At 33.1% G+C, this 57,671-nt stretch carries 29 protein-coding genes and 4 pseudogenes (2 of these 33 cut by a window edge); 11 read left to right on the forward strand and 22 right to left on the reverse strand.

All coding sequences use genetic code 11. The annotated features are described in order from the left end of the window. A protein-coding gene (yhfH, locus tag BLV40_RS20745) for a protein YhfH (protein WP_000567010.1) crosses the window boundary here: on the forward strand, positions 1 to 113 show its 3' portion. The gene continues 16 nt to the left of window position 1, outside the view; only the last 113 of its 129 coding nucleotides appear in the window; its start codon lies beyond the left edge, outside the window; it ends in the stop codon at positions 111 to 113. A gap of 40 nt (positions 114 to 153) precedes the next feature. On the opposite strand, the gene BLV40_RS20750 is transcribed toward yhfH, so the two are convergent. After that, a complete protein-coding gene (locus tag BLV40_RS20750; RefSeq protein ID WP_026590535.1) occupies positions 154 to 1,167 on the reverse strand; it encodes a LacI family DNA-binding transcriptional regulator in 1,014 nt (337 codons plus the stop codon). Positions 1,168 to 1,367: 200 nt separating this feature from the next. Between BLV40_RS20750 and BLV40_RS20755 the strand changes: the two genes are divergently transcribed. Together BLV40_RS20755 and BLV40_RS20760 are read left to right on the forward strand one after the other, a co-directional pair. Then, positions 1,368 to 2,309: a helix-turn-helix transcriptional regulator gene (locus BLV40_RS20755; protein WP_090693463.1), complete on the forward strand. Its 942-nt coding sequence runs from the start codon at positions 1,368 to 1,370 to the stop codon at positions 2,307 to 2,309. A 90-nt stretch (positions 2,310 to 2,399) separates the two neighbouring features. Beyond that, on the forward strand, positions 2,400 to 2,924 hold the full coding sequence (locus BLV40_RS20760) for a DinB family protein (protein ID WP_090693466.1): 525 nt from the start codon (positions 2,400 to 2,402) through the stop codon (positions 2,922 to 2,924). Between the two features lie 41 nt (positions 2,925 to 2,965). On the opposite strand, the gene BLV40_RS20765 is transcribed toward BLV40_RS20760, so the two are convergent. From BLV40_RS20765 to BLV40_RS28690, 14 genes are all read right to left on the reverse strand, one after another. Further along, positions 2,966 to 5,554: a YhgE/Pip domain-containing protein gene (locus tag BLV40_RS20765; RefSeq protein WP_090693470.1), complete on the reverse strand. Its 2,589-nt coding sequence runs from the start codon at positions 5,552 to 5,554 to the stop codon at positions 2,966 to 2,968. Between the two features lie 249 nt (positions 5,555 to 5,803). Then, positions 5,804 to 6,376: a TetR/AcrR family transcriptional regulator gene (locus BLV40_RS20770; protein ID WP_026590539.1), complete on the reverse strand. Its 573-nt coding sequence runs from the start codon at positions 6,374 to 6,376 to the stop codon at positions 5,804 to 5,806. Between the two features lie 403 nt (positions 6,377 to 6,779). After that, positions 6,780 to 8,033, reverse strand: coding sequence for an MFS transporter (locus BLV40_RS20775; RefSeq protein ID WP_090693474.1), 1,254 nt, complete (start codon positions 8,031 to 8,033; stop codon positions 6,780 to 6,782). 108 nt (positions 8,034 to 8,141) lie between these two features. Next, positions 8,142 to 8,897, reverse strand: coding sequence for a ParB N-terminal domain-containing protein (locus BLV40_RS20780; protein WP_090693477.1), 756 nt, complete (start codon positions 8,895 to 8,897; stop codon positions 8,142 to 8,144). Between the two features lie 60 nt (positions 8,898 to 8,957). Then, a complete protein-coding gene (locus tag BLV40_RS20785) occupies positions 8,958 to 9,665 on the reverse strand; it encodes a 4'-phosphopantetheinyl transferase family protein (RefSeq protein ID WP_090693479.1) in 708 nt (235 codons plus the stop codon). 81 nt (positions 9,666 to 9,746) lie between these two features. Beyond that, positions 9,747 to 12,029 carry a M28 family peptidase gene (locus BLV40_RS20790; protein ID WP_090693481.1) on the reverse strand — a complete coding sequence of 761 codons (2,283 nt, stop codon included), beginning with the start codon at positions 12,027 to 12,029 and terminating at the stop codon, positions 9,747 to 9,749. A gap of 103 nt (positions 12,030 to 12,132) precedes the next feature. Beyond that, positions 12,133 to 23,394, reverse strand: coding sequence for a non-ribosomal peptide synthetase (locus BLV40_RS20795; protein ID WP_090693484.1), 11,262 nt, complete (start codon positions 23,392 to 23,394; stop codon positions 12,133 to 12,135). Then, on the reverse strand, positions 23,387 to 32,845 hold the full coding sequence (locus tag BLV40_RS20800) for a non-ribosomal peptide synthetase (RefSeq protein WP_211482131.1): 9,459 nt from the start codon (positions 32,843 to 32,845) through the stop codon (positions 23,387 to 23,389). The genes BLV40_RS20795 and BLV40_RS20800 overlap by 8 nt, the downstream gene beginning before the upstream one ends. 84 nt (positions 32,846 to 32,929) lie before the next feature. Then, positions 32,930 to 34,006 carry a ribosome small subunit-dependent GTPase A gene (gene rsgA / locus BLV40_RS20805; RefSeq protein ID WP_090693491.1) on the reverse strand — a complete coding sequence of 359 codons (1,077 nt, stop codon included), beginning with the start codon at positions 34,004 to 34,006 and terminating at the stop codon, positions 32,930 to 32,932. A 10-nt stretch (positions 34,007 to 34,016) separates the two neighbouring features. Continuing rightward, on the reverse strand, positions 34,017 to 37,265 hold the full coding sequence (locus BLV40_RS20810) for a condensation domain-containing protein (protein ID WP_090693494.1): 3,249 nt from the start codon (positions 37,263 to 37,265) through the stop codon (positions 34,017 to 34,019). 134 nt (positions 37,266 to 37,399) lie between these two features. Continuing rightward, positions 37,400 to 38,377: a 2,3-diaminopropionate biosynthesis protein SbnA gene (gene sbnA, locus BLV40_RS20815; RefSeq protein ID WP_090693497.1), complete on the reverse strand. Its 978-nt coding sequence runs from the start codon at positions 38,375 to 38,377 to the stop codon at positions 37,400 to 37,402. Further along, positions 38,364 to 39,101, reverse strand: coding sequence for a thioesterase II family protein (locus tag BLV40_RS20820; protein ID WP_090693498.1), 738 nt, complete (start codon positions 39,099 to 39,101; stop codon positions 38,364 to 38,366). Before BLV40_RS20820 ends, sbnA begins: the two co-directional genes overlap by 14 nt. Positions 39,102 to 39,182: 81 nt before the next feature. Further along, positions 39,183 to 40,547: a lysine 2,3-aminomutase gene (ablA, locus tag BLV40_RS20825; RefSeq protein WP_090693502.1), complete on the reverse strand. Its 1,365-nt coding sequence runs from the start codon at positions 40,545 to 40,547 to the stop codon at positions 39,183 to 39,185. Positions 40,548 to 41,159: 612 nt separating this feature from the next. After that, a complete protein-coding gene (locus BLV40_RS28690; RefSeq protein ID WP_170833684.1) occupies positions 41,160 to 41,297 on the reverse strand; it encodes a hypothetical protein in 138 nt (45 codons plus the stop codon). A 373-nt stretch (positions 41,298 to 41,670) separates the two neighbouring features. Between BLV40_RS28690 and BLV40_RS20830 the strand changes: the two genes are divergently transcribed. Next, complete coding sequence (locus BLV40_RS20830; protein ID WP_090693505.1) at positions 41,671 to 42,639, forward strand: 2,3-diaminopropionate biosynthesis protein SbnB; 969 nt, start codon at positions 41,671 to 41,673, stop codon at positions 42,637 to 42,639. A 391-nt stretch (positions 42,640 to 43,030) separates the two neighbouring features. Then, positions 43,031 to 43,888, forward strand: coding sequence for a hypothetical protein (locus tag BLV40_RS20835; RefSeq protein WP_090693510.1), 858 nt, complete (start codon positions 43,031 to 43,033; stop codon positions 43,886 to 43,888). Between the two features lie 42 nt (positions 43,889 to 43,930). Here BLV40_RS20835 and BLV40_RS20840 read toward each other — a convergent pair whose 3' ends face one another. Beyond that, the gene (locus BLV40_RS20840) at positions 43,931 to 46,297 is read right to left on the reverse strand and encodes a DUF6359 domain-containing protein (protein WP_090693513.1); all 2,367 of its coding nucleotides are present in this window, start codon (positions 46,295 to 46,297) and stop codon (positions 43,931 to 43,933) included. Between the two features lie 264 nt (positions 46,298 to 46,561). On the opposite strand from BLV40_RS20840, the pseudogene BLV40_RS20845 reads away from it, so the two are divergent. Continuing rightward, positions 46,562 to 47,260, forward strand: a pseudogene (locus tag BLV40_RS20845) (HD domain-containing protein); the annotation flags it as partial. 467 nt (positions 47,261 to 47,727) lie between these two features. Here BLV40_RS20845 and BLV40_RS20850 read toward each other — a convergent pair. Continuing rightward, positions 47,728 to 49,119, reverse strand: a complete 1,392-nt coding sequence (locus BLV40_RS20850; RefSeq protein WP_090693552.1) for a M60 family metallopeptidase — start codon at positions 49,117 to 49,119, stop codon at positions 47,728 to 47,730. A 637-nt stretch (positions 49,120 to 49,756) separates the two neighbouring features. Between BLV40_RS20850 and BLV40_RS20855 the strand changes: the two genes are divergently transcribed. The 3 genes and pseudogenes from BLV40_RS20855 (at position 49,757) to BLV40_RS20865 (ending at position 50,914) form a co-directional block, all read left to right on the forward strand. Then, positions 49,757 to 50,083, forward strand: a complete 327-nt coding sequence (locus tag BLV40_RS20855) for a hypothetical protein (protein WP_244525437.1) — start codon at positions 49,757 to 49,759, stop codon at positions 50,081 to 50,083. Further along, a pseudogene (locus BLV40_RS28945) lies at positions 50,073 to 50,162 on the forward strand (helix-turn-helix domain-containing protein); the annotation flags it as partial. The gene BLV40_RS20855 and the pseudogene BLV40_RS28945, both read left to right, overlap by 11 nt. A gap of 65 nt (positions 50,163 to 50,227) precedes the next feature. Beyond that, the gene (locus tag BLV40_RS20865; RefSeq protein WP_090693516.1) at positions 50,228 to 50,914 is read left to right on the forward strand and encodes an IS6 family transposase; all 687 of its coding nucleotides are present in this window, start codon (positions 50,228 to 50,230) and stop codon (positions 50,912 to 50,914) included. A gap of 57 nt (positions 50,915 to 50,971) precedes the next feature. Here the strand turns inward: BLV40_RS20865 and BLV40_RS20870 are convergent. Next, positions 50,972 to 51,915 (reverse strand): annotated as a pseudogene (locus BLV40_RS20870) (AraC family transcriptional regulator); the annotation flags it as partial. A gap of 584 nt (positions 51,916 to 52,499) precedes the next feature. Between BLV40_RS20870 and BLV40_RS20875 the strand changes: the two are divergent. After that, positions 52,500 to 52,796, forward strand: coding sequence for a hypothetical protein (locus BLV40_RS20875; RefSeq protein WP_090693520.1), 297 nt, complete (start codon positions 52,500 to 52,502; stop codon positions 52,794 to 52,796). Between the two features lie 87 nt (positions 52,797 to 52,883). Here the strand turns inward: BLV40_RS20875 and BLV40_RS20880 are convergent. The 3 genes and pseudogenes from BLV40_RS20880 to BLV40_RS20890 form a co-directional block, all read right to left on the reverse strand. Continuing rightward, positions 52,884 to 53,590 (reverse strand): annotated as a pseudogene (locus BLV40_RS20880) (IS6 family transposase). Between the two features lie 154 nt (positions 53,591 to 53,744). Continuing rightward, entirely contained in the window at positions 53,745 to 54,065 is a 321-nt protein-coding gene (locus BLV40_RS20885; protein WP_090693523.1) for a magnetosome magnetite crystal formation protein family, read from the reverse strand. A 228-nt stretch (positions 54,066 to 54,293) separates the two neighbouring features. Then, positions 54,294 to 55,730, reverse strand: coding sequence for a glycoside hydrolase family 1 protein (locus BLV40_RS20890; RefSeq protein WP_090693526.1), 1,437 nt, complete (start codon positions 55,728 to 55,730; stop codon positions 54,294 to 54,296). Between the two features lie 262 nt (positions 55,731 to 55,992). Here BLV40_RS20890 and BLV40_RS20895 point away from each other — a divergent pair, with 262 nt between their 5' ends. Further along, positions 55,993 to 56,718 carry a MurR/RpiR family transcriptional regulator gene (locus tag BLV40_RS20895; protein WP_090693530.1) on the forward strand — a complete coding sequence of 242 codons (726 nt, stop codon included), beginning with the start codon at positions 55,993 to 55,995 and terminating at the stop codon, positions 56,716 to 56,718. Between the two features lie 348 nt (positions 56,719 to 57,066). On the opposite strand, the gene BLV40_RS20905 is transcribed toward BLV40_RS20895, so the two are convergent. Next, positions 57,067 to 57,671: the 3' portion of an IS6 family transposase gene (locus BLV40_RS20905; protein WP_090693534.1), read on the reverse strand. The gene runs 103 nt beyond the window's last position; only the last 605 of its 708 coding nucleotides appear in the window; its start codon lies beyond the right edge, outside the window; its stop codon occupies positions 57,067 to 57,069.

Consider the following 57,671-nt stretch of genomic DNA (forward strand, 5'->3'; position numbering starts at 1 on the left):
TGGAATTTTTCAGAAATTTGCCAACAAAAACGTGTGCACATTGCGGAAAAGAAATTGATGAGCAACACGAAGCATATCATAATAAATGTGACGACTGCGTTCACGAAGAATAGTAGTTTCTAAACATAAGAAAAACCTAGCAGACATCGTCTACTAGGCTAGTAACATTGTATCCTTCGTCGTTGAACCTTTCACCAAGAGCTCTAGTTCAAACTCATACAATTCTTTTTTACGATAATTTTTCGTATGGATTTTATCCATCATTAAATCGACAACTTTATGGGCCATTTCATCAATTGGCTGTTCAATTGTCGTAATACCAGGCTCTGAAATCTGTGATAAAATTTGATTATCAAAGCCAACTACAGCTAAATCATCAGGAATGCTCCAGCCATGGCGTTTCGCTTCTGCGATAATGCCAGCTGCGACTTCATCGCCTCCTGCCAAAATAGCGGTAGGATTTTTTTTGTCCTTTAATACTTCATGGAACATTCTTTTTCCATCTTCCCAAGAGAAAGCGTTTTCAAGAAAATCGATCGCTTCTACTTCTTTGCTCTTCTCAGTGATTGCACGTAAAAAGCCCATTTTTCGCTGTTGGCTCACTACTTTCGTTTCATTTCCACGACAAAAAATAAGGTTGCGATAACCTTGTTCTAATACATGCTTCGCAGCGATATAAGCCCCTTGTGCATGATCAAATTTAACCGTTGGAATATTTGCTTCTTCAATGTATTCATTACATAACACGATTGGACCGTGTTGTAAGTATGGCTCCACATTCTCCCATGGATTCTCAAGTGAACATAAGATAATCCCATCAACTTGTTTTGTTGATAACAGTTGTAAGTATTCCATCTCTTTTTCCGGTAAGTATCTTGTTTGGCAAATAATCAGTTTATATTTATGTTCAGAAGCAGCAATTTCAATCGCTTCAATAAATCTACTGAAAAACGGATTTGTAATCCTTGGAACAAGCACCGCAATTGTTTCTGTTTTCTGTTTACGGAGCCTTCTTGCTGCAGAATTAGGAACGAATCCTAAATGCTTCATCGCCAATTGAACCCTCTTTTTCTTCTCATCTGACACATACGGATGGTTGTTAATCACCCGAGAAACCGTTGTTCTTGATAACCCCGCTAATTTCGCCACGTCCTCGATCGTTGACACGAAATTCTCCCCCTTTGTATGAAAACGTTTTCTTAACTAGATTATATAGTATATTATTGGAAACTGCAATATAAGTTCGCAGGATTTTACTATATTAATATTATTCATAGTAAAAAGTCTGTATTTGCAGGAGAAATAATTGTAGCTTTCGAACATTCCATTATAAAGATTATCATCAAATAAATAAGGAATGATACATAATGAATCGAACTGATCGTTTACTCGCTATTCTCATAGAGTTACAGAGAAAACAAATTGTCACGGCCAAAAGTTTAGCTGAAAAATTTGAGACATGTACGAGAACGATATACCGTGATATGCAAGCCTTGAGTGCATCTGGCGTTCCAATCTTTTCAATGCCCGGACAAGGCTATTCTTTAATGGATGGGTATTTCTTGCCGCCTATTCAATTTAAACCAGAAGAAGCAGTAACGCTTTTATTAGGGAGCAATTATGTTGAGAATAATTTTGATTCTGCTTTTTCTACACATGCAAAGTCTGCTAAAGAAAAATTAGAATCCATTCTCCCTTCCGAACAACAAAAGAAGGTTAAGGAGTTAATCGGAACTTTCCGCTTCCTCTCCGGGACTTTCTCTCATCAAAAATTTGCTCAAGAACTACTCGAAAAACAGCTGATTCTCTTACAAGAAGCCATTCAAAAACAACAATGTGTTTCCTTTTCTTATCGCAAGCCTAATCAAAATGACAAAACGGCTCGCACCGTCAATCCTTATGGCTTAGTGAATATCTCAGGGATTTGGTACCTTGTCGCTCATTGCCTTCTTCGACAACAAATACGGCATTTTCGTTTAGACCGTATGAGTGATTTACAAGAAGAACATAAATTCTTTCAAAAACCAGAAGAATTCTATTTACCAGACTATGAGCCAAAAGATAATCGAACCGTTATCATTCATCTATTATTTCACCCTACTATCTCTCATAAAGTTATAGAGTCTCGTTATTTTTATATCGATACATACGAACATAAAAAGGATGGTCTTCATGTTTTCTTAAAAACAAGAGGTATAGATGAAGTATTTCCATGGGTGCTGAGCTGGGGAAGCCAAGTAAAAGTATTAGAACCTACTATTCTTTCTGAAAAAGTTCGAGAAGAGGCAAAAAAATTGCTGCAAATTTAATTTTTTCACTACTGACATAATGGTGTCAACATCAGTCATTTATAGTAGTCCTTAAGAATTAAATCTTATACAAGAAAAGGAGTTAACACGATGAACCCAAATGCCATTTTAGAGAAATTCGAAAGTATAGCCACGTACTACATCAACGAATTAGAAAAATACTCCCTTGAACAATTTAGAAAAAAGCCTTCTGAAGAAGAATGGTCACTCGGACAAATGTATAATCATTTACTTGCAGCTTCAAATATGCAATTAGATGCCATCGCAACATGTACAACTGAATCTGCCACTTTAGATGGCAAAAAAACCGAAATGGGTGAGCAAGTGTATAAGATGGGTGCTTTTCCTCCAATACAAATAAAAGTACCTAATCGCCCAGGGTATACACCGGCCAATCCAACAGATAAAGAAACGATTCAAAAAACACTGTTACAACTTATTGAAAAGATAAAAGAGCTTGAACCAAAACTCTCGTCGATTCCAGACAATCAAAAGGTAGAGCACCCGGGACTTGGGTATTTAAATGCTGTAGAATGGTTTCAATTGATTTATATGCATTTTGCACACCATCTTCGTCAGAAAGAAAGGCTGGAACAAAGTATTATTCTAAAATAAATCTCCCTATAAAATTTAAAAAAGCCTAGAGGATTACTCCCCTAGGCTTCTATCGATTTCTCCTCTACTAAATTACGATACTGCCGCTTATGCATCCAAGTCAACGAACCAATCGTTCCAAGTGACAACAGAACAATAAAGATCATTAATATACCTACGTTTTGCCACATAAATCCGAAGTCTCCGCTTGACACAACTGCTTTAAATCCAGATACAGAGTACGTCATTGGTAACCATGCATTAAATACTTGTAGTGGTTTTGGAATTAACTCAAGCGGGAATGTACCTGCACTTGTTGTTAATTGTAGAATTAATGTTAAAATCGCGATAAAACGTCCAGCATCGCTGAAAGTAGTTACTAAGAACTGAATTAAAGCGATAAACGATAGACTTGTAAGAATACTAAACAATACGAAATATGCCACACTTTGTACTTCAATACCTAATCCTAATAATAATACAGCATCTGCAACAAGCGCTTGAATTACGCCAACTGCAAGTAGTACACCGAACTTACTAATAAACCAGCTAAACCCTGACTTTGGTATACCAACTGTCTCACGTAATGGAAATACAATCGATAATAGAAGTGCCCCAACAAATAAGCCAAGCGATAAGAAGTATGGTGTAAATCCTGTTCCGTAGTTTGGAACTTCTGCCATCTTCTCAGTTTGTACTTTCACTGGATCTGCAAACATATCGTATGTTTTATCAGTTCCTTTTATTTCCCCTGTTTTCTCAGCACCCTCGCCAAGTTTTTCAGCAAGTTCACCAGTTCCGTCATTTACTTTTACTAAACCGTCTGTTACTTTTCCGGAGCCGTCTGCTAGTTTGTTTACTCCGTCGATTAATTGGCCTGAGCCATCTAACATTTTATTTAGACCACCATTTAGCGTGTCTAAACCGTTTGTCACTTTATTTGAGCCTTCTGCCAACTTACCAATTCCACCAATCATTTCATTTGATTTTGTTGCTAATTGAACTAGACCGTTTGTCACTTTATTTGAACCATCTGCTAGCTTACCAATTCCACCAATCATTTCATCTGATTTTGTTGCTAACTGAACTAGACCATTTGTCACTTTATTTGAACCGTCTGCTAGCTTATTTACACCTTGAATTAATTTTTCGGATCCTTTAGATAAGCTATCTGCACCAGATGTTGCTGTATCTAACTTCTCACCAAATTTATGGAAATTAGTTACGAATTTCATTTGACCTTGTTCTAATTGATTAATGCCATTCGCTAAATTCGTCAATTGATTTGTATCTGGTAGCTTCACTTGTAATCCACTTACTTTTTCCTTTAACTCGCTCGTTCCACCCGCAATGATGGCTGATTGCTTTTGAACTGCAGCCATGTTATTCGTAGCACTCTTCATAAGAGGCTGTAACTTATCTTGAGATTCTTTTGGTAAACTGTTAATCGCATTTTGTAGAGCAACTAAATCATCCATCGTTTCCTTCGATGCTTTAACATTCTCTTGTGATACTTGACTTAACCCTTCCACTTTTTGTGAAGCTGCACCCAATTCTGCAAGTTTTGGCTCTAAATCTTTCAAACTTGATATAGAGGCTTGCACCTTACTATTTAAAGTATGAATGCCATTTTGAATATCTTTTGCACCTGTCTCTAGTTCACTTTGTGCATTGGCAAGCCCAGTCACTCCCGTAGCCAAATCTGTTGTACCTTTTTGCAATGTAGCTGATTGATTTGCGAGTAAATGTAAACCATCTGTCACCTGATTTGATCCATCTACTAACTGACCAACTCCATTTTTCAATTCACCTGTTTTACTGTTTAACAGGTTCAAACCACCTGATACTTGACCTGATCCATCTACTAACTGACCAACTCCATTTTTCAATTCACCTGTTTTACTGTTTAATAAGTTTAAACCACTTGATACTTGACCTGATCCATCTAGCAATTTACCAGATCCACCTACTAACTGACCAACTCCATTCTTCATCTCTCCAGACTTCCCTTGCAATGTATGCAAGCCGTCTGTTACCTTGCCAGATCCATCTTGCAGCTCCCCAGCACCATCATGTAACTTATTCGCTCCATCCGATCCATCAGCAAATCCTTGTGAAACATCTTTTAGGGAATCAAACATTTTCTCTGCATACGTTTTGGTTAACGTATTAGATACTTCTCCTTTAATTTTTTCAATCGCAGTCCCGCCGATTTGTGAAGATAAGAAGTTTAAGCTTTCATTTGGTATATATTCTAAGTTTAATCGTCTTGGATTTTCTTTCAGCAGCGTTGTTGCATTGTCTGAGAAATTCTCTGGAATACGAACTAACATATAATATTTTCGATTTTCCATTCCCTCTTTTGCCGTTTTTTCACTCACAAACTCCCATTTAAAACTTTTATTATCCTTTAACTCGTCGACTAATCCTTTACCAACTTCAATTGATTTGCCGTCAAATACTGCACCTTTATCAAGATTAACTACTGCAACTGGCAAATCATCTAATTGATCATACGGGTCCCAAAACGCCCATAAAAACATACCAGCGTATAAAAGTGGTACAAATAAAACAGCTATAATAGGTATTAAAATTTTTTTGCTTTTAATAATTTCCGTAAATTCCTTACCAAGTAACGTAAATCCTCTCATTGTTTCCCCTCCCTTTATTTATGACCGTAATGTTCAATTAGTCATTTTAAACCAAATAAAAAAGGCCATATTCTGCTATAAGTATTATCTAACCCCAACTTTTATCATCTTCTCTCTATACTATGCACTTTTTTATTTTAAATGACTATTTAAACCATTTGGTCAATGTAAACAGATTAAAAATTAACATTTAATACTTATGACCATTTTGTTCAATTAGTCACTTTCAACTATAATAAAAGGATTATCTTAATTTGACAATCCTTTTAATAAATAAAGTTCAAACAGTTCTGCGATTCGTTCTTTATCTAGTGGTTCATGATTTTTTTCCCAATCAAAAATAAGTGATACGTATAAGCGAAGCATAATAAACGCCGTAATTTCCGGGTCACATTCACTAATTTCGCCCTTTTCAATTGCAATTTCTAAGTAAGATTGAATAACTGATACAATTTCAGTCTCTACTTGTTGCATGCCGTCTTGTACTTCTTTCGTGCCCATATCTCGTTCTTCTTGAATGAGTTTAATCATCAATTGATGTTCTTTTCTGAATTCTAAAATACCATATAATGCTTTATGTACATTTTCAAAAAATGAAACGTCTGGACGAATTGCTTCTTTGGCTACCTGTCTCATTTCTGTAATTAAATTAGAAATAATTTCCCCAAACAATTCTTCTTTATTTTTGAAAAACGTATAAATCGTTCCCTTCCCAACATTTGCTAACTTTGCGACTTGGTCCATTGTTGTTGCTTTGTAGCCAAACGCTGAAAAAGACTTTGTTGCAGCTTCAATAATCGAATGCTTTCGATCTATTGCCACATCTTCACCTCCGAAATGACCATATGGATAATATAGTCAATTAGTACACACTTGATATTATCACAGTCTTCTCTCCTATACAAGGTCTCTTTTTAATTATTCCCCGCATCATTTTTTTTCTAATCAAATTTTTAACATATATCGAGTAATTGACGGGTCAAAAGGTACGGCTTGTCCAAAGCAAATTTACCTCATGAGTAAAGTGAAACTTTACTCATGAGGTAATTCCCCTACTGATTATTAGCCCTCATCCATCTGATTTTTACAGCCAATTCATGCGGGATACAGTTCGTTTTTCATACTAATCACATCCTATTTTAAATGATTAGTATGAGAATCAACAAGTTTAAAAGATGCTCAGCCCTCATAAGTCAGAAGAATCAAGTAAATGTAGAATAACAAATTAATTTACATCGGAAGAGTGATTAACTTCCACTTTATTATTCCTTAAACTCATTATCGGAATCATGACTAAAATACCTATAATAAAAAAGATGGCAGAGAATTGATAAATGGTGAATAGAGAAAACTGCTCTTTTAATAGACCAGAAATACTCATACTAATTACCATAGTCCCTGTAAATAATGGTGTCAGAATTCCATTTACGCGGCCCACAAAATTTTCTTCGGTGTTGTTTAAAATGATTGTATTTATCCCAATAAGCAACCCGGGTGTGAATAAACCTATTATGAATTGAGTAATTAGGGTGACCCAAAACACTGTAGATGATCCTAACATAAAAATTCCTACAGTCATGATCGCCATTCCAACCATTATAATCTTTTGTGGCACGATTTTGCTTGAAAAAATCATGACAATAACTCCACCTATAATCATAGCTGCTCCATCAACAGCAAAAAGCCACTGTAGATATTCTTTATCTAAATGAAGCCTCTCAGTTATTAAAAAGATGGATAACGGTCTTATTAGCCCTAAACCTAAGCCCGCAACCATAAAAACAAATCCTAAAGTTCTTAATATTTGATGAACCCAAACATATTTGAAGCCAATTTTCATGTCCATCCAAACTGATGATTCCTGGTCAGTTATGGAAATGTTTTGATCTTTTGGTATGAACATCAATGTCATGGCAGACAATAAAAACATCATTCCCACTAATGCCATTGAAACATGGATACCAAACTGTTCAAATATAAATGTACCTAAAATCGGGCCGAATATCATGAAAGAAGATATTATAGTTTGAAATAATGACATTCCTTTCTGCATTTGTTCTTCACTCAAGTGCTTCTTAAACAACTTCATCGATAAGGGCTGCGAAAACTGAGATAGAGTCGCTGAAATGAAAGTAACAAAGAACACAACCTTCCAAGTAGTATAAATAAGGGAAATTAATATTAAAAATACTGATAATGCACTAAGAAGATCACACCATATCATCGTTCGCCTTGGTTTCCAACGATCTGCAAAGGCACCACCAACAAATGAGAATATAAATATCGGAAGGAATTCTGCAACCGATATAAGTGACACGGCAAATGCATCTCCATCAGTCACTGACACGACAAATAATAAAATTGCAAAATTCCTAATCCAAATACCTATTTGCATAAAACAACTAGCAATTAGATTGACCAGAATGAAACGATTTCTTAAAAGTGAAGTTGCAGACGAATTTGTTTTTTCTAATGGCATAAGGCACCTCTTAATTTTATTTACAAATTATTTGTTAACAACGAGTTAAGGTATAATTCCCTCATATAGAACACAATCATCTGAATATTTCTTTTTAATATTCAGAAATTAATTGATGCATACCACCGGAAATTCACACACCTGAAATCCGCACGTTTTTTCGTAAAAACATATCCACTCCGCTTCTTCTCCGTTTTCTAAGAGGGAAAGAGGCACTTCTAAGTTTAAAACTTTATAAGGAATTTTAAATCTCGACAAACCAGGTGGCATTAAGTTTCCTTTTAATGCATTATTTATAATCGTCTCTAAGCTTATGCCACTATATTGAACCCATGATTCATTTTGAGGCATTGTACTTTGGCGATAAAATCGATTAACTCCATAAGAATGGTATATATCTTGAATAGAGGCAAAGATATCGTTAATGTTTTGATTCTTCCCCCTCATAATCCCCTCTGAATCTTTACATTTATACTCCGCAATCGTTACACCAACGTTTAAATGAATAGTATCAGATAATTGAGGTTTCCAGTTAGGATCACCAATTACATGATACCAATAATCTAAAACGATTGAATCCTGGCTTACAATTTGAATAGGTGCCCTTTTATAACCTAATCCTTTTAGTGACGCTAATCTATGATGTCCATCCAGAACGATGAATTTATCATCATACTTGACACAAGGAATAGTATGTTTTACGAAGCCACTATCTTTTATCCCCTCGGAAACTGTTTTGATTTTTTTCAAATCTACTTCTTCGTGTGGTATCAATTTATCAATATCAACTACAGCTAATTCGATCTTGTGATTATTACATAGAAATGAGTGTACATATACAGATTCTCTCATTAAATTAACCATTATATTATTCCTCCTGTAATCAACATACTAATTTTTGACGTTACTTCAGAATGAAATAACTTACTTTATTAAATCTTTCCAACAGATTTTTTTTGATATAAATGTATGTTTGATGCCTTCTGCATTTTTAACTGCTACTGATGCTACATAGTCCTTCATTGGCGAATAAGTAAAATAGTTAAAGTCTTCTGCAGTATTTTCATCTAATTGATACGGTACACGAAACGATAATGGTGACAGTGAAAATCCTAACCCTTTCGCTTTAACTAACGCCTCTTTTCTTGTCCACAAATGGAAAAACCTAATTAACTTCGTTTCATATGATGACCCTGCATTTATATACTTTATTTCATCTGGTACGAACACTTGAGGCATAACCTCTAAAAAATCGTATGTAATGTTTTCTACATCTACTCCTATTTGATCCATATAACCAATTACGCATATAACTAGTCCTTCAGTATGTGATAAGTTAAAATGTAACGATTCTTTTTCATTGTGCACACATTGTTTCTTTAAAAATAGTTTTCCATATTTATTTTTCATGATTTCAACTTCACTTATAGGTATATCTAATTCTTTGCTAATTAATTGTTTAATTAGTAAACGGCCTATAATAAATTCTATTTTTTTGTGGTCAACTTTATAATTTTTATATACTTTAAGTTCTTCATCACTTAATATTGATAAACTTTCTTCAAATTCTTCCAAAGACAAATTACTAGGTAAGTGAACTTCATAAATTAAAATCTCTCTTCTCATTTTCATTTACACTTCTACCTTTTTAATTATTTTAAGTTCATTTGATTATAACAACCTCTTTTAACATGATTCATATACCGTTGTAATCTATTTCCAAGACCAACCTTCTAATGTATGTTCGAAATTAAATCCTCTTTCTTTATCCCAATTAATGTTATTCAGGTGAACAAATGTCATATAGCCAGGCCACGCTTGCATAATATTATCTTGTGTTATCTTAGGAGTAGTTATCATATGATCAAAATTCATCCCTAAAATTCTAACATTTTTATTAACTGCTCCACTTTCGTATTTAGCTTCTAAATGAATATCTTTAGTATTCCATATACGTAATAAAATCTTATCTTCCAACAAACTTTTGGATAACTTCTCCTTGTCAATTAAAGTCTCATTTATAGTAATTGAGTCTAGTGCATCTCCATCTTCTATTAATAAAAACAGAGCATTATAATCATTGTTAGAAATAGTTAACTGCAATTTTGTTTGGCTAAGAGTTTTTCCATCCACTTTCAAATTTGATGGCGAGAAGCTCTCTTTTATTGGTGAGAGTTTATACGTCTCCTCTACTCCAAAAAACATTGACTCTTTCACATTTCTACTGTTATTAAAGATCTTTTTTTGCCAATCATCTAATTCTGTCTGGTCAGTCATCCAATAGTTCCCACCATTAATATCTCTATATAGATACAATGAGCTAGGTCGAGGCTCTGCTGAACTAAACTCGGTAGTCAAAAGAACTTTAATCGACAAAATGATTAAGATGACTAAAGCTGATAGAGCTGAAATTGAAATGGTACTCCTATTAGATCGGTTATTAACTAAAAGATAAGTCACAAAAAGCACGGGCATAATAAATATAAATACTGGAGCAATTTTAGGAACTGCAATATAGATAACTCGGAATGTATACACAGTAAATAAAATTGGAATTAACGATATAGCTAAAAATATTAGACAACGTTTTATAGAACGAATTCCGGGAAGCAAATCTGAGATGAAGAATGGAACGGCGAAAAGAAAAATCGGCAGCACCAGTGTTGGAAATATGAAATGGCTCACTACTGAACTGATAAATAAAACAATTAAAACACCCACGGAAAATACAGGAGTTTTTTTATTTACTTTGAGAACATACAAAGCAATTAACACAATTAGTAAAGCAAACACACCCAAGCTTATTGAAAATAAATCATTATTCAATGGAAGCAATCTCCAGGAATCAAATAAATACTGATTAAACCATTTAAAAACCTGTATGTACAATAAACCACTTCCAACTGTCAATCCAATCACAATAATTGGCATTAAAACATCTAACACTTTAATACTTTTATTTTTGTAGATAACAATTCCTAGAAATAGTAGTATTGATGCGATACATATTAAATTTATCCATTTCCCATAAAAAATCACAAAACCAGGGAACAATGTCCATGAAAGCTGATCGACATCTTCATTTAAAGTCATTTCTCTATCTTTGAGTAGATTTATAAAGAGTTTTAAGTTTGAATACTGCATAAATGCTGTACTATGATCGATATTCTCAAATTCATCATTTATATTATGATAATTTCCAAACCCTTCAATGAACGCTAAATTAAATCCTATCTGAATGTCATTTTTGAAAACTGTAAAATCTGAATTAAAAGGTAAGAGTTTATAAGCTTCACTAAAAAAGGATGAAGTAACCGCAAAGTCTGATTGATGAGCGTACTCTTTTACAATCCCTATTGATTGATTTGTGGTTTCAAAAAGAAAAGGTATTCCACTACTCCCTCTACCTTCCAGGTTGATAACGCTTTGAATATTATATTCAGCAAAATGATTTTCATAAAACGCTTTTGCTCCTAGAAGACCAATTTCTTCTCCGTCAGTAAATAAAAATAAAATATTATTGTTAGGAGCTTTTTCTTTTGACTGTTCAATAGCAGTTTGTAGCATATTCGCAACTGCTATTCCATTATCTCCGGCTCCGTTTGAAGATGGGACAGAATCATAATGTCCGACAATTAAAATTGAATTATCTGTTTTCCCCTTAATCGTTGCAAGAATATTAGAAGGTGTTCCAGTGTCCAGTGGCGGACCGAACTCCGAATGCTCAACGAAGGAATTTAATTCTGCGACCTTTATACCCTCGTCTTTTAACGTTTTCTTAATAAATTTTCTTGTTTCTTCGTTTCCCTTAGTTCCTATTGGGCGGACAAATTGTGTCATCTTATCAAGATATTGAAGAGCAGCTTTTTTCTCATATTCAGGATTTACAGGGGCTTTTCCAATATCTTTGGTCAAATGAAATACAGATCCCCAAATTAATAAAAGAATTAAGATAAACAAAATACTCATTATGCTTTTGTTTTTAAGGCTTTCCATAATAATTATCCTCTTAATTTTCAGTCTTTTTTTGGTTAAAGAGGAAATATGAATGTATCCATATCCCCTCTTTATGAAGTAAAATTCGTAGAATCAAAGTATATTAGACTAATAAACTTTTTTTACTACTTTTAATAATATTTAATAATAGGTTGATATTGTCTTTCATGTAAGGTTCAAAGAACATATCAGAATGACTACCGAATCCCTGATTGATATTTAGAGTATCTTTCCCTAAAATATCTTTCCACTGAGCTATTACCTTTTCTTTTTCAGCAGATTCATCATAACTATCTTGAGAAACCCAGTACACTTCCGAATAAATGCTTCTCATGTTTTGCTCATTGTAAAAATAATTTGCAAATGCAAGCCTTTTATTATATGCAACATCAATCATATTTGGATTATCATTTATCCAATTTGCTAGCTCTGAGACTTGATTTAGCCCATTATTTATGTCCTCATTTACTTCTTTTATAATTTCATCTTCACTTGTCTGATGTTGAATTTGTGTCCTTGAGTCGAACATAATAACTTTTCCATTTGATGAATATACCCTCTCTAAGTAGGCCGCTACTTCTAAAGCGAGATTTCCACCAGCAGAGTACCCCATAAGAATCCATTCTTTTTGATTACTCATGTTATAAATATATTCTGCATATTTTTCTATTCTGTCTTGATCTTCAATAAAATCAAATAAATGAAGATTACCTGACTTCATATATTTTGGGATATCATTATAAATTAGACCCCAACCTGCAATCGGTGGAAAAGAAAATAGATTGTATTCATCAGTTATATTAAATGTAGTTACTGGTACAACATCACTATTATCCGTTTTCAAACTCTTTGCAATTCCCATGATTGTAGGTTCTAATACGATTTCTCTAAAGGTTAACAATCTGCCTGTTTCACGCTCTAAGTTGGCTATTAAAGAAATAATTGTTAATGAATTAGCCCCTAACGAGAATACATTGTCACTTCTATAAATCATCATATCTTCCAGTTTTAAAATCTTCCTTACTAGTTGAGCTACTTTCTTTTCATTTTCAGTAACTAACTCTTCTTTGGAACTATTTATTGTGACCTCTTGTAACGAGTGTCTATCCACTTTACCATTTGAATTTAAAGGTAATTTTTGCAGTACTTCCAAAAAGTCTGGAACCATATAATAAGGAAGCTTCTCGTTTAAACAGCGTTGAATATCTCTTTTCAGCTCCAATGTATCAGCATGCTTAGACTGAACATACCCTACTAGTAACTGTTCATTATTAATACTTTGCACTTTTACAACCGCATCACTGACTAATGGATGTTCCGATAAGGTGTGCTCTATTTCCCCTAGTTCAATACGATACCCTCGAATTTTTATTTGATAATCCTTCCTACCGAAAAATTCAATTGTGCCATCTTCCCGCCATCTTCCAATGTCGCCAGTTTTGTATAGTACTCGATCATGTGAACTCTTAGAATACGGATTTTGAATAAAGCTTACCTCTGTTTTAGCTTGATCATTTATATATCCTTTTCCTACACAAATTCCTGCAACATATATCTCACCTTTTAGTCCTACAGGTCTTTTTTGTAATTCTTCATCTAGAATATACAGACTACTATTTACAATTGGCTTACCAATTGGAACCGGATCTTCCTTAGGTGCTTCATACATAATGTGATGAGCAATATCATCAGATGCTTCGGTCGGACCATAGGCATTGACTACTGGTATGGTATGATGCTCAAACCATTTTGTTAGTGTCGCTGTCTTTACTGGCTCCCCCGTTACCAATAAGAATCTTAGATCATTTAACTTCAAATCAAATTCGTTTAAATAATCCGCAAGAATATTAAGATATGAAGGTACAACTTCCAAATGAGTGACTTTCTCGTTATTTAAAACATTTATAAAATATTTTAAGTTTTGCTGTTCTGACTTCTTAATTATTCTCGTTGTTCCTCCGGTGCAGAGTGCCATAAAAAATTGAAATACAGATATGTCAAAACAATGTGAAGCATTTTGTACCACTACAGAATCTTCGTTACATGACAATAGTTCAATTTTTGCCATGATGTGGTTTAACATTCCTAAGTGCTCAACCATTGCTCCTTTTGGTTTTCCAGTTGAGCCAGAGGTGAATATAACGTAAGCTAATTGCCTTGAATCAATATCCATATTAAAGCGCTCTTTCTCCAAGTCTTTAACAGGAATTTCATCTACTTTTATAACATTGGCATTTATGTCTTTCACTTCAAGTAGGGTATCGTCATTACTAACCGTCAGAATAGTCCTGCAATTCGCTTGTTTTAAAATATCATTCATTCGGTCAGATGGTATATCCAGCTCGATTGGAAGATATGCCAGTCCGGCACTCCAAGCTCCTAATATGGAGGCTACCATCCAAGGCGAACGGTCCATCATAATTGCAACAATTGATTCTTTTGGCATATTAGCTTCCCTTAAGGAAATCGCGATTCTATTAGACATGTGATATAGCTTCTCGTAACTCCAAGTTTCATCTTCAAAAACAATAGCTGGTTTAAGCGGATTTTTCTCCGCTTGTTGCATAACGATTTCCGGAACAGTATATTCTGGTAACTGTAAATGATGATCTGTAAATTGTTCCAGCTGTCTTTCTTCTATAGCACTAGTTATTGACAAGTTTGATAAACTTTCTTGGCAGTTGTTCATCATAAAATTTAAAATTGTTTTGTAATGATCAATCATTCTCGTGATTGTATTTTCTTTGAATAAATCTGTTGAATAGATGAATTTTAGTTGATAAAATTCATCATTTGGCATAACTACTAATTCTAAATCCATCAAAGTAGTATTATCCCCGTTATCCATAATAGAATAGCCTTTAACTTTATCATCTAATCCTTGATTGTCGAAATCATTAAAACTAAAGAGAATATCAAAAAGCGGATTACGGTTTAAGGCTCTATCTACATTTAATTCTTCCAAAATTAATTCATATGGAAAGTGTTGATGCTCGAGAACTTTTTCTATCTCCGAAAACACTTCCTTTAATGTGTCCTTTACATTTTTCCTTGCATCCAGAGAGTAATTTAGTGGCAGCGTGTTAATAAACACCCCATACAAATCACTAAATTCTGCTCTTAATCGATTTGAGAAAGGACTTCCAACAATAACTTCTTTACTATTCGAGTACTTATTTAATAGAATATAAAATCCTGTTAAGAAAAAAGTATAAGGAGTAATCTCTAGTTTACGGCATAATTCCCTTACGTCCTCACGTTTATACAAGAAATTATCCTTGATGGAACTTCCTTTATAAGAGCTCTCTTGTGGTCTCTTATAATCATAAGGTAGGTCTAACTTCACAACACCATTTTGGAATTTGCTATTCCAGAAACTTTTAGCATCTTCAAATTTTCCCTCTGTAAGATACTGATTCTCTAATAATGCATAGTGAATATATTCATATTTTTGTTTTTCATAATCTCCACTATAGTAATGTTGATATAAATCTTCTAGAAAGCTAACAATAGATAAGCCATCCATGACAATATGATGAAAATCAAAAATCACGTAATTTACATCTGAATCCTTTAGATGACCTACTCTGATTAAAGGACCTTCTTCAAGATTGAAAGGTTTTATAAATTCTTTGAAAGAACTATTTATGTCCTTTCTTTTCTCTAATATTTGAATTGGCACTGAAACATGTTCAATTACTTTTTGCTGAACACTATGGTTATCTGATTTAAATATTGTTCTAAAAACACTATTGTTATTAGCAATGAAAGATAAAGACTTTTCAAACTTTTCGCGATTGAAGTCCCCTTCAAATTTTATTATAACGGGAAGATTATATGCTAGAGACTCCGGTTCCATAGAGTGTAATAGGTACATTCTTTTTTGACTTGTTGAAGTTTGATACCAAATATTCTCTTGGATCGGTTCGCTTGAGATTACTTCAAGCTCTTTAGACTCTATTTCTTTTGAAATCATTTCAATCGTTTTCAATCTAAAAATATCGCTTAGAAGTAAGGATGAATTCATCTTATCGTTTATTCCTTTTAATAAACTTACCGCCTTTAGACTATGCCCTCCAAGATCAAAGAAAGAATCATCAATACTCATCTCATTTACTAAAAGCTCTTCCTTCCAAATTTCAAGTAACTTTTCCTGAATAGAATTTTCAGGTTTTCTAAGTTGAGTGTTACTCCTACTCTTTTTATTAAGAATACTTTGACTAAAAAATTCGTGTTGTAATCTATTATTTGAATAGATCAGTGGTAAATAATATTTTCGATGTAACAAGCTTTCAAATTTAGGGATGTTTATCTCCCAATCTGATAACCTCAGTAAATCAACATCTTTTTCAAACTCATAACCTAAGTAATCCCAATTGTTATAGAATTTATATTGGCTCGATGATGCGTGTAAACCAATCATTTCTTTACTTACTGTATTTGTTTCGAAATTACCTAAATGAAAGCTCGGACTTATAACATGAATATTTCCAAAGTTATTTCCTTTTACATTTTTCTTTGAAATGATTTCGAAACTATACTTCTTTATTATCAAACTTTTAAAAGCTCCTGTTGCATTACGTTGTTCTTTTCCTCCTAGAGCTAAAAGAAATTGGCTCAATACATTTGGATCAGCGGTTGATAATAAAAGCATTGCTTTTTCCTTACTCACGTTCTGTTGCACAGATCCTACTTCTAAGAATTCAATTAACCCAAAGCCTGGTACAGAATAGAATTGTACTCTTGCATTATCAAACAATATAGCAGGCTCTGGCTTCGTTACTTCTTCGATTTGAGTTAAGTTATTTTCTTTCAATATAGTTGGAATTTCATTTAAATTATTTATTTCAAAACAGATATGGTAAGGACTCTCTCCTCTACTTTCAAGGAAGCTGTTCACTCTACTATCTGGACCAGTTGAACTAATTAATTCGATTGTTGGTGCACTCTTATGTTCTAAAAGAGCTAATTCTGCTTTTTGTATTGGATCATAAACTTTTTTTATGCATTTATAGCCTATACTTTCAAATTCCATAATTTTAGATTCAATGTTCCATACTGAAATACCGATATGATTATACATAAACTGATTTGTTTTATTTTCATTTTTAACTTCCTCTGGAAAGTCCTGTTCATAAAATACATTTATAAAATTTGATGAAAGGTTTTCTTCAGCATCTAGTAAAAACGAGCCATCTTGTTGTAAATCTGTTAATTGGTTTAAAAAGCTTTGAATTGGTTTATTTTTCTCTGTCGGAATAAATTTCCCAGATACCCTTTTCAATTTAAGTTCTTTTGCCAACTTCTTAAGGCACTCCATTGCTGCAAATTCAACATTTCTACCTAGCGCTCGGCAGCTTAATAAAAATGTATCAATGAACAGTTCATCTTCCTTCACTTCAAAAAATACAACGCCTACAAGACCATAGTCACCAAATTTGTCTCTTAGTTTTATCACTCTTATGTTCTCATGATTTAACTTTAAAATTTCTGCTTCTGATCGCCTCATTGTAGTTAGATTAAATTGGTTTGTTCTATATGTTAACTGAGATACACGAGCTAACTCTTCAGGTTTCATCTTATGGAATGACATTTCTAGGTTAAGCAACTTCAAGAAATCTTCTGTACTTTCTTTACTTTCATAAACTTTTTTCCGTTCTTTTTCTGCTCTGTATAATTCGCTTCTGTTACCCTCGTTACTAACTGACAATTGTATATCAAATGCCCAACTATTTTTGAGTAAAGGTATAATCAAGGAATGCGGTTCAGGCACTTGAATTGTATGAACAGATGGCAGATTATTCATAACTTCAAGACACTCCATATGAGAATCATCTAGAAAAATAAAACTATCGATACCTAAATTCAACTCTTTAGCCATAGATAATAAATTATCTGATTTACGTGACCAATTTATTCTCCAAGCAACAAAATCTTCTTGCTTTAACACCATCTCACGATTTTGTTTAAAAGTATCTAAAACGTCCTTCTCATTATTTTTTGTACATAATACAAGAAGAAAACCTTTATTTTTCAAATCCAATAAGAATTGTTGAAGATGTCGATGAGAATCTTCAATTTTAACTCCAGTTGGGCCATCCTCTCCGCATACACCGTTCCATAGTGTATTATCACAATCTACTGCGATGACTTTAAACTTTTTTTGATAGAATGATACAATTTCACGCGCTAAACACATACCAATGGATGTAAATGCTGTGTCTGTATACGGTATATGGGCAATATCATCCGTTGTTTCATCAAACATGTCTAAAATTTCGTATTCATTTTCAATTTTAGTTAAATCTAATATTCTTACTGAAGGTAACTTCTTTAGTTGATCACAAATTGTTCCATATATATGATTAATTTCATTTATTAAATCTTCCGATAATTCATAATTAGAAATAGGTAATAACACTACGTTTAGCTTCCCTTTAGGTTTAGCTGACTTAATAGCCTCAATATATTTTTGTCCTAAGGACTTAATGATCTCTAATTGTTCTTTCTCATCATCCAAATCTCGAATCCAGTCCTCAGCTCTTTGACATACAAATGTGACACCATCATTTTGATTCATCGAGCTTTCTGAGTCATATAACTCTTGAAACACTTGATTATATGGTCCAAAAGTAATATTCGGATTCACAGCAAAGTTTTTGCTCCAAAAAGAGATTGAATCTGCAACATTATCGAAAGTAAATGAACTTGATATATACACTGGTACTTCAACCATGTTTGCTTTTCTTTTTGAGCTAAGTAGTAAACTGTTTTCTGTTGAAAGTGGCGCAACTCTAGCAAGTGCTACGTCTAATTCAGCCTCTTCTACATTCAAAAAATTATGATACAAATCTACAAATACTTGTAGTGTATGTTCAGAAAATAAAGCCGAATCATATTCCACTAAAAACTTAAACTGTTCCTCTCTAGGAAAAACATCTACTTTTAAATCCAGTTTATTATTACCATGTTCAATACTTAATTCTTCTCCCTGAAATAACTCAGATGACATTTGTGCTGGGGGCACTTCATTATGAAAAATAAACATAGTATCAAATAATGGATTTCGGTTAAATTCCCCACTCCATTCACTTTGTTCAACAATATGTGAAAACGGTACATTATGATTTTCATAACACATTAGTAAATCGTTGGTCGTGTTTATAATTAAATCTTTAAAACTTAATTTCTCATTAAAATCTAGTTTAATTGGTAGATAATTCATAAACAAACCAATCATATTTTCAATTTGATCGTCATCCCTTCCAGAAATAAGGCTTCCAATGAAGAATTTTTCTGAATTAGAAAGACGGTTTATTACAGCTGAGAAAGTTGCGAACAAAATAAAATGGTCTGTTATTGCAGGTAAGTTTAAGAAATTTTTAATTCTGTTCACGGCTTTTTTATCAATGGAAAACTCTAATGTTTTACCAATCGATTGTTTAGTAATAGATGGATTTCGCTCTATAGGTAAATCAAGTTCAAAGTACTCTTTAGAAACATATTCCTTCCAAAATAGTTCCTGATTACGAAATGAACCTTTCTCTAACTCTTGATTAAGCCAATGAGCGTAATCTTTATATTGAACATTCGGAACATCAATTACTCCTCCGTTATATCTCTCAAATAAGTTTTTAAAGAACGTTACGAGTGACGTTCCATCACAAATAATATGGTGAAAATCAAAGAAAATTGCCTGTCTCCCATTTTCTAGATTTATAAGTGCACATCGAAATAATGGACCGTTTTCCAAGTTAAATGGCTGGATGAGGTTTTTCAACATTTCATTAACTTTAGTTGATTCACAATTATATTCTTCGATCGTTATTTGAATATTCTCTTTCACCTTTTGTACAAACTCACCATTTTCCTCAGTAAAAATTGTTCTCAAGATTTCATTAGCTTGTACTAACTCATTCACACTTTCTTCCATTTTCACTTTATCTAATTTCTTATACAGAATTTGACTCATTGGCATATTGTATGAAGTATTTTGTTTATCTTTAGATTGCACAACATAAATCTGCTTCTGAATAGGAGTCATACGTACCTCTTTTAGATCATAAGGAATAATTGTGTTATTCTTATTAAAATTATGCACTACATCTGCAGCCTCTAACTTTAATGCTAGTGTTCTAACGCTCGGTGATGTAAATACTTCTGAAATTTTCAATTTAATTCCATACTTAGTGTTGATTTTTGAAATCAAATTAATGCTCTTTAAAGAGTCTCCACCATACTCAAAGAAGTTAGAGTCGATTCCAATAGCATTGTTATTTAAGATATCTTGAAAAATAGTTAATAACTCTTTTTCAAGAATGGTTCCTGGTTTTTCCGAAATTGTTATTGGCTCATTCTCGCGATCTATAGTAGATAATTTTTGATAATCCACTTTCCCATTAACTGTCAATGGCACTTCTTCAATTGCTACAAAAAATTTAGGTACCATAAATGAAGGCAAATAACTCTCTAAATGAAACTTTAAATGCGAAAGATTGTTCTGCGGAAAATCCCCCTTTACATATGCAATAATAAAGTTTTCATCGAATGCATCTTTTTCAACTGTAACAACAGATTCGATTACATCATCATGCCTGTCTAGGACGTTCTTAATTTCTCCTATTTCAACACGATTCCCTCGAATTTTAACTTGCGAATCTTTTCTTCCAATGAAAACTAAGTTGCCATCTGGCAACATAGAAACATGGTCACCAGTCTTAAAATATTTCTCTTTTTTTCCTGTCTCGTCAGTTAAATAGATGAAGCTCTTTTCTGTAAGGTCGACATTATTGTAATAGCCAAAAGTTACTCCTATACCACCAATGTATAACTCACCAATAGATAAAGGGCCTACATCCTCTAATTTGTCATCTAGAACTCTCAATTTATAGTTCCGCCAAGCATGCCCCATTGAAAACTCTCTATCAATTATTGAATTCTTCTCACCCTTATAGGTTGAAGTCGTTGTAGTAATAGAAACTTCTGATGGTCCATACGTATTAATTAATTCTGGACTTTCCCCACTTGTTAATTTGTTCCATAACCCTAAAACTTTTGGTGAGATTCTTTGACCAGACAAAGTAATAATTCGAATACAATTTGGCAAATCTATGTTTTCGCTTGTTAAAAAGATAACCCATTTCTCCCAATAGGCAGCTGGTATTCCAATTACTGATATTTTATGATCCTCAATAAATGAATTGAAATCGACAAATGATTCCATTGCCTCTTCATTTCTAACTATAACCGTACCGCCAATCGTTAAAACTGGCATAATTTCCTCTAGGGTAGCATCAAACCCTAAAGCAGAAAAATGAATGGATGTATCGCTAGAAGTTAAATTAAACTCTTCAACAGTATCATAATTATGATTTAATAAACCTAAATGCGTCCCGTGAATACCTTTTGGAGCCCCTGTTGTACCTGACGTAAAAATAATATAAGCACCCATGTTTTCTTCTAATTGATAGTTTGATACAAGATATTGATCATATCTATAATCCAGGAAATTTACCGTATCTAAGTTTAAAACCTGCTTTTCATCAAATGTATTTAAACAGAGGTTTTCATAACAATCTGAAGTTAAGATTGTCTTCGCGCCACTAATTTCCAACATCATTCTTACACGTTCAATTGGGTACTTTGGATCAATTAATACGAACTTCCCTCTCGCTTTTAATATTCCATATATAGAAGCGATAAAATTCACTCCGCGATCCATGTAAACGGCGCAAACTTCTTCCTTCTGAAACTTCCTCTCTAACAAGAGAGCTGAAATACCACTAGCTTTTTCGTTAAGCTCCTCATAAGTAATCGACTGATTATTATGAACAACAGCTGTAGCTAAAGGTGTTTTTTCTGCTTGCCTCTCAAATAAACGCTGTACAGGAATTAACGGACGCTCACTATGTGGATGAATATGAATTTTATTTACTACTTCTTCAAGCTGTGACGTATTAAAAATCTTTACTTCACCAATAGATGTATCTAAAGATTCCATCATTTCCATCAAAACTTTTTCAAATGTATTAAGAATATAATGAGCACTCTCTTCTTCAAGGAAATCCTGTCTATAATGAAAATCAATATAGTATTCTGTAGATTTCTCTGAAATTGATAATGTAAAATCAACTTGTGATTCTTCTGCTTTATTTTTTAAAGGTGTAATATCAAACTCAAGATTTTTGGTTTTTACTTCTGGAAAATTGTTAAATGAAAACAATCCATTAAACAGTTCATAGTTCCTATCATTAAAAAATGCTTTCCTATTTGCAATGATTTCATTTAATCCTGCATTCTGATGTCTAAAGACTGTTAAACATGTATCTTTTACAGAATGAAGTAAATCCTTAACCTCAATATCTTTGTTTCCTTCTATCACAATAGGGAGTGTATTTGTAAAATATCCTACCTCTCTTTCTAATTCCGGAAATAATCTCCCCGCAGTAGGTGTTCCTACACATATTTTTTCTGAACCCGTAAATTTATGGTACATAATATAAAAAGCCGCTAAGAAATATTGATAAGGCGTAATAGCATGTTCTTTGCAAAAATTATTAATTTTCACATTTGCCTCTGGAGATAACTTCAATGAATTTAACCTTGATTTAAACGATAATGTCCCCGTATTGTGTAATAGACCCGGAAACCTAATTGGATTAATAGGTTCTACCAATTTACTCTCCCAGTATTCCATATCTTTGTTCAGTGCTTCTTTATAACTCTCATTCTGCTTATAAAACAAATAGTCAACAAAATTTCGATTTGGTTTAGCCCCAGTGTTTAAACCGTAATAATATTTCATGATTTCTTCTAAAAAGATATTAATGGACCAACCATCGGAGATAATGTGATGAAAAGATATTCCCATCGTAAAGCCTTTACTACCATCGTTTACTAGAATCACTCTAGCTAAAGGCCCAGCCTCTAAATCAAATGGTTCTTCACATAGATTTTTACAAAGAACTAGACTATTTATATTTGTTGAAGGCTTAATAACACTAAAGGTAACTTTCCCTTCGGTAGAAAGCCTGATTTCTGGATTATCATTATTTTTTACAAAGTTCATTTTAAAAGCTTCAAAGGAAGAAGCTGTAGCACTTACAGCCTCTTCTAATTTTTCAAGATTTATATCCCCAGAAATTTTGAAGAAATCCATTAAATGAAAAACTGTGCTCTGAGGATCATCCTCCCAAAATATCCACATTCTTTTTTGCTCGCTGGACAATGGGATATGCTCAAAATGTGAAGGTCTTTCCGGTAATGAATTTATACTTACACGCTTGTTTCCTCCTTTGAGAGCATTTAAAAGCTTAAGTTTGTTATTTGAAAGGCTACTGTTAGTCATTATTTCGCACCTACCCATTAATTTTCTCTAAGTAAAGTATTGCTTCTTCTTCGGAAAGAGATTCTATAAATGTAATTAAGTCGCTTTCTATTAATCTAGACATTTGTTTTAATCTTCTGTTAACAAATAAGTTTTCTATAGACACTTTCAATCCAAATTGTTCTTCTATTCGACTGACTAATTGAACTGCTTTTAGAGAATTGCCCCCTAATTCAAAGAAATCACTATTTAATTTAGGTTTTCTTCCTAATAGTTCTTCCCAAATATCTACTAAAACGAAATCAATTTCATTTAGATCTTCTTCCACTTCCAATTCCAATTCATTTCTTGTTTGTGTGACCAAATTCATTAATTTTTTTTGATCAATTTTTTTATTTGAAGTTAGAGGTATCTCATCAATCATTATTATTTGATTCGGTAACATATATAACGGACAGCTTTTAGCTAATCTTGTTTGGATATTAGATTTAACCATGCTTTCATCTTCGGAGCTGACAACAAAAGCATATATACTTTTGTCATCTTCGCAATCTGCGATACATACGCACCGAGCTACAAACTCTGATTCAGCGATTAAACTCTCTATCTCTCCAAGCTCTACTCTATTTCCCCTAATCTTAACTTGACGATCTGATCTGCCAATATAAATAATTTCATTTTCTTCATTCATCCAGCCCATATCTCCTGTCCTAAAGAGAGGGATACTGTGTGTATCATCAAATGTAAATACTTGATAGTTATCGACTGAATCATAATTTAAATATCCGTCTGTAATGTAATTACTTATAATGCATATTTCACCTATTTCTCCCGAGCTGCATATTCTCATCGACTTATCATTTACAATAATTGGAAGTACCCCTGGAATAGCCTTTCCTAAACCTCTAAAGTTTAGCGTATTATGAGCTAATTCTTTTAGCATTATTCCTTGCGGCGTTTCTGTACATCCGTAAAAACTGAAAATTCTAGTTGTTGAATTATTCTGTTTTATTTTCTCGTACACACTTCTATTTAAACTTTCTCCACCGGTAAAGATAAAATCTAAGTCTCTATAGGTTTGTTTGTCGGAAAAGATTAGTTTGCAATAGCTTGGTGTTGTATGGACAACATTGATTTTCTCTTTCATTAACCACTGAATAATGTTATCTGCATCTAAAAGATTCATTCCATCCGGCACACACAATACTCCACCACTACATAACGGAGTAAACATATCTCTATAAATAGGGTCATGTGAGAGCCCTGATAGCATAGAAAATGAAGTACCTAAACCAAAATCAAATTCCTCTATATACCAATTAACAAAGTGAGTTAACGCTCCATGATTCCCTTGAATTGCTTTAGGATCTCCTGTTGTACCCGAAGTAAAGTTAATATAACAAGCCGTGTCAAAGCAAATTTCATAATCTAAACTTTCTTTGTCTCTGCTGTAGCTATTATTAATAATTTCATCAATATGCTGTATATTAACCTCGCTACTTTCAATTTGATGGTCACAACAATTAATTAAGAGTTTTGGGTTAGCTATACTTATTTTCTTTGTTAATAGTTCTTGTGGATGTTCACTATCCAAGATGATGAAAGGATTCCTAGATTCCATAGCAGCAAGGCAAATAATCGGTAAATATTTATTTCTATTCGAATAAATTGCAACTCTTTCATTCGGTTTCAACTTCATCTTTAAATAGGATGTAATCTTTTCTTTCAAGTCATAGCAATATTGATACGAATAAGATTGTCCATGACTCTTAATAGCAATTTGATTAGGGTATTCACGAGCTACTCTATTAAATTTTTCAAATAGCGGTACTTCAAACTTTTTATCTAGCATATCTGTATAATTTAAAACTTGTTCTTGAGAAGATAGACTTGCATTTAAAGTATTCTCAATATTATTTACTAGCAGATTAAAGTACTGTTGAGATATTAGTTTCGCCCTGTTTTCTGTGAATTTATTTCCATCAAATACCGAAAAGATTGTAAGCTGATTTTTCTTTTCTTGAACATAAAAAGTGACATCGAATTTCGAATCAATTTCAGGCACAAATTCTGACTCCTCAATGGCCAAGTTTCCTTTTGAAAGCACTTCGCTCTTCTTTAAATCTGGGAATGCAAGCATATTAAAGAAAAGGCTGAATAATGGTGATTCCCCAAAAGTTCTATCCGGTAAAATTCTTTCTACTATTTTCTCAAACGGAATCGAGCTATTTTCAATCGCTTCCGTAACACTTTCTTCAACCATGGTTAAAATGGATTGGAACGATACCTCTTCATTTACCGATATTTTTATAGGCAATGTATTTATGAAACATCCAATCATATCCTCAAATTCAGACCGCTCTCTTCCTGCAATAGGAATACCTATGGTTAAATCTTCGTTCTTTGTTAATAAGCGTACCAAATGGAAGAAGTTAGCTAACAAAATATTGAATAAACTAACTCTTTTCTCCTGGGACAATTTATATAAATCCGTCATGATTCTTGGATTTATGTCCTGTTTCAACAAAATAGAAGATGTATTAACTTCTCTGTTATGATCAAAGCTACTCTCTAATAACGTACTCTCAGGATTATCCCCTAATTTTTGCTCCCAATAATCTAGTTGCGGCTGAAATTTCCCACTCTCATACATATCCTTTTGCCATTTCGCGTAGTCATAATACTGTAAACTGCTATTTATCTTATATTCATCTAATGTTAATTTTTGTTCTTTTTCTAGAAGATTACACATCACTTCTTTTATGATTAGGTTAATTGACCACCCATCAGCTATTAAATGACTGAATAAAGCAATGAGTACAAAATCATCTTTCTCTCTTTTAATTAATGTAAATTTCATTAAAGGACCATTTTCCAAATCAAATACATACTTAGTTTTCAAGCTAATTAAATTAGATATCTCTACAGGATCGTTTTGTTCTACGTAATCTAACTCCACATGCATTTCATCTGCTATATGAATTTTCGGGTCTCCATTTTCAAAAGATAGAGTAGTTCGTAAAACATCAAACTTTGAAACCATCGTATTTATTGCATTTTTTAAATCCTCTTTTATTAAATTACCCTTAATATTAAATACACCCGGTATATTAAACATTGTAGTATTTTGATTCACATACTCATAAAACGCCATTCTCTCTTGTGAATATGAAAGAATCGGGTGATTGTTGTGCTCAAATTTTTGAAGCCCAGGTACACTAACCTGTAATTTTTCGCTTCTATCAATAACCTGAGCTAAATCTTTAAGTATTGGGTTTTCAAATATTTGTCTAAGTGTAATTTTTTTGTTGAATGTATTCTCTAATTTGTTTAACATTTGCACAGCTAAAAGACTATGACCACCTAAGCCAAAAAATTCACTTGTTCTTCCTACATCTCTACCAACTAATTCTTTCCAAATGCTCGCTAATTTCTCTTCCGTATCACTAAAGTTTTTATCTAGAATCTCCTCTTTTAAAATAGGTTTTGGCAGCAACTTCCTGTCAATTTTCCCATTCTTATTTATTGGAAATTCTTCTACTTCTATCATCACAACCGGAATCATATAAGAAGGTAAATATGAGCTCAGGTATGCTTTAACTTCTTCATTACTTACTAAGTTATTGCACGAGTAATATAAAGCTAGATTCGCTTCCCCCGAATCACCCTCAAAGCCAACTACTAAACAGTTATTTATCTTTTCGTTATTCAATAAAACATTTTCAATCTCATTCAATTCGATCCGATAACCTCTTACTTTCACCTGAAAATCTAAACGACTTAAGAATTCTAAATCGCCATCCTCATTAATCCTTACTAGGTCACCAGTTTTATAAAATCTATTTTTTTCTCCGTTAAAAGGATTATCTAAAAATGCCTTTTTAGTTTCTAGCGGAGCATTAATATACCCTCTACCAACTCCAATTCCAGAGACGTATAATTCACCTGGTACCCCTCTAGGAAGTAATTTCATATTATTGTCTAGTACGTAAAGGTTCATATTCGCAACAGGCTTCCCTACAGGAACATGACTCACAATATCTTCAAATTTCTCTTCGGACCAATAATGTGTCACATCATCTGAGCACTCAGTTGGTCCGTAAGCATTAACAATCGGAATATTCCCAAAATTATGATGCCATCTATTTACAAGATCAGGTGGTAGTGTTTCTCCAGTTACAACCAACATTCTTAACTGATCGCATGTTTTCAAGATAGAGAGAGAATCGAGATCATCTAAAATGAAACGAAGTAAAGTTGGAACAACCTCCAAAATCGTGATATTCTTTTCTAATACTTGCTGTAACAATTCTCTTGAATTCTTGGCAGTATCATCTGATACAATGTGACAGTATCCTCCCACCAAAACGGTAGAGAAAAATTGCCATACTGAAATATCGAAACATTGCGAAGCATTTTCAACAATTCTATCTTGATTACTAATTTTAAAATCATGTATTTTAGCAAATAGATGATTTAGCATACCTATTTGTTCAATCATTGCCCCCTTAGGCTTACCTGTTGAGCCTGAAGTAAAAATGATATAAGCTAAATCGTTCATTTTTAATTTTCTAACCGGTTCAATGTTAGGAACATGAATCGTCTCATTAATATTAACCATTCTATTAATTTCTTCCATTAACGGTAACGAGCTTAATGATAGATTGTTTACCGCGATGGTATCTGTTTCTGACTGCCTTATAATATCTTTAATTCTTTCAGCTGGATAATTCACCTCAAGTGGAATATAAGATCTTCCAGCTTTCCAAATAGATAGTATTGTTTTTACAAAATCAATACTTCTATCCATATATATTAGTACAGGTGTTGGTGTATCCTCTGGTTGAACAAAAGACCTTGAAAGCAAATCCGTTTCATACTTTAGCTCAGCATAAGTAATCGTTCCATTATCATCAGAAAATGCAACTTTATTTGGTACACGCATTGCCCATTGATCAATGATTTCATTAATAGACTGATTGAAAGGAAATTCAAGTTTATTGTTATTAAAGTCATGTAGTAGAAATTGCTTTTCTTTTTCACTAATAATATCTATATCATCTAGCTTTATATCTTCCATACAAATGATACGTAACATGTTTTGGAAGTTTTCTATAAAACGTTCTATAAAGTTTGCATGGAATAAATCTGTACAATACTCTAAATTAAATTGAAACTCTTCATTTTTCTCTTCTGCAATTAATGAAAGATCGAACTTAGAAGTATAATTTTCAATAAAAATAGGTTCAAGCTCTAACTCTCCCATTCTCATTTCACTTAACGGTGCATTTTGTAACGTAAATAAAGTTTGAAAAAGTGGTGTTCTACTTAGATCTCTACTATCGTTATATTCCTGTAATAATAGTTCCATTGGTACATCTTGATTCTCATAAACGTTCAAGAAATCCCTCTGAATGTTTTCGATTAATTTATGGAACGACATACTTTCATCAAACTTAATAGGTATAGGCAACACATTTACAAAATAGCCAATAAGCTTTTCAAAATAAACATTTTCTCTATTTGCAAATGGAACACCAATAACAAATTCTTCCTGTCTACTATACTTTTGCAGCATTAAACTATATGCTGCAAATAGAATATTAAATTCTGTCGTTTTTAAGTATTGCGCTTTTCTTTTAACAGCTTTAAAAATATCCTTTCCAGAAGAAAAAAGAACGTGCTTTCCTTTAAAGGACATTTCTTTTGGTCTCGGAAATGACGTAGGCATTTTTAAAACCGGGAGTTCTTCTGGGAATTTACTCTTCCACCAATCTAACTTGGATTGAATGGAACTTTTCTCAATCCTTTTTCTTTGTAAATTAGAGTATACTTTGTAAGGATACTTTATCTCATCAACCTGTATGCTTGTATTAGAATCTTCTTCATAGAAATGTTTTAGTTCCTCTAATAAGACTCCCATAGACCAACCATCACAAACTGTATGATGAATTGAGAAAGTGAGATAATTCTCTCTTTCGTTTACTTGTAATAACTTCGTCCTTAGCAACGGCGAATGACTCAGATCAAAAGGAATATTACCAAACTCCCTGGAAACATCTTCTATATATTGATTCACATCACAATCTGGTTGCACTCTTTCCTGGTCAATGTGCAACTCAACTGTATTTTCTTCTATAATAACGTTACCTTCGTCACTTTGCTTAAACGCATAACCAAACACAGTATGTCTATTCACAATGGTATTTAGAGAACTTGTCAGTCTATCTATATTTAATTTCCCGGAAATTTTCATCGTAAAAACAATGTTATAGAATGGATTGTTGGGTTCAAGTTGATCCAATAACCACAAACGCTCTTGTCCCATACTAGGAAGGTTCTCTAACAAACTTTGTTCATCTAAAATACTTTCATCTCTAGTATGGCTTGACTTAACTATATTAGAGAATTGTTCAAAAACGGGTGCTTCAAACAACTCTTTTAATGTCAAATTTACTTTGAATTTTTCATTTATTTTATTAACTAATTGCGCAGCAAGTATTGAATTGCCACCCACTTCAAAAAAATTCATCTTGTGATTGATGTCTGCACGTCCTAAAATATCACTCCATACAGCTGAGATTTCCTTATCTATACCATAAAAAACTTGCATATTACTCGCTGTATTTAGTTCTTTTCTTTTTTGAAGAAAAATTTCTTCTAGCTTTTTCTCTTCAACTTTTCCATTTCGATTAATCGGTATCTCATCTACTCTAATAAAATAAGCTGGAATCATATACGATGGTAATTTATCTTCAAGATGCTGTTTAACAGATTGAACATTAATCTCTACACTATTTTTATAAAACGCACATAGCTCTAATCTATCACTTGTACTTTTAACACCTAAAACTGTAACAAAAGCATGATTAATTAAAGTACCTATATTTTTCTCAATTTCTTCTTTTTGAATACGATAACCCCTGATTTTTATTTGGCTATCCTTTCTTCCCACGTAATATACATTTCCGTTATCATCGTAGAATCCATAATCCCCGGTTTTATATATACGCTTGCCCAGAAAACCTTCTTTTATAAACTTTGAATCTGTTAACTTACCATCATTTAAATATTCTTCTGCAAGGCCTGTACCACTTAATATAATCTCTCCTATTGTATATGGTGGGAGGACCATATTGTATTTGTTTAACACATAAGTAAACATTCCCTTAATGGATTGCCCTATACTCGTCTTATTTGCATAAGAAGAATCTAATGTTAATTCGCAGATATTGCTACCAACAGTCGCTTCAGTTGGCCCATATTCGTTAATCAATTTAGATAAAGGCAATAACCTCTTGAACTTTCGAATGAGATCATCATTAATATTTTCTCCACCCGCAACAACACATATTTTTTTACTTGCTAAAGTTTGAGAATCTATTGATTCAAATAAAATTTCTAAGTGTGCAGGTGTACACTTTAGTAAAAGAGGTTCTTTTACGTTTTGAATATATGAAACGAATCCATCTAAACCTTGCCTTACTTCAATGAATTCTACTCTTCCACCATTTATAAGTTGTGGAAAAACGCTTGTTATTGTTAAATCAAAGGATAATGACGTATGGACTACAGCAAGACGATTATCATTTATACAATAATTATTTACGCAATGATCTAAATAATTCCCTAACGCATTTTGAGAAATAATGACACCCTTTGGTACTCCTGTAGAACCCGATGTAAACAGAACATAAGCCGGATTTTTTGCAATTTTTCTTTTAACAAGAACGTTATGATCAAATTCACAATTTAAATCTATAATTTTTTCATGCTTTAAATTGAGCGAATCCAATTCTATTTTCTCCGAGTTATAAATTATACAACTACAATTTGCTGCGTTTAAAATTTGTTGCATACGTTCTGATGGCAATGATAAATCAAGAGGGATGTATGTACAATCATTTCTCCAGCAACCTAACACTGAAGAGATAAATGCAGGCTCTCTATCAGTAATAATTGCAATCTTCGAACCTGGAGCGATTCCTTTGCTAATGAGTTCACCTAGTATTAAGTCTGCTTGCTCACTAAGGTCACTATATGTATAATTAACGCCTTTATATTTTGTAAAGACTAATTGACTATGTTTTAATATCGCACCTTCCAACATAGCATGAGCATTAAAGATAGAATCCGTTTCTCTTACTGGATTAATTTTTTCATAATGGCTATCGAAATCACTTAGAGAATAAGGTGAAATGTTTACTATTTCAGCATCTGGCTTTCTCAGGTAGCGATTAAGCAAAATAAAAAAGGTAGATAAAAATGTCTCTGCAAATTTCCTATCATATTTTTGTAATGAGTATTCCAATCCAATAGATAATCCATCATTATCTTTATCAACGATAATGGTCATATCCTTCTTTGCCAACGGTCCATATGTTTTATGCAGTTTACAGATCGAGTCATTAAATAAATTTTCTGAAATAGATGTATCTTGAAATAGAAACATGAAGTCAGAAAAAGGTGAGTAATCTTCAATATACTCTGAACTAGCAAAGTGATTGACTATTTCTTCATATGGTAGCGATTGATTTTCATTTAACTTTTGAGATAGTTGATGTACCTCTTGCACTAAATCATTAAAGCTTTTGCTACCAGCCTTAATCTTTAACGGTAATACATTTGCGAAGAACCCCATCATGTTCATCAGATCACTACTAACTCTTCCAGAACCTACTGTTTCTAATACAATTTCATTTTCCCCTGAAAAATATGACAAAGTTCCGATATATGTAGTCAACAATACTGAAAATAAAGAGGCACCATTTTTCTGAATAAAATTATTCATCTGTTCCTTTGTCTTATGGTCCACTTTCAGTTCATGATAACCACCAGAAAAGTTAATAAGTGATTTATCATTTGCAGGATAATCAATATCTGTTTTCTCATATCCATCTGCGAACATACCATCCCAAAACTCTTTAACTCTCTCTCTTTCACCATTATTAAGCCATTCTACTTGCCACTCTGCGAAATCTGCATACTGAACTTCTATTTCATCTGGTTGATAACAGGTTCCTTTTGAATATGCATTATATGCTTGTGACAGCTCCTTTAAAAATAGTTCAAGCGACCAACCATCTACAATAATATGATGGAATACGAATATTACTCTGTGAACATTATTTTTAAAATGGATAACTTTCCACCTAAATAAAGGAGCTGTATGGAAATCAAAAACTGGCAAGAATATTTCATTGTATTCATCAGAATATACTTTTTCCGAAAATTCCAATTGACTAAACTCTCTTGATTCTCCATGTATTTCAATATCTTCGTGGATAAATTGTACTACTTCTCCATTTATTTCTTTTAACGATGTCCTCAATGGCTCATGTCGTTTAACTAGAGTTTTAATTGCTTCTTTAAAAGCATTTTCATGAAACGCTCCGCTCATTTCAAATTCTAAGGGAACATGATATAGTTGCGTCTTAGCGTATTTTTGCTCGAAATACCATAACCTTTGTTGGGCTTTCGAAGCAGACATCTGAAAAATATCATTCAAAATAGATTACCTCACATTTCCTTTAATTTTTGTTCAGAGACTCCTCAAATAGCTACTTTGATAACGTTAATCTTTAAAATAGTTATATTTGTTTCTTTTATATTTTTCTTTATCTTTAGCACCTTTGCTATAATTCAACTTCTCCTTACTTATTCTTCTGCCTTTTACCCATAGAAAATCTTGCTCATACGTTATTTTATGATAGTTATCCAAGCGTTTACGCAAAATGATCCCGTTCTCTACAGCTTGATTAACTGCACATCCTTTTTCGTTTTTATGCTGACAATTGGAGTAGGTGCAATATTTTGCCCACTCCAATATTTCTGGAAATCCTGCTTTACTATCATTTTCTTCAAGTAAAACTCCAAACTCTCTCATTCCAGGTGTATCAAGCAAAATAGTCCCGTTATTAAATAAAATTAATTCTCTACGTGTAGTTGTATGGCGGCCTTTTGAGGTAGCTTCACTAACATGACCAACCTTCATCACTTCAGTTCCAATTAGAGTATTAATAATTGTGCTTTTTCCAACACCACTTGCCCCTACAAATCCTACTGTCTCACCAGGGATTAAATGTGGAATTAACGACTGTATGCCGTTTATCCCTTCAAGGGCAGATACTGTTAAGACCTTACCATCAGGATGAATTCTACGAGTTATTTCTACATAAGAATCAGGATCAGTGACTAGATCCGCTTTAGATAAAACAATAATAAGTTCAATACGACATTTCTGAGCCTGAGTAATGTATCTTTCAAGTCGTCTCGGATTATATTCTTTATTCATTGATGTCACTAAAAATAGCTTATCTAGATTTACGCCGATTACTTGCTCTTCATAAAGGCTTCCTGGCTTCTTACGATAAAAAATAGATTTCCTGTCTAAAATGGATTCTAAAATATATTCATCATTCTTTATGCTTCTAGCCCTTACCCAATCGCCAGGGACCGGTAGACTCGCTGCATTAGATGTTAATAGTTTCTGAGAGGTTATACATCTCCTCAAACCTGATTGTGTGGCTATTAGTATATCTTTACTAGTAAAACAAGTAACTACTCTTGCGATTTCACATTGTGAACTTGTATGCTTGTTAAACTCGTTTTCCCAGTGAAGATTCAAACCATAACTTTTTAAGATATCCATCAATAACCTCCTACACCTTATTTCTTGCTCTTCTTTTGATTTTCGGCATACTTAACTGTTCATTTTGACCAGAAAGCAATATCTTATCAATATTCTCTGCCATTTTTCTAATAGTAGTTAATGTATAAAATTCTTCCCATGCAACCTTGATAGAAAATCGCTCTTCCATATTCATTTTAATTTTCATAGCGAGCAAAGAATGGCCACCTACTTCAAAAAATTCAGCAATACAACTTACCTTTTTTCGTCCTAAAATATCACACCAAATTTCTGAAATAATCCTTTCTGTTTCAGTAATAGGTGCCTCATACTTTACGTTTTCTTGGTGTATAACAAGCTTAGGAAGATTATTTTTATCTATTTTCCCATTTTTTGTTAGCACGAATTTTTCTACAATCACGAAATACGATGGAATCATATACTCAGGTAATAATCCCTTTAATGTATCCTTAGTAATAGATAGATCAAATCTATTTATTTCAAACGGTTTTATATAAGCCACAATTTGCTTTTGGCCAAATTCATCTTGAACTGTTGTAATATATGAATCCTCTACAGTTATATCTTTATCAATCTTCTTTTTTATATCCGTTAACTCAACTCTAAAACCTCTGATTTTTTCTTGCATATCTTTTCTACCACAATAAACAATTTCACCTTGTGTATTTCGATATGCTAAGTCACCCGAACGATATAACCGAGTTATATCCCCATTTTCTAATTTAATAGAGATAAATTTCCTTTGGGTCTCTTCCTCAAGATTCAGATATTCATTGGCAAGACCTTTACCTCCAATATACATCTCTCCTACCACTCCAATAGGAAGATTATGAGTGCCATCCTGACTTCGAATATCAATAACGGTATCAGAAATAGGAATTCCTATAGGTAAATCTTCTTCATATGATTCTACATCGTGAATTTTATGAAAAGTAGCAAACGTAGTTGTTTCACTCGGCCCATATACATGAATAAATTGGCATCCTGGAAGATTCTTAGAGAACTTTTTAACACAATCTAAATTAACTTTTTCACCACCAAAAAGAATCTGTTTTACCCCCTTAAATGGGCTACTTTCTGCAGTAGAATATTGATTAAATAAAGATGTTGTAATAAATAACGTATCAACACCGTTATGGCTAATCTTTTCCTTTAATACATCCGGAGATAACAGATCTTCTTTTTCGATTAAAACGAGTTTAGCTCCATTAAGAAAAGCTCCCCAAATTTCAAACGTTGTAGCATCGAAACCTAAGTTGTTCATTTGAGCAATAACATTTTGGTTTGACAACTTGCAATAATTAGGGTTTAATACTAACCTCAGAACACCATCATTAGGAATGCTGATCCCTTTTGGGTTTCCACTCGAACCAGAAGTAAAGACACAATATAACTCATCTTGATCATCCGCATAAACACTTTCGAATAACATATCTGTAGAATCTTCAATTCGACTTATATTTAAAGTTAAAATATCTGATGGAATACGTAACTCTTTTAGAACATTTGAACTTCCTTCATCAAATAGGATTACCTCCGGTGAAGTCTGATGGATAATCTCATTCACTCTTGTGGGAGGGGTTCCCTTATCTAATAAAATATAAGAATACCCTGAACGCGTGGCAGCTATTATGCTATAAATAGAATGAATCGCTTTATCACAACAAATAAGTGCACGGCGCCTTGTTTGTTGTGCAGGATGAGATAACAATACCTTTCCGATGGATGCACTTTTATAATTAAGTTCTTTATAAGTCACAGAATGATTTTCTGTTATGATTGCAATTTGATCTGGAACCTTATTGAATTGTTTTTCTAAGTAGTAAGAAACTCCACCTTTATGATACAAATCACCCATTGGATTATCAGCATGTTCGTTTGTTCGATCAATCAGTTCTACATCTTTTGTTAATAATACTTTAAGCTCTGCTATTTGCTTATCTGGCTGCGAGGTAGTAACATCAAGAATATTTTTATAAAAATTCAAAAAACTCTCCATAAACTCTTTCGTCATATGAGAAGCATTATATTGAATAACCCCATGTAATGAAGTATTAACTTTTTCAAATATACACGTTAGATCAGATTGCGCAAATTTCTTTAGAAGAGGGAATGAAGAAAATTTTATTTCTCCCATATCTAATGTAATGCCTTCCACACCTGCAAAAAATAACGAGGCACCTTCAAAATCAGAAGTTCTTGCTTTTTCTAGTACAAACATAGTTTGATATAAAGGCTGGTTAGCGGAATTACCTTGATCATTGTACTTCTCTATCAATTCTTGATAAGATACCCTTTGATTTGAGAATATTTTTCTTACATCACGTTGTACCAAATTGGCATACTCAGCAAAAGATTGCGTGTCATTTACCAAGCAGTTTACAGGTAATGTATTCACATAATAACCAATCTTATCTAGATGTTTTTTTGAATGCCGTCCTAAAAAAGGAACTCCTGTAGCGATATTGTTATTATCAAAATAATAAGATAGCACTATATGGTAATTTGCTAATAAAAAACTAAAAGGAGTAACACCCATCTTAAAGGACTCCGAATAAATTTTTTCAGTTAAATCTTTATCTAACTGCAAAACAATGGATTCAGCTGTTTCACTTTTCAACATATCCCTAGACTTTCCGAATGGCAGCTGAAGTTCCTCTACCCCTTTGTGTAACCTTTCTTTCCAATAATCTAATGACTTCTTATATTTATCTGTTGTTTTATACTCATCTAACATCTCAATATGATCAAAAAAAGAACAGTCATTTGCTACTAGAGAAAAATCTTCGTTATTCCTCATCTGTTTATAAATAGAAGCGATTTCTTTCAATATCACAATAAGTGACCAATAATCGACAACGATGTGGTGTGTAATAAGCAATACATATTTATTATTATCATCAGTAGTAGCAACTATAAATCTAGAAAGTGGTCCATTCTTTAAATCAATCAATTTATTTGCTTCAATATTGAAAAAATCACGTACTTCCTGCTCGTTTATAAAAGTGTAGGTTTCAAAAGATACACGATTATTTTCGTTAACTGTTTGTAGTATTTCACCATTTTTCTCAATAAAACGAGCACATAAAATAGGATGTTTCACAGAAATTAAATCACTAACCTTTTGTAAATCGTATACATCTATATCACTTTCAACCTTTGCGGAAAAGTAAGTATTATATGCCGTTGATTGCGGATTGGCCGTTTGTATTTTCCATAATCCTTTTTGACCCTCTGACAATTTATATTCTTTATTCATTTTTGATCCCACCCTAAGTATCAGTAGTTTAAGTAACAAAGTACTTTTTTATAAAATAGAAATGATGAGCTCCCATCATTTAGAAAACCTAATTACTCCTTAGTGCTATCTGATTGATACAAATGTTTAAAACTCTATATCAAACTGAGTTCTTTTTCAGAATGAAGATTCAATACTTTGTGACACCATTCCTCATTGTAAATCGTATCAAAATATCGATCTCCCCTATCTGCAAACAGCGTTACTACATTAGGCTTTTTCACATAGTTTTTATCTTTAAAATAATTTTTCACTGCACCGTATACAGCACCCGAAGAACCTCCAGCAAATATTGCATGTTCACTTAAGAGTTCTTTACACATTTCTATGCTCGTTTTTTCACTGATTATCACAACATCATCAATGATTGAATCTTTTAGAATATCCGGTACAATACTTGAGCCTATCCCAGGGATGGATCTATTTTGAGGTTGCAAACCAAAAATAACAGAACCTTCCATATCTACCGCGATAACTTTTGATTTCGGGAACTTCTCTTTGACACAATTAGAAATGCCAGTAATTGTCCCCCCAGAACTTACACCTAAAAAAATATAATCCACTTCAATTTCGTTACATATTTGCTTCCCTACGGTCTCGTAATATGCATTTGCAACTAATTTATTACCGTATTGATTAATCCAATATGAATTTGCTATTGAATTTCTTAGCTCATTAACCTTCTCTAACCTTGTGATTAAATATCCACCTGAATTATCGGGTTCTGTTACTTTTATTACTGTTGCTCCTAGAGATCTAATGATCATTTCATTCACAGGTAAAATTTTCGGATCAACCACGCAAATAAATTTCAAACCTAGCCTTTTACAATAACTTGCTAAAGCGATACCAAAATTACCAGACGAAGATTCAATAATTGTTGTATCCTTGTCGATATCACCTTTCTGAAGCAAAGTTTCAAGAATGTGTGCAGCTGCTCTATCTTTAACGCTACCAGTAGGGTTGTTTCCCTCTAATTTAACGAATAAATTCACATTACATAAGTCTTTACTTGTTAGTTGTACCATTGGCGTTTTTCCAACAAAATCTAATACACTATTATAAATACTCATAATTTACTCCCACTTGATTCTTGTTATTTTTTTCATAAATTAATGATTTGTTTATAATGTTATTAATATATTCAACGTTATTGTTAATGAAAAAATGGTTACCATTTAATGTATAAACTATCGCTTCACGCTCGCTGTATTTATTCCATTCTAGAGCTTCCTCTAGTTTTACTGTGTCTTCAGTTCCTATAAGAATGGAAATATCACATTCGATTTTATGCTGATTAGGATTATATTCGTATTCTCCTAGTATCTTTAAATCATTCCTTATTATCGGTAGAAACAAATCTGTTAATTCTTTACTATCAACCAACTCTTGTGGGATGCCTCCAAGAGCACTCAATTTACTTAGCAATTCCTGATTAGAAAAATGATGTAATTTTTCTTTATCTTTCATCCGATCCGGTGTTTTGCAACCAGAAAAAAATATATGTTCTGGTAATCTTTTGCCCTCAGAACGGATCTTATGATATAGCTCGTAAGCTAATATACTTCCCATGCTATGTCCATATAATGCATACTGATTTTGGTCGATCTTATCCTGAATCATATTATAAATATCATCCGTTACTTCTTTCATACTCATATAGAAGCCCTCATTAAATCTTTGTCCCCTTCCTTTCAACGGAACAGGATGTAAATAAATAGATTTATCTAAATGATTCCTCCATTTGTAATACCCTACCTCCGAACCACCAGCGTAAGGTAGACAAAATAATAGCATGCATTTCCCCCCCCTTTAAATAGAAACTTTCTAATTATAACTATTAAGATTAATATTCAAAAATACAGATTAAAAAGACTATTACACTTTATTGAATTCATGATTACTTGCCATTTTTTGAAGCTGGGATTGATACTTCTTTTCTTTTAATTTATCCCTTTTATCCCTATTATTCTTCAATGAAATATGACCAGGATTTTCTTCATACCCTTTTCTTCTACTATACCTCGACAAACCTTCTGGAATTAAGCTAGACCGTTTATCTTGGAGTATCCCTGCAACCCCTATAGTTGAAGATTCATTTATATATTGTGGATAGATTTTCTTGAAATAGTCTAATGCCCTATCAGCCTTATAGTCTTGCGGCTCAGGATACGATGTAATGACACCTTCAAAATTACGTAAAACCACTTTATCAGGACTTTGTGAAATGATATAGTTTGGCTGAATAGCAATTTTACCTCCCCCGCCCGGCGCATCTACCACAAATGTAGGTACTGCATAACCCGACGTATGCCCCCTGAGTCCTTCAATAATTTCAAGACCTTTCGATATAGGGGCTCTAAAATGACTAATGCCTTCTGATAAATCACACTGATATATGTAATAAGGGCGAACACGAATCTTTACTAGATCATGCATTAGCTTTTTCATTATTGTTACACTATCATTGATACCTGCTAATATCACTGACTGATTTCCTAATGGCACACCTGCATCAGCAAGCATTTCACACGCCTTTTTTGCTTCCTCTGTAATTTCAATTGATGTATTAAAGTGAGTATTCAGCCATATAGGATGATATTTCTTTAAGATATTACAAAGATTCTCTGTAATTCTTTGTGGAAAAACGACTGGAGCACGTGTCCCTATTCGAATAATCTCAACATGAGGGATCTCTCTTAAACTTTTCAGTATGTACTCCAATATAGTGTCATTAATTAACAAACCATCTCCACCGGAAATTAATACATCTCTAACCTCAGGAGTTTCTCTTATATACTCAATAGCTCTGTCTAACTGCTTTTTCGGAACCGCCATACCCACTTGGCCAGAGAAACGTCGACGTGTGCAGTATCGGCAATACATTGAACACTGATTGGTAACTAAAAATAACACTCTATCTGGATATCGATGAGTTAAACCAGGAACTGGAGAATCTTCATCTTCCTCTAATGGATCCTCAAGATCGTACTTTGTTTTATATACTTCATTCGAAATCGGTACAGATTGCATCCGAATTGGACAATGCGGATCGTCTGGACTCATCAGTGAAGCATAGTACGGAGTAATATTAAGCGGGATTGTTTTTGTAGATATTCTTATTCCCTCTTCTTCATCTGGTGTTAAATGAATTATTTTTTTTAAATCTTCTAAGGTACGGATTGTATTCGTAAGTTGCCAAACCCAATCATTCCATTGGTCTTCAGTAACATGTTTCCACATTTCTATATCTCTCCAATGACGGGTTGGTTTGTATAATTGATCCACTTTTGAACAACTCCCTGAATTATTAGATGAATAGGTTATGATAGTAATTTTAATGCTTTTTAATCTAAAGTATTGTGCTTGTAAATATGATATAGCGATACTTCATATTCATTTAAAAAGGACGGTACATATTAATGATTCCCCACCATTATCCAATTGATAATTTATGGCACTTTTTGTATTTAGCATCAGATTCACTACCTTCTTGCTGTTTAACTTTCTGTATCTAAAATATACGTGTCAATTTATGTTAATAACAATCAGTAAAATTTCACAAAAAATCCGGCAATTCATTTCTTGTTTTCACTGCTTTATTTTACATATTTGCGATGAAGAGAAATCATGACAGTACTTCAGTTTATATTTAGGAATAACAGGAATGGCAAACTCCTACATAGTAAAAATTCTGTCATTGCTCATTTTATATATAAGAAAGACCTTTACATGTCTATGATCCTATAAACTTAATATGCTGGGTGGCTACCAATTCTATTTCAAATAAAATTTGTATAATAAAAAAACAGGTAGAATCTACTTTCTACCTGTCAGACTGTCGACAAACCCCATTCAAATTAATAAAAAAATGTAAGTATCGCTTACATGAACAAATTTTTCAATCGCCGAAGGATTGTCCAACGCATACCATTTTTTATTCTCTTTCGTATGCCGAAGATGGCTCACTTCTTCAAGATAACGTTGAATCATCTTCGTTTAATTTTCCTAAAGCCACTCTATCATTAGATTAAAATACAGCTAATCATTTTTAGAATATTTTTTTATATGCAAATATGATACAATAATTTACATAATTGTCAATCAACTCAGAAAACTACAACTTTATATCTAAATACTACTTCTATAAACTTTCATTTGCATTCTTAATTATTGTTATTTTAAACAAATGGTTATTCTACTTTAAAATATCAATCTCAAAAACAATAGCAATAAGTGTTTATAGATTAGGGATTTTTGAAAGGATGTGTTCTACTCTTTATATTCATTCTACTTTTTAAAACAAACGTTTTATTTTAAGCCTGAAAATTTTAGACTAATACATTTTAACTAGGGGTGTAGAAAATTGCTTTACTTAAATTCTAAAGATATTACTGATATTGGAATCAACTGGATAAAAACAGTTGAAATAATTAAAAAAGCTGTCAATGTTATGAATCATTCTGATTTCTCACAACCAATAAAGCCTTATCTACAATTTAATGATCCAGACAATCGGATTATAGCAATGCCAGCGTTTGCTGGGGGAGAGTTTTCAGTAGCAGGTATTAAGTGGATCGCTAGCTTTCCTAAAAATCTTGAAGTTAGTATACCTAGAGCAAATTCAATCACAATATTAAATGATGCGACTACTGGTGTACCATTCGCAACAATTAATACACCAATTGTGAGTGGTATACGAACTGCTTCTGTATCAGGTCTTATGATTCAAGAGTTTGATAAAGTACATAATCTAAATGATGTAACACTCGGAATAATCGGGTTGGGCCCAATAGGTCAATTACATTTACAAATGGCAACAACCCTTTTAGGAGATAAAATTAAAAATATACGTCTTTTTGATATATCGGAAATCGATAAAAATAAAATCCCAGTAGAACTTAGAGAAAAAGTCACAATATGCTCGTCATGGGAAGATGTGTACCGTGATGCAGATATATTTATTACGTGTACTGTATCAAGTAAAGGATATATTGATGGTCCTCCAAAACCAAATGCACTGCTACTAAACGTATCACTACGTGATTTTAAAACTGATATACTAGACTATTCACCAGTAATTGTAGTTGACAATTGGGAAGAGGTATGTCGTGCAAATACAGATATAGAAGTCATGCATAATGAAAGAAATTTACAAAAATCAGACACTCTTGATATTAAAGATATTGTTTGTAATAATGCATTTAAAGAGATTACAGAAGATAAAGTTGTCATGTTCCATCCAATGGGAATGGCTACTTTTGATATCGTAATTGCTCAATATTACTATGATCAAGCCATTGCTTTAGGTTATGGTCAACCGCTAGAAGCATAGGCTATTAGCAACTCAAATTAAGATTTAACTGTTCAGTTAACCTAATCAACCAATTGAAGAAAAATACAAAAAAGTGTTCTGGATTTTCGATCTTCAGAACACTTTTTTCATTTTATCAAACACCGCTTTCGCAGCGCTTATTTAAAAATGCATAACTACTATGTGAATCATGGTTGAATCTTTGATTCTCTTCTAAATCATACTTTTTTATCCCGATTGGTGAGGGCTAATAATCAGTGGGAGATGAAGAAAATCCCCACTGATTAAAGTTTCACTTTATAGATTCCCCATCTTTTTTAATTATCAATTCAAAAAACAAGAATTTTTTTACAATTAATAGTAATATAGAACATATACATATTTATTAAAAATGGTGGAGGCTATTTCAATCATGATGCGTGCACTTAACTTACATATAAAACAAGCCTTTTTAAATAAGATTTCTCTCACTCTCTTATTGAGTTGGTTAATTCTTGTCTCAATTTATCATTATTACTATGTTTTACGATATTTAGGAGGACTACCTGACGGGCTTTTAATAACTGCTTATAAATGGATTGGCTTTCGTGATAATGGGATGGATGTGTATTTACTATTAATGCCTGTACTAGCAGCACTCCCTTTTAGCACGAGCTATAACTCTGATAAAGTTGATAAATTCAAATCATTTGTAAGTAAAGAAATTCCCTTTTTCCCTTATGTATTTACGAAATATATCGTGACCTTCCTAATTGGGGGGCTTCTTTATATTCTCCCATTCGTATTTTCATTGCTGTTTTGTAAACTGACAATTCCAGATGGTATTCCGACAACCGACTTAGGTATTATTAAGGACAACAGCATGTTTTCATCTTTATATTTCTCTTCTCCAATTTCTTATATTTCCCTATATATCGGGATTAATTTTTTATTTGCTGGTCTTATGGCGGTATTGGGTCTTTCTGCATCCATATGGTCTAGAAAAGATTACATGGCAATTCTATTCCCTTTTGCTATCACCTCTCTACCATATATTATTTTAAATATCGTATTCCCTACAATTGGCGGAGCGCCTATTCATTTATACGATCCAAAACAACCGCTCCAAGGAATGTCGCCTTATATTGGAATCGTGCAATGCACCTTGTTTTTAGGAATTAGTTTATTTATGTATATGAAAGGTATACAGAAAGATCGGAAGCAATATATGCGGAGACTTCAAAAAAGAATGCGATGTAAAAAATCGATTCAAAAATCAGTTAGTATGTAATACAAAATACCCCTCAGCTATTATGCTGAGGGGTACTTTTACTTAGGATGCTTTTTTCAAATCAATTTGTGCAAGCACTGGGTCATGGTCACTCATACGGCCATGTTCCTTCATAATGTTGGAATTTAAATGTACCGGATCCACAACTGTATGTGGTGCCATATTATTTGTTACTAAAACATGATCTAATACTTGTGCGTTGCCGTCATGAATATATGTGTAACGATTTTCTTTCGAAACCGTTTCTAACATATCTTGCATGATATCGCCTTTTAATGCTTGCAGTGGTTTCGAGAATTCAAAGTCATTCATATCACCAACTACAACCACTGGTGCATTCACATCTCGTTTTTGAATATCTTTTACAAAGCTGTTCACTTCCTGCGCCAGTTGAACGCGTTTCTCTTCACTCTTTAATACAAGAGGCTGAATTTTTCCAAACGGCGTCGCATCACCAAGTTTTGAATTTAAATGACTTGAAATAACAACAATATTTTGCCCTTGGAATTTAAACTCCGCAGCTAGCGGTTTACGAGTATTATCAAATACCGGATTATCTTGTCCAATGCGCGTCGGGTTTGTTGCTAACAGCTTTGGATTCTTTTCTAATTTCACACGTGATGGATTATAGAAGAAACCAACGCGAATGTTCGCTCCCGGTGCCCCGCCATCTTGGTTGTTTTGCGGAGCAACTTCTACATATTCATACTTAGGTCCATGAATTTCTTGCACAGCATCAATAATACGCTTTGCACTTAATGAAGCATCTGTTGTTCCGTCATTCGTTGATCCATTATTATCTTGCATTTCTTGTACACCAATAATGTCTGGCATCTTTAAATTATATTTAATAGCATATGCCATTGCTTTTACCTTTTCATCAGATGTTTCTTTTGCATTCGCTGAAAAGTTTTCAATGTTATATGTTGCCACTGTTAATTTTCCAAGACGAGGCTGAATATTAGCGCCTGCTTGTTTAAACCCGCCATCCGTTACAGATGGTAATTCTGTTACCGGCGAAATACGATACGCACCATAGTCATAGCTGACTACACCTGTGATATCTCCATTAAATGTATCTCCTGATTTTGCTACATAATCACGAGGTACTTTTAAAGAAAGACGTTCTGGATTGAATTGATTCTCACCTAACAATGGTGTTCCATATTTTGTAGTGACCTTATCTCCACCATTTGCAACTGTTACATATAAATTCCCATTTTTCTGCGGTCCAACAATTTGAGGAGTTGGCATTGTCACGCGCATACCCTCTATACTTTCATAGAAATCAATTGCATCTTCCTCTGGATCAAATACACCAAATGCATCATTATCAATAATTTGATCTGGAATCTTTACACCCTTTTCACCTAATACAGTTGCTTCTGGCAACTGTTGATGATTTGCTTTCACTGAGGCATTGCTCGCTTTAATTTCTGTGATGGCTAAATCTGTATCAAATCTGTCAGCGTATCCAGCTCCAATAAATTCTTCTACCTCACCATCAACGTGCACAAGATCTCCTACTGCTACATTCGCTTCTTTCTTATAGACATAAATTCCTTCTGAAGTTGCCGTGTCTTCGTCAGGCTGCGAGTCTTGCATATAAAAACCATTCTTATCTAACGCTGTTACGACACCTTCTACATTTCGTACTTTCTTCCCATTATAAGGAGAAACATGTGATTTCCCTTGAATATCATGAATACGAACTTGCTCACCTTTTATAATTGTAAAAGAAAATGTCGAAACTTCTGAAGGTGCAAGTCCTTCTTTCACTGCAATTGCTTTTATCACACTGTTCTCATTTATAACAATCGATTCATTATAACGAATACTTTTATCTGTTGGAACAGAGCCATCTAATGTATAGTAGATTGTTGCTCCTTCTGTACTTGTGGTTAATGTTACTGCTGTTCCTTTTTCAATTTCCCCACCATTTGGTGATGCAGTCACATCACTTACACGGTTTTCCGTTTGTCCTTGAAACTTATATGCTGTTACGGACTTTAAACCAGGGCTACCAAAATAAAGCTCAAGCGTCCCTGTTAATTGAACTTTCTTCCCAACATTTTCAGGATGATCTTTTACATTCACTGCTGCTCTCACGTCACCTTTTGGCAACTGAACAGGCATAATTTTCGCAGGATCTGTCTCATTTGGAGAATCTGCAATTGCAACATTCGTATCTCCAAATTTCGCAGGATCTTTCGTGTACTTAGAAGGCCCTTCTGTATATCCAACAATATACCCTTCCACTATCCCTTTACTGCTTCCTTGCTGCTTAAACAGTTGAATTGCATCCTGCACAGATAATACAGAACGTTCTTCTGCTTTTACTAAAGTTCCAGTAAATGAAATCAGTAGTATAAATGATAGCAAGATACTTACTAGTTTCTTCAAATTCATCGTCCTCCCCTAATTTTAATATTCTCTTAGCATGTATTATCATAACAAAAAATTCTTTATAAAGAACTTAAAATTCGACAAATTTTACAAAAAATTAATCTCATACTTCCGTATGAGTCTGATATTACAATTTCCACATCATTCTTTTAATATAAGTAGAACTCATACAGAAAGAAGTGAGATGTTAATCTTGTATCTTGCAGACAGGTATTTTACTTTTGAAGGGGAATTATTATAATAAAATATTAAGATAAGGGTGAAAACATGAAAAGAGTATTAATAAACAAAGCTTCCTATTTAGATAAATCCGAATTAGAGCGTTTGAATACTGCTATATACTTTGCCGAGAAAGCTCACGAAGGGCAATTTCGAATTTCAGGTGAACCCTATATTACTCACCCATTTGCAGTTACAGAAATCTTACTAGACTGTAAAGCCGATATCATAACTTTAGTGGCAGCATTACTACACGATGTGGTAGAAGATACAAATTACACAATTGAGGAAATACGTGATACGTTTGGTGCAAAAATAGCCGATATTGTCGAAGGATTAACCAAAGTGGACAAGAAACAAATTCCTAATAAAGAAGAGTATGAGGCAATTAATTTAAAAAAATTATTGTTAGCTACACAAACAGATATACGAGTAGCTATTATAAAAGTAGTAGACCGTCTCCATAATATGAGAACTTTACGTGTGAAAACTGTAAAAAAACAAGTGCCTTATGCAAATGAAACACTCAAGTTTTTTTCTCCTATATGTAGAAAATTAGGATTATTATATATTCAACATGAACTAGAAGATTTAAGTTTTTTTCATCTCAATCACTCTAAATATAAGGGCATGAAAGTACTTTTACAGAATTATGTTCATTTACTAGAAACTATGTCTCAAAACATCCTTCAAGATATAAATCACTTTCGAGAAAAGCCTTTACTATTTGAAGTGAATTTGGATATTTTGTGAATAAATAAAGAGAAAGCTTTGCATAATATGCAAAGCTTTCTCTTTTATTATAGCATCCTCATTTTACTAGGAACTTATCCCCCTGGCAAAAACACAACTTTGTATACAAACCCTTTTCATCCTATTCGTATATAAATTCCCATAATTTTTCAAGTTTCTAAATGAAGTTGTAGGGAATGAATCTTACGGGAAATTTTTAGTACATTCAAATTTTGCTTAGCGTACAAAATTCGCGTTTTGTTGGTGGTACCCCATCGCTATCAAGCTAAGATTTTAAAGTACCCCCTAAATGGAAATTTTGTGTTTTTATAGCATCGAAGTTTATTTTTCTCTTTTTGGGGGTAACTTTTTTTCTTAAGTTGATGGGCATGCGGCTGAACCCCATATTGCAGAAAACACAAATTTCACCATGCAAAAGAGACTATCCCTAAAGAATAGCCTCCTTCTGATCACAATCTGCATTATTTTTTTGTACTATACGTAGCCAGTGGCTTAACAGGTTTCGCATCCGTCGCTTCCCATATCGGGGCAGTTAACGTTGGATAATTTAACGCTTCTACTTTTTTTCTCGTTTCTTGTGATGCTTTCAGTCCCCATTGATCAAAAAATGGTAGTAAATTTTGTTTCGCTACTTTCGATGTATTATAAATAAAGGCCTGTATTTTATCTTCGTTCGTTTTTGGAAGTTTGTCTTTTGGTAACTCTCTATATAGTTTATGAAGATTTGGATAGAAATCTTCACCATATGCTAAATGAAGTTGCCAAAACATAACAACTTTCACAAACGGGTCATTAATCTTTTCATATTCTTTATCTGTTTGTTTTAAGTATTGAAAAGCCCTGTCATAATCCCCTTCTTTTTCTAAACGTGTTGGTTGACCTGGGAATAATTGTTTTTGTGCAGCTAAAGAGTATATATTAACATTGACTTCAACTACTCCATCCCACGTCCAGGGATATTGTTGTCTTGTATGCCCTGCTTCATGCATTTGTCCCCATCCAAATTCATTTACATTCAAAGCACTTTTAATTGCGTCATAAGCAGTAGTAAATACGACTCCATCCCGACCTGCATACATGTACATGCCCGGTGGATTGTTAGGATTTTCCACAAAAGCCCAAAGACGGCGAGTTGAACGATGTAACGGATTAGAACTTGTTTCAGATAGCCCTGATAATTTATCTTGTACTAGAATCATGTCATCATATTTTTTTAATAGCGGAACAGGATCTTGATTTACAATGTATTTCTTCGCACTATCACGAGTAACAGTAAGTACAGCTCGTTTTGATTTTAATTGTACAGCATGCGCATCTGGATACTTGTCCATCATTGCAATCCAGTCTTCTTTCGTATGCTTCCCTAATTCAAAGAATGGAATAGGACTCCCGCCTTGTGTTACTTTCACCTTAACGGTTCCTTTCCCTTCAGAGTTATCAAACCCTAATAAACCACCGTTTGGAGAGGAGATGGTATTAGAACCAGGAGAAAGACGAAATGCTTTTCCCCCTTCTTTATCATATTCATGTGTCCCAATAATTGCGCCAAGCTTGTCTAATCCAGATAGTCCCGATACTTCAATTGTGACTTGTTCATTCGGTTTTACATAGATTCCTGTTGGTATATAGTTTCGTTGCTCACTTCTTATTTCTCTTATCGCTTCACCCATATAATGTCCTGTACTTGGAAGTTCAAACTTCCTCTCTTCATATTGCGCCTCGGTTTGTGTAGTTTCAGCATGAATGTTCAAATTATTTACAGTCATAGATGTAAATAATGTCGTTGTCAAAACAGCAGATGTCATCAATACTTTCATTGGTTTTTGTAATCTACGATTCTTTCTTTTATTCATATTAATCAGTCCTTTCATTTCAATCCATTCTAACGGTCATATGAAACGCCAGGTTTCTTATCTATCCATATACTTATTTATAAAATTAATACAATTAATAATCCTCTTGCTATGGTACTTCTTAAATTGACTTATTCCTATCCGTAAAAATTAGGGAGGCCAGATGCCAGGTTTAAAAAGAAGGCAAAAGTAAGTAACGGTCATGTTGTATTCTGCATAGTAGGTATGTCCATAACTTAAAATGGAGATATATAGTTGATATTTACATTAAAACATTTATTTCTTTTGAACGTAAACATCTAATCTAGCATAGCGATACTAAATTAAACACAGTTTATATATTATTAAATCTGAAAAATCATAGAAGAAAATATTGTAATATAATTTTATACCCATCAAAAAAACTGGCATGCGCAAAAGTGAAAAATAGGAAAAAGTACGTTTATTTCATGTTTTATCCTGCGTAACGGCAATCTATATATTGGAAATTTACAGTTTGGATGAGTACCTTAAAAATGTTTGTAAAATAATGAAGTGATATTATGTAGGATATTATCCGCTATACAAATATGAAAAATTGCATATTTGTATAGGGCATACGGCAACCATTTGTTACTTTTGGAGCCACTCAAGAAAAATGTACTTTATAATCCAATTTTTAAGGTTTTTTGTATTCGGTAAATTAAAAAACCTTAAAAACTATGAAAATTGCCGAGTGGCTCAAAAAAGAAGTAATCGTTGCCGTACCCCTTTTATACTACATGTTCGCATCTCTGCTACAAGAGCTTTTTTCGTGGCATTGGTACTAGGTATCATACTAGTTTTGAGTATTTTTATTTTTGAAAATCTACATATAATTCGTTTCTTTGTTATTATTTCATTTTTTGCACCATTAGGTACCTTCTTAATTAATTTAGAAATATTTGAGCGTAGAGAAAAGAAAGGAATGCAAGATGCCACTTAAGACTCGAATGAAAGAATATAGAGTTAAGTTACATATGTCTCAGGAAGATTTAGCTAATAAGGTTGGGGTTAGAAGAGAAGGTTCTGTTGCAAAGTTTTCTACATGAAGCTACACTCTAAAAAACGGAACCTAGGAGAATCAGATATGAGATATTTTAAAGGAAAACAGTTCAAACAAGATATTATTTTAGTAGCCGTTGGCTATTACTGTCGTTTTTCTTTAAGCTATCGTGATGTCTCTGAAATTCTGAAAGAACGTGGTGTTTCAGTTCATCCTACAACCATCATGCGCTGGGTTCATGAATACGGACACCTGGTCTATCAAATTTGGAAGAAGAAAAATAAGCATGTACATTTATCTTGGAAATTGGATGAGACTTATATCAAAGTCCAAGGAGAATGGTGTTACCTATATCGTGCAATTGATAAAGAAGGGCACACATTGGATATTCAACTTCGTAAAAAACGGGATCATCAGGCTGCCTATGCCTTCATGAAAAGATTAGTAAAACATTTTGGAGAACCAACGGTTCTCACAACTGACAAAGCACCGGCATTACTTTGCGCATTTAACAAATTAAGAAAACAAGGATTTTATCAAACCACAACCCATTGTACAATCAAACATTTAAACAATCTTATTGAACAAGATCATAGGCATGTAAAGAGACGTTTTGCCAAATCCGCAGGATTTCAAAATCTTCGTCATGCTTCACATACGATAAAAGGTATCGAGACCATTCATGCCCTATATAAACAAAAGCGAAGTCTTCAAAGAGACTCCGCCTTTTCAACGTACAATGAACTTCAACAATTACTAGCTACTTCCTAAACATTATTCCTCATTTACCAACCTATTTATGCTTTTTTCAAACTTTGCAACAGAACCTTTGTTAATATGATTTATACATGTAGTAACCGCATTTGAAAAATTTTGCGTATTATATTCTTTCACACGATCTGCAAAAGTACATAAAGCATCTTCTACTAATCGCTTAATAGCGTGCGCATTATCTAGTTGTTCTATGGTGTGTATATATAAATAATTAAGAGCATAAGCAACACCTGCTGGAAGTTTACCCTCTATCGCGTATCGGGTAGCTAGGGTAATCGCAATAATACCATTACTTTTTCGATTTCTGAGTGCATCATCTGTTAACATAAGTCCATTATCTTCTTGTGATAATGAATGCTTATATTGTATTAAATTTTTTTTATTTTCCTCTTTGATTGTTGAAAAAAATTTATGTATATGTGGTAGGTTGGGGTTTTCAAAATCATTTTGTCGACGTTTAAAAATATATAAATCAGGTTTCACGATTTTATAGGGAGCATCTTCTAGCACTTTGTTTTTTTCCAAAACAATACCTACATCTAACTTTTCATTGAAAATCATGTAATGTAATAAAATTCCTATATCAATTAAAGTAGTTTTTTTAATCTTAGGTAGGCACTGACAATAGGCTAGTCCTTCTTGAATTTTATCATTTGAGCTAAATTTTTCCCGAAGCATAATGGCCATATCATCTAATACATTTGGATGTGCAGTGGGACCGATTATAATAGTTCCTTTTATATAATCATGATTTGTAATATGAATTAAGACGAAATTTTCAAGATAACTATTACCCCTGAAAAGTGGAAAGTTATAGAGATCATTTTCTTGATAAATCTCACTAAGATGTTCTTCTTTAGAAGGATAAAAAGGACTACAAACATCATCAGAAGTAGAATAAAATAAGTTTTTTTGTCTGTAGATAAAATGTGAATAGGTACATTAAAGGTTTTATGTACGAGATCACACAAGTATTGTATGTCGATGGAATTATTCATTATTTTCTCCTGTTAATTAGATTAAATGATACATTTTCGTATAGTTCTTGTATAAACTCATAAATTAATTTCCGTCAAGTATACTTCACGAAAAAAAATCAATATAAAATATCAAAATAGTATAATTCACGACAAAATGTTACCATATTTTCTTATGAAAAGCATATATTATTTATTTATAATTGTAACTTTGAAATAGAGTTTGATCAAAAATACCTCGTAATCCTAAATTTTACGCTAAATAAAAAGAATCCATTTTGAAATACTATGTAATATTAAAGACAAGTGATAGTAAATGAGACTTTTAAAATCAATGAATTTTCTATAATGTTGCACATTATATTAATAAAGGTACATCACTAATTATATAGTGGTGTATTTTTTTCTTTATAAGGCCACTAGATGACCTCATTTACTACCACAACAACAATATTTATGTAATTGTAATGATAAGTTTGAATATCCCCTATTTCATATTAAACTAGCGGGCAGTTTAGTTGAACAAGATTAAACAAGTTATTTATGGTATTATATTCACAGCAATTAAATGGAACGATTTACCAAAAATATCAGGAGGTTTATTTATGAAAAGAAAATTAGTATTATCTATTGTTTTTTCAGGTGCTTTAGCTTTATCAATCGGATTTGTAAAAGAATTTCAAAGTACAAAGGTATTTGCACAGACTAATGGAGATCAATACAAATTTGTTACTAAAGAGGAACAAGATCAAAGAGAAAATACCGTAGCAGAAGGGAAAGATGTTATCACTGTTATAACAGCAGAAGAGCAAGATATGGTGGAAAATAGTTCAGCTCAAGAAGGGTTTGTTCCGCAAGCAAATGGATTAGGTTTCTATTTTGGAAAATCCCCCGACAATTAAATTTAATAAGGTACTAAAAATATGGTTCTGGTGCAAATGCTTAGGTAAGATATAAAGAGGCAAAAAGTTCCCTAGTGGAATCTAGTCTTAAGCAGCAATTCGAAATAGTTGATGGACGAACTTAACTAGATTTTGGACAGATTTGTCCAATAAAACAAGTTGCTCTTTTTTACCATATGCATCGCTTCAATTCCAGAAATAATGGATGTAGCTGTGCAAAAGGATTTCAATCCTAACATGGAACGAACTCACTTTTTAATAAACCGATGATCTTGTTCCACTATGTTATTGAGATAGTTCACTTGCCTTAGTTGGATGCCTAATAGCATCTTTTTTTCTTTTCTCAATTCTTCAACTGCTATAGGATAAGCTGGATTCTTATCGACTGTTACGACACAATGCTCAGAAATATGAAAAGACTGCAAAGCTTTCTTGAAGAATCGCTTTGCAGCCTTGTGGTTTCTTGCTTTGCTTAGGTAAAAATCGATGGCATTTCTTTTCGAATCGACAGCACGATACAGGTACACCCATTGGCTTTTTACTTTGATATATGTTTCATCGACTCTCCAAGAGTCATTGGTTTGCTTGAGATGGCGACAGATTCTTTTGTTTAATTTAGGACCATACTGATGAAGCCAACGCATAGTGGTTGTATGAACAACGGATAAGCCCCGTTCCTCTATCATTTCCACCAAATCACGGAAGCTCAAGTTGTACCGTAGGTACCATCTTACTGTTTGCAAAATAATATGATAATGATAATGCTCCCACTTGAATAAATTTCGCTTTTCCATACCAATCATGCACCTTTTTTAGAGTAGTACTATCAGTATGTCCAAGTTTGATAGGCCATTTTCATATATTTCAAAGTTTTTGCACCAGAACCATAAAAAAGAAGATCTAGCTATTCGATCTTCTTTTTTATTAAATATAATGAATTATTATATGTTAAACCTCTTTTAACACCTTAATACCTTTTACTATAGTCAAAATTAAATAGTAGCTAATTATGATAAAAGCAATAGCAAAAGTTCCGATTGTTACAATTACAATTGTATTTTCACTTAATGAACTAAGTCTAGTTATGCTATTAATTATAGCAATAGCAATGAGAATTATTACACAAGGAATTAACTGTATCCGTACTGCTTTTTTCGCATGACATTTTACTTTTTCTTCTGCTATAAGGTAAATAATAAGTGGTAATATGACTGGTGCAAAAAAATAACTAAAATAACTCAAAGAAGATAAGATATGATTCCCTTTCATGATGTTCACCTCTAAAAAAATTATTATGACTTCTTATATATTTATTATTACATTAAAATACTATATGAACTATCTAATAACCTTACATAAAGATGACAGTTCTGTAAGGTTATTAGATGGTTTATCAATCATTTGAACCTATATATCCTAAATAAATCTTGCAATAAAAAAACAATCTATATAATAACCTGTACCCTTTGTAAAAAGGAAATTAATATTAATAGATTTTCATAGCCTTTCCCCATTTGTTGCAATTACATCTTTATACCAGAAAAAGGACTTCTTCTTTTTCCGTTCTAATGTACCACTGCCATCGTCATGTTTATCAACATAGATGAAGCCGTAACGTTTGGAGAACTCACCTGTTGACATGCTTACCATATCAATACAGCCCCAGCTTGTATAGCCTATTAACTCAACACCATCTTCAATGGCTTCACCCATTGCTTTCATGTGCTCACGAAGATAGTCAATTCGATAGTCATCATTGATCGTACCATCTTCTTCTACTTTGTCATAGGCACCTAACCCATTTTCTACAACAAATAGTGGTTTTTGATAGCGATCATATAATTTGTTTAAGCTGATACGTAATCCTACGGGATCGATTTCCCATCCCCAGTCGCTTGCTTTTAAGAACGGATTTCTTGTGCCACCAATAATATTCCCTTGCGTTGATTCCTCATCTGTCTTCACTTTCTTCTCAGTGCGGGACATGTAATAACTAAAGCCAATATAATCAACAATGCCTTCCTTTATTAATTCTAAGTCACCATCTTGAATCTCCAATTCGATATTGTGTTCTTTAAAGTATCTCTTAATGAAAGCTGGATACTCACCCCGTACTTGTACATCTGCACAATAGTAGTTAAAAAGCTGTTCTTCCTGAAGGGCATACATTATATTTTCTGGATTGGAATCAAAGGAATACACAGGTGCAAAGAGAATCATACAACCAATTTGGGAGTTAGGAATGATCTCATGGCATGCTTTGATTGCAATGGAGCTTGCGACAAATTGATGATGATATGCTTGGAAGGTAGGCTGGTATTTATCCTCTTCTTTTTGGATTGAAAAACCAAGACCTTGAATCGGCATCAACAAACTGCTATTGATTTCATTAAAAGTCATCCAAAACTTTACTTTATTTTTATAACGATTGAAAATAGATTTTACATATCTTTCAAAGAAAGTTACCACTTGGCGGTTTCTCCAACCACCGTATTCTTTTACTAAATGCAGAGGCATTTCATAGTGAGAAATGGTTACAACTGGTTCAATACCATGTTTATGCAATTCGTCAAAAACACGATCGTAAAAAGCCAATCCTTCTTCATTTGCCTCTAACTCATCACCATTTGGAAAAATCCTTGTCCAGGCAATCGACATACGGAATGCTTTGAAACCCATTTCCGCAAACAACGCAATATCTTCTTTATAACGATGATAGAAGTCAATAGCTTCATGATTCGGATAGTAATATTGATCACGATGGATTTCAAAATCAAAACCTGGATTCATTAATATTTTATACCGCTCGTTTCCACCTGGAAGAACATCGGCAATATTTAGTCCTTTATTCCCTTCATTAAATCCGCCTTCTATTTGATTAGCTGCAGTCGCCCCTCCCCATAAAAAACCTTCAGGGAATTGATATTTTTTCATTTTGATTACCTCCAGAAATTTATGTTATTATTACTATTTTGTTCGAATTTATAAATTTCTCTCCCTTATAAGTAACTACAAAAAAATCATAACTACGTTTAGTGGGATAGTAAATGAATGAAGAGCATTTAGTTTTTTATAAGGGAAAAAGTGATTTGTTACATAAATGTAACACTATGTTTCTCATGAAAAAGTTGTGCTAAAATGTAGTTATCATTTTTTGCAGGTTACAATATCTTTTACTGAAGGAGAAACTGAATTAATGTTTACAAACGACATCATCGCTAATTTTAATGAATTAGAAACTTCTTTATACAACTATATTTGTCAAAACAGTGATAAAGTGGCTTATATGCGAATTCGTGAACTAGCGGATGAAACACATGTATCAACAGCTACAATTTTACGTTTTTGTAGGAAACTACATTGCGAGGGGTTTTCCGAATTTAAAGTAAAGTTGAAAATGCAATTAAAAGAGAATAAAAAGACGATTATAAAAAGTTCTCAACAATCTGTAATAGAGTTTTTTGAGCGAACATTAAAAAGTAACTTAGAAGAAAAAATTAAGGAGTCTGCAAGTCTCGTTACCAAAGCTGATAACGTTATTTTTATTGGGATCGGCAGCTCTGGTATTCTTGCTGAATATGGTGCAAGATATTTTTCAAGCTTAGGTAAATTTTCGTTGTATATTAAAGATCCTCACTTCCCGATCCACTCTAAGCTCCGTAATAATAGCGTAACAATTGCTTTATCTGTCTCAGGAGAAAATAAATTTACCGTCACTCATCTTAACCAACTTAAACAAGAAGGAAGTACAATCATTAGTATTACAAACAATGCACTCTCAACCATTGCAAAAATCTCTGATATAAACATTCCCTATTATGTAACAGAGGAATTTTTCCAAGAATCTAATATTACCACGCAAATACCTGTTGTTTATATTTTAGAATCTGTGGCTCGGGAAATACATAATCTTAATCAATAGGCTCAAATTCCTAATGAAATGCATACTCAAGGAAGTTCTACTTTTGTACCTGTGAATAAGGTTTTCTTTAATTACAACTCGAATTTTCAACATAAAAAGACAGAAGCTGGTTGTGGTCTTACCCCCGTCAAGTGGACAGCTGTAAAAAAAGACTATGCAGCCATCGAGATTCGATATTCAATCGGAGCTCGATAGTTAAGCCTTTTTTGGAATCGTTTGTAGTTGTAATGATAGATGTATGTTTCAATAGCTTGAATTAGTTCTTCCTTTGTTTGATAATAATTAAGGTTCTGGTGCAAAAAACATTTGATAGAGATATAGAACCTACATGGCCTATTCAATGACAGATTATGATGCAATTCCAAACAACTTATGTATGAACCCAACTTCATTTTGAGCAGACTTCACCTGTAGGTTAAGTTGTCTTTTTTTCATCATATGCATGGCTTCAACGCCGCTCAATATAGAAGTGGCTGTTTCATATGACTTGAATCCTAACATAGAACGTACACGTTTCTTAATGAAACGGTGATCCTGTTCCAATATATTATTGAGATATTTAACTTGCCTTATTTGTATGCCTTCAGGCATACGTTTCTCTTCTTTTAACTCTTGAATCGCTACGGGATAGGCTGGGTTCTTGTCTACCGTTATAACACGAGGTTTACAAATATGAGAAGCAGCCAAGGCTTTCTTGAAAAAGCGCTTGGCTGCTTGTTTATGTCTTGATTCACTTAGATAAAAATCAATGGTGTTTCCTTCAGAATCTACTGCGCGATATAAATACATCCATTGACCTTTTACTTTCACATACGTTTCATCGACTCTCCAGGAATCATTTGTCGTCTTAAGATGACGTCGTATTCTTTCGTCTAATTCATGTCCATATTGATGCACCCAACGCATAATGATGGTGTGAGCAATAGACAAACCTCGTTCCTCCATCATTTCTA

The organism is Bacillus sp. 166amftsu, from assembly GCF_900107445.1.
In the GTDB taxonomy this organism is placed as follows: domain Bacteria; phylum Bacillota; class Bacilli; order Bacillales; family Bacillaceae_G; genus Bacillus_A; species Bacillus_A arachidis.

Bases quoted from the DNA above. Each gene is read 5' to 3' on its own strand.
- BLV40_RS20755 (WP_090693463.1), top strand. From the start codon at position 1,368: ATGAATCGAACTGATCGTTTACTCGCTATTCTCATAGAGTTACAGAGA.
- BLV40_RS20760 (WP_090693466.1), top strand. From the start codon at position 2,400: ATGAACCCAAATGCCATTTTAGAGAAATTCGAAAGTATAGCCACGTAC.
- BLV40_RS20765 (WP_090693470.1), bottom strand. From the start codon at position 5,554: ATGAGAGGATTTACGTTACTTGGTAAGGAATTTACGGAAATTATTAAA.
- BLV40_RS20775 (WP_090693474.1), bottom strand. From the start codon at position 8,033: ATGCCATTAGAAAAAACAAATTCGTCTGCAACTTCACTTTTAAGAAAT.
- BLV40_RS20780 (WP_090693477.1), bottom strand. From the start codon at position 8,897: ATGGTTAATTTAATGAGAGAATCTGTATATGTACACTCATTTCTATGT.
- BLV40_RS20785 (WP_090693479.1), bottom strand. From the start codon at position 9,665: ATGAAAATGAGAAGAGAGATTTTAATTTATGAAGTTCACTTACCTAGT.
- BLV40_RS20790 (WP_090693481.1), bottom strand. From the start codon at position 12,029: ATGGAAAGCCTTAAAAACAAAAGCATAATGAGTATTTTGTTTATCTTA.
- BLV40_RS20795 (WP_090693484.1), bottom strand. From the start codon at position 23,394: ATGGGTAGGTGCGAAATAATGACTAACAGTAGCCTTTCAAATAACAAA.
- BLV40_RS20800 (WP_211482131.1), bottom strand. From the start codon at position 32,845: ATGTCTGCTTCGAAAGCCCAACAAAGGTTATGGTATTTCGAGCAAAAA.
- rsgA (WP_090693491.1), bottom strand. From the start codon at position 34,006: ATGGATATCTTAAAAAGTTATGGTTTGAATCTTCACTGGGAAAACGAG.
- BLV40_RS20810 (WP_090693494.1), bottom strand. From the start codon at position 37,265: ATGAATAAAGAATATAAATTGTCAGAGGGTCAAAAAGGATTATGGAAA.
- sbnA (WP_090693497.1), bottom strand. From the start codon at position 38,377: ATGAGTATTTATAATAGTGTATTAGATTTTGTTGGAAAAACGCCAATG.
- BLV40_RS20820 (WP_090693498.1), bottom strand. From the start codon at position 39,101: ATGCTATTATTTTGTCTACCTTACGCTGGTGGTTCGGAGGTAGGGTAT.
- ablA (WP_090693502.1), bottom strand. From the start codon at position 40,547: ATGTGGAAACATGTTACTGAAGACCAATGGAATGATTGGGTTTGGCAA.
- BLV40_RS28690 (WP_170833684.1), bottom strand. From the start codon at position 41,297: ATGATTCAACGTTATCTTGAAGAAGTGAGCCATCTTCGGCATACGAAA.
- BLV40_RS20835 (WP_090693510.1), top strand. From the start codon at position 43,031: ATGATGCGTGCACTTAACTTACATATAAAACAAGCCTTTTTAAATAAG.
- BLV40_RS20840 (WP_090693513.1), bottom strand. From the start codon at position 46,297: ATGAATTTGAAGAAACTAGTAAGTATCTTGCTATCATTTATACTACTG.
- BLV40_RS20850 (WP_090693552.1), bottom strand. From the start codon at position 49,119: ATGAATAAAAGAAAGAATCGTAGATTACAAAAACCAATGAAAGTATTG.
- BLV40_RS20855 (WP_244525437.1), top strand. From the start codon at position 49,757: ATGTACTTTATAATCCAATTTTTAAGGTTTTTTGTATTCGGTAAATTA.
- BLV40_RS20865 (WP_090693516.1), top strand. From the start codon at position 50,228: ATGAGATATTTTAAAGGAAAACAGTTCAAACAAGATATTATTTTAGTA.
- BLV40_RS20875 (WP_090693520.1), top strand. From the start codon at position 52,500: ATGAAAAGAAAATTAGTATTATCTATTGTTTTTTCAGGTGCTTTAGCT.
- BLV40_RS20885 (WP_090693523.1), bottom strand. From the start codon at position 54,065: ATGAAAGGGAATCATATCTTATCTTCTTTGAGTTATTTTAGTTATTTT.
- BLV40_RS20890 (WP_090693526.1), bottom strand. From the start codon at position 55,730: ATGAAAAAATATCAATTCCCTGAAGGTTTTTTATGGGGAGGGGCGACT.
- BLV40_RS20895 (WP_090693530.1), top strand. From the start codon at position 55,993: ATGTTTACAAACGACATCATCGCTAATTTTAATGAATTAGAAACTTCT.